The organism is Corynebacterium sp. HMSC078H07, from assembly GCF_001812805.1.
Lineage (GTDB): Bacteria > Actinomycetota > Actinomycetes > Mycobacteriales > Mycobacteriaceae > Corynebacterium.
Window position 1 is genome coordinate 1459 of sequence record NZ_KV810431.1, and the last position, 55598, is coordinate 57056.

The following is a 55598-nucleotide window of genomic DNA, read 5'->3' on the forward strand; positions in this document are numbered from 1 at the left end:
CCGCATCGACATGGGAGGCAACCAGCTGGCGGAAACGGTCGTAGCTGTAATGACGCTGGCCCGGCTGGGTGGGGGTGGTGGTGTAGCGAGCCCATAATACTTGCAGTGTCTGCTTCACACGCCCTGTGCGTGCTTTGACGACCGCGTCAAAGTCAATCGGGACGAACTCGCCTTGACCGCTGGTGCGTTTATCAACGAATATCTCGTCCAGCTCGTCATTCGTCAACGCCGCGACCTGCTGGGCAGTAGTCAGGCCAAGGCTTCGCAGCGCTTGGTTCGCTCGGGAAATCGCGCGGTGCGAGCACCCGAGCTGGTCTTCAATCTGGCGGTAGGAACGCTTCCTAATCAGCAGCGTCATCACCGCACGGTAATCCGTCATCAGCGGACTCCTTCCAGTACGCGCCGCACCCGAGTGGTGCGGCTACCGGAAGTATCACCCCGAGCGCCGCGAGCTGCTACCAGATACTCACTGAAGCGCTACCGGATAGTCACGACACTGCTACCAAATAGCCGGTCGCAACAGCCGGGGTTGAGACCCGCGAGTTTGTGCGCTACCCCGAGCCGCTTGCCCCCAACCTGTCGGCCCGGCGTGCAAGAATGCCCCAACCGGATCGGCAGGAGCTGGTTGAGTGGATTCGCGGCATCGAGGCGGATGTCGTGCTCGTCGAAGGCGCCGGCGGCCTCCTCGTTCGACTAGCTGACGACTTCACGCTCGCCGATATTGCCGCCGACCTCGGCGCGCCACTTATCATCGTCACTAGCATGGGACTAGGAAGCCTCAACGCCGCGGAGCTCACCGTGGAAGCCGCCCGCACCCGGGGTCTGCAAATTCTCGGGCTCATTGGTGGCTCGCTTCCCACAGAGCCAGACCTAGCGACCCAACTGAACGTGGAGGAAATGCCGAAAGTTACCGGCGCACCGCTACTGGGCTGTCTTCCGGCAGGCGTGGGCCAACTTTCCGCGCCCGAGTTCGCAGATAGAACTTCGACAGTGAATGCCAGCGGAATTATTTAACACTAAAGTCTCGAGACTTCTTGGCGTGTGCTACTCAAGATGGAGAAGTTCAAGCCTGTTTTTAAGAAGCACTTCCCGAACTGAGTGTGCGGCCTAGCTCTCAAAGCTGCCTTCCAAAATCTCTACTCCTCACAACGAGCAATCCGAAAACTAAGACACACATCACCCCTGCACCAATACTAAGGGCAGAAGCACCCCAAAGACTCGATATTGCCCCTCCGAGCGCACCACCGATACCTACACCAAAATTGAAGATAGTAACGAAAAAGGACTGTGCAATATCTGCCAAGTTCACTGCGTTTCTGGCTAAGGCAGTCTGCAGAACTGTCGGTGCACCACCAAATCCCAGTCCCCAGACGATTATTCCAGAAATGAAAAAATAGTTGGGAGCTGCCGGTACCGACAAGAGCAAGAATCCTAAAAGCATCAACGCGCCTGAGATTAGACCAGTCAGAAACAATCTCTTATCTACAACGACAGCAGTAAGTAAAATACTGATCCCCGCAGAAATCCCGAATAATAGAAGCACGACATCTACACCAAGAGCTATTCCCACACCACTGGTTAAAGGTTGAATGTACGTGTAAACCATGTTGTGCGCTACTGTCCAGCCGAAGAGCGCGACAAGCACCCCCATCACACCAGGCATCAAAATCGATCTCTTAAGGACTTTGGTTCCTGGGCCATCTCCAACAAGTCCCGGCCGGGGAGGAACTGTAAACATAATCCATAACGCCAAAACGATGGATGCAACTGTTAGCATGCCGAGCGTCAATCTCCAACCAAAGTGTTGACCCCCTAATGCACCAAGCGGGACTCCAAAAGCTAAGGCGAAAGGCTGCCCAAAACCGATAATGGCAAGTGCGCGACCTTGGTTTTCCGAACTGACTAAACTCCGAGCGTAATTTGCCACAAGGCCCCAAACGACGCCTCCGGCCATACCAGCAAGAAACCTAGCAAGAAAGGCTAACCACAAATACGAAGTAATAGCAGTAAGAGCGTTGAAAACGCCAAGCCCGATGATAGCTATAACCAAAAGTCGCTTACGCGGCATTTTTCGAGTTGCTGTCATCACCGGTATTGCAGCCACCACAGATCCAGCTGCATAAGCGGTTAGAAACTGTCCTACTTTTCCCGTTGTCGTTCCAAAGGACTCACCCATATCAACCAAAACCCCCGTAGGAATGGTCTCGGTCATTATGGCCAAGAAAGCGGCAAACGCTAACCCTGTCAATTGTAGGACTGGTATATCTGCTTTCGATTTCCGATTCGACATGATTGGCAAAAATCAATCTTCCTAAGATGCTCGAAGTCCGGTCTCCCTACATCCGGAGTGCAAGCAACGTAGATTCTGGCTCCCTATCCTCCTCTATGCGCTTTCCAATCTTGTGCTTCCACAAAATACGTATCGAATTCATCTTCTCGACGCGCAAGCTCATCTTCAGGCACCTTGCCACTCATTATCCCTCCCAAGATACGGAAATACTCAAACCTCTCCACACCGGGTGCGACAGTTACCAGTACATCCGCGTCGCTACCCTTAGCCGCTCCAAAAGCATGAGGAACACCCGGAAGAACCAATGCGCAATCACCCGCACCTAGCTGGTGAATTTGGCCTTCCTCCCAAAACTCCAGGTTCCCTTTAGTGACGTAGAAGAACTCACACGAAATCTTATGAAAATGTGGAACGGCTCCCTCGCCCCCATCAAAAAGTTGAATATTTTGTACACTCACGTTCCCTTTTGCATCCGAGGCATCCACCAGCAATCTTGCCTTCGGAAGGCGAGTGGAGGAAGCATCTGCCACTATTTCGGGATCAAAAATTAACATCTCAGATCTCCTTAGATTGTTCGCTGACGAACTTTATAGTTCGCTACCGAACTTCTTTTGTCAAGCGCTACACTAAGTTTCAGCAACCCGAAAGGAACAAAATGGACGCCATCTCCACAGCCATGAACAAGTGGACGAGGATAAATCCCCACGTCGATGTGGATGCTATGGAAACAACCCTTCGCCTCACCCATCTGTTAAGAGCAATCAAAGATGAAGTGACGACCATCCATGAACAAGCTGAATTAGCCCCAGGCGACTTCGATGTTCTAGCAACGATCCTCCGCCAGGAAAACATCACCCCGGGTCAACTTGCACACGCCCTACTTCTGTCAAAGGCCGGAATAACCGGAAGACTTAACAAGCTCAAGAAACAAGGACTCATTGATGAAGAAATAAATCTCAGCGACAAGCGAGGAAAAACTCTGACACTAACGCCCGAAGGACACGACCGAATAATGTCCATCGTTGAAGCCCATGCCACAGCTGAGCGAAAAGCCCTCAACCACCTGTCCAAAACCCAACAGCGTGAACTGCTCGAATTGCTACGATCTTGGAGCAAAGAAAGCTCAGACTGACTCCAGAACATGACTACAGCCCCGCACTCTCAACGAGAAGGCGGGGCTGTCACAGCGTGCCCGGGGCGGGACTTGAACCCGCACGTCCTATAAGGACACTGGCACCTGAAGCCAGCGCGTCTGCCAATTCCGCCACCCGGGCAGGGTATTGATGTCTTGGCGACCAGCTAACCTTAGCACGCTGCCCTGATAAACCGACAAATCCGCTGGCAAACCCGAGCTTTTTACTGAATACACAGGGAACTTTGCCGCGCGCGTCTACGTTTAGAGGGGGAAAGACACCTATACTGATCGCTGCTATATCGCTGTATTCCACCATCGCAGTGAGATAGTTCCCTGGAATACCCTGAAAGGAGGACGGCACTTTCCCCATGGCATTGCTAGAAAAACTCGCCAAGCTGGATTCTTCCCTGCAGCGCGGATTGGACAACGGCATGGCCTTTGTCTTTGGCGGCAAGGTCGTCCCCGCGGAGATTGAAGAGTTGCTCAAGCAGGAGGCGCAGGACAACCTGTCCCGCGGTGATGACGGCAAGCTGTACAGCCCCAACGTCATGACCGTCGGTGTGTCCTCCAAGGACATTGAGAACCTCTCCCAAAATCGGGATATTCCTACGGATCTATCTGATCAACTCACTCGTTTTATTCGCAACAGTGGCTGGTCCCTCGCGGGGCCGGTCATCGTGCGGATTGCGGAGGAGTCAGGCCTGCGTACGGGCCAGCTGCGCGTGTCGTCCTTCCTGGACCACGAGCCCACAGAGGAAACCGGATTCGATGCGATTTTCCACCACGACCATGGTCAGGAGGACTCTATGACCCAGCCGCACAACGCCGATGAGGCCGCAACCACCGCTTTCATGGCGCCGAACCCGAATGAGCCGGCACCCACGCCACACGGCCCAGCGGTAACGCTCATGCTGCAGGATGGCTCCTCCCGCGTGTACCACGTGCGCGAAGGCTCCAATATCCTCGGCCGTAGCAACGACGCAGACCTGCGCCTGCCGGATACGGGTGTCTCCCGCCAACATGCGGAGATCACGTGGAACGGTCAGGACGCGGTACTCGTTGACCTGCAGTCCACCAACGGCACCACGGTCAATGACACCCCGATTGACAACTGGCTGCTAGCTGATGGTGACGTGATCACCCTCGGCCACTCCCACATCGAGGTCCGCATCACCGGCCTTGAGAACCAGAATTATTAAGCCCCCACTCCCTCTAAAGTAAGGACCGTCCATGGACTCGATCGTGCTGCTGTCGCTGCGCATCGGCCTGCTGGTGTTGCTGTGGCTGTTTATTCTGGTCGCGCTCAACGCTATGCGCCGTGACGCCAATAAGGCGGCCGGCGTGTACCAGGCATCGGCCCCGGTGAAGGGGTCACAGAGGCGTCGAGAAGCGCCGCGTGAAATCGCCATCGTGGAGGGTCCCCTGCGCGGTTCCCACATGGAGCTAGGCACCCTCGAAGACTGTACGATGGGCCGCGCGCAGGACTGTGATTTTGTCACTGGTGATGATTTTTCCTCTGGCCACCACGCTCGTCTGTTCCGTCGGGGCAGCGAGTGGTTTGTGGAGGATTTGGAATCCCGCAACGGCACCTTCGTGGGTGGTGCCCGTATTGACCAGCCGGAACGCGTTGGTGTGGGTTCGGATATCAAACTTGGTCGGACGACCGTGAGGTTGATGGCATGACGTTGAGCCTGAAATTTACTGCAGTGACGGACCGCGGTTTGGTCCGCGACAATAACGAGGATTCCGCCCACGCGGGACCTCACCTGCTGGTGCTTGCCGACGGCATGGGTGGCCACGCCGCCGGCGAAGTCGCATCCACGACGATGGTGGAGCACATGGCGCCCCTCGAGCGCGATCCGGGCGATAACGACATGCTGGCCCTGCTGGGCGCGGCGGCGGAAGATGCCAACGCGGCAATCCGCGACCATGTGGATGAGCACCCGGAAACCGAAGGTATGGGCACCACGCTGACTGCGATGATGTTCAACGGCTCGCAGTTCGGCGTGTGCCACGTGGGCGATTCCCGCGGCTACCGCCTGCGTGACGGCAAGCTTACCCAGGTGACAAAAGATGACACCTACGTGCAGTCACTCGTGGATGAGGGCAAGCTCGACCCAGCAGATGTCTCGTCCCACCCGCAGAAGTCTCTGATCCTCAAGGCCTACACCGGCCGCCCAGTGGAGCCGACGCTCTTTACGCTGGATGCCCAGGTGGGCGACCGCATCATGCTGTGCTCGGATGGCCTGTCGGATCCGGTGACGGCGTCGACCATCGAGCAGGCGCTGAACCAGGGTTCGGTGGATGAGGCCGCTATTATGCTGCGCGATCTCGCGTTGCGTTCGGGCGGTCCAGATAACGTCACCATCGTGGTGGCGGAGGTCGTGGACGCAGAGCTTGACGACGTCTCCCCCATCACCGTCGGCGCCATCCAAGGCGTCGTGCCCGAGCCGACGCACCCGGATTCTTCAGCAAGCCGTGCGGCGAAGCTGATCTCGCCCCCAAAAGCACAAGCCGCTGAGGTACAACCCCGGGAGGTCACCGAGGATGAGCCGCAGCGGCCGCCGCGACGCAGCCGGGTGGGGTGGAAGGTTATCGCCTCCCTCGTCCTCGTGTTGGTGATTGTGGTGAGCGGCGGGCTGTGGATGAAGAATCACTTGGCCAGCAACTATTACGTGGCCACGGATGAGGAGGAAGTCCTCACCATCCAACAAGGCGCGGATTTCGATCTCTTTGGCCGCTCCCTGCACCACACCTATCAGCATGCGTGCTTGAACAAGGACAATTCACTCAAGCTGAGCACCGGTGAGTGCACAGGCGAGTATGCGCCGTTTAGGCTCACGGATCTTCCCGAGTCAGAACGAGCAGCCGTGGGCAACCTGCCCGCAGGCTCTTATGACGAGGTGCAGACACAGTTGACGCGCCTGTCGGAGAAGGCCTTGAAGCCGTGCGCCACGTCGAAAGACGCCGCGCAGGATAAGGACAAAGACGCTGCGGATGAGGCGAAAAAGGACGCCAAGAAGGATGCGGACAAGCCCCCACAGGGCAACTGCCGGGAGGTGAAGTAGGTGAGCAAGCTCTTTTCCCGTGGAACTGAGTTCGGCCTGCTCGTCTTCGCCACGGTAGTTTTCGCCATCACCTTGGTGAGCCTCGAGCTCTCCCAAGGCAACGTGCTGACCCTCGACGTGCTCTACCTCATCGGTGGCTTCATCGGAGTCTTCGCTGTAGCGCATCTCTTCCTGTGTTTCTTAGCGCCCTACGCGGACCAGATCATGCTGCCTATCGTCGCGGTGCTCAACGGCACGGGGCTTATCATGTTGCAGCGCCTTGACCTGGCCAGTGGCGGTGAACTCGCGGTGCGACAGGTGATGTGGACCGTCGTCGGACTTATCCTCTTTGCGCTGGTACTCGTTCTTTTGCGGGATCACCGCTCGCTGACGCGCTATTCCTATATCTTGGGCGCGCTCGGCCTCATTCTCTTGGCCCTGCCGCTGGTATGGCCGCAGCCGCCAGGAGTGGAAGCCCGCATTTGGTTGTGGCTCGGACCCTTTTCCATCCAGCCGGGCGAGTTCTCCAAGATCTTGCTGATCTTGTTCTTCGCCATGCTGCTTACCCAGAAGCGTTCCCTGTTCACCGTGGCGGGCTTTAAGTTCTTGGGTCTATCCCTGCCCCGCCTGCGTGACCTGGCCCCCATCCTCGTGATTTGGGGCATCGCCATTGTCATTATGGGCATCTCGAATGACTTCGGCCCGGCACTGCTGCTGTTTAGCACGGTCCTCGGCATGCTCTTTATGGCCACCAACCGCGTCAGCTGGCTCATCATTGGTGTCATCCTCGTGGGCATCGGCGGATTCGGCATCTACCAGGTCTCGGACAAGATTCAGCAGCGCTTCTCCAATTTCATTGACCCGCTGGCCAACTATGACACCACCGGCTTCCAGCTGTCCCAGGCGCTGTTCGGCATGTCCTCCGGCGGCATTACTGGTACCGGTTTGGGCCAGGGTCACCCGGACATGGTGCCGGTGGCGCATTCGGACTTCATCCTGGCTGGTATCGGCGAGGAATTCGGTTTGGTGGGCCTGGCTGCGGTACTTGTCCTCTTCGCTATGCTCGTCTCCCGCGGTTTCCGCACTGCGCTGACCTGCCGCGATACCTATGGCAAGCTGGTGGCCTCGGGCCTGGCTCTTACGCTCGCAGTCCAAGTCTTCGTCGTCACCGGCGGCATTTCCGCCCTGCTGCCCATGACGGGTCTCACCACGCCGTTTATGTCCGCCGGCGGCTCCTCGCTCATGGCCAACTACATGTTGTTAGCCGTGCTGCTGCGTATTTCCAACGCGGCTCGTCGCCCAGCGCGAGAGCTCACCTCGAATGCTCCGAGTGATACGTCCATGTTCCCCGCCATCCAGGAGGCCACCCGATGAATAGATCGATTCGCCTCGTCTCCCTCTTTGCCCTCCTTCTCACCGCCGTCCTCCTCGTGAACCTCACGGTGGTGCAGGCGTTTTCGACGGATAAGTACGCCCACAACCCCAAGAACGTTCGCGGCTATCTGGAGATGCGCACGACCCCGCGCGGCCAGATCTTCGCCGGCGATACGGTCCTGGCGCAGTCCACCGCGGATGAAAACGGCAATTACTCGCGCTCCTACCCCACCGATTCCCCAGCCTTCGCCGATGTCACTGGTTACCTCTCGGAGCGCTTCGGCGCCTCCCAGTTGGAGGCCTCGCAAAATGACATCCTCAACGGCAAGGACGACTCGCTGCTGGCACACAACTGGCTCGATATGCTCTCCGGCAAGCCGCAGAAGGGCGCCAACGTGGAAGTCACCATCGACCCAGCGCTGCAACAGGCAGCCTATGACCAGCTGGCCGGGCCAGGCTACAAAGGCGCGGCCGTAGCCATTCAGCCCTCCACGGGCAAAGTACTGGCTATGGCGTCCTCCCCCAGTTTCAATGTCTCCGACCTCATGGGCGGCAACGCGGCCGAAACGTGGGATCAGCTGCAGAACCAAGAGGGCAATCCGCTCATCAACCATGCCACGCAGGAGACCTTGCCGCCGGGTTCGATTTTTAAGATCATCACCACGGCTGCCGGCCTCAACAACGGTTTCAATCCGAATTCCACGCTCACCGGCGCGGCGTCCATCACGCTGCCGGATACGGTTACGGAGCTCACGAACTACGGCAACCAAGCCTGCGGCGGCGCGGACAGCGTCACGCTCCAAACCGCCTTTGCGCTCTCCTGCAACACGGCATTCGTGGAGATGTCTGAAGGTATCGGTGCCGATGAACTGCGCAAGTACGCAGAAGGCTTCGGCGTGGGTGAGAAGTATTCGCTCGGTGTGGAGACCTCTTCGGGTGCGCTGGGTGAGCTGAGCGACGGCGCACAGGTCGCCCAATCGGCCATCGGCCAGCGTGACGTCACCATGTCCGCCCTCCAAGCCGCGGTCATGGCCGCCACCGTGGCGAATAAGGGCAAGCGCATGGAGCCCTACCTCATCAACCGCATCACCGATGCCCAGATGAATGAGCTGCGCACGACCCAACCGCGTCAGGCCGCTGAGGCCATCAACGAAGACACCGCCAACACCTTGACGGACCTCATGTTCGCTTCTGAACGATCCACCTGGGGCTACGACGGCAATGGCTTTGCCTCCAAGACGGGTACCGCCGAGCACGGTGAGGGCCTTGCCCCGCACGTGTGGTACGTGGCCTTTGACCCGGAAAAGGACATTGCGGTCGGCGTCGTGGTCAAGGACGGCGGCAACCTAGGCGAAGGCGCTACTGGTGGACAGGTCTCCGGACCGATCGGCCGCGCCATCCTGCGCGCATACGGAGGTGAGCAGTAGTGAACAGCGCTGATAATAAGGAGCACCTACAAGCACTCATCGGCGAGGACTACCAGCTGCAATGGATCGTCGGCCACGGCGGCATGTCCACCGTGTGGCTTGCGGATGACGTCCACAACGACCGCGAGGTGGCCATCAAGGTCCTGCGGCCGGAATTCTCCGATAACAACGAATTCCTCTCGCGCTTCCGCAACGAAGCCAAGGCGGCAGAGTCCATTGATTCCGAAAACGTCGTGGCCACCTACGACTACCGCGAGCTTGAGGACAACGGCCGCACCTTCTGTTTCATGGCCTTGGAGTACATCCGCGGTGAATCCTTGGCTGACCTGCTGGCCCGCGAAGGCGCACTGCCGGAAACGCTGGCGCTCGACGTCATGGAACAGGCCTCCCACGGCCTGTCCGTCATCCACCACATGGGGCTCGTGCACCGCGATATTAAGCCGGGCAACCTCATGATTACCCAGAACGGCCAGGTCAAAATCACTGACTTTGGCATCGCCAAAGCCGCCGCAGCCGTGCCTCTCACGCGCACCGGCATGGTGGTCGGCACCGCCCAGTACGTCTCGCCGGAGCAGGCCCAAGGTTACGAAGTCGGCCCAGCCTCGGACGTGTACTCGCTTGGTGTGGTGGGCTATGAGATGCTCGCCGGCAATCGCCCCTTCAGCGGTGATTCCTCGGTATCGGTAGCGCTGGCGCATATTAGTCAGGCGCCGGAGCCCTTGTCGACGTCGATAAGCGCGCCCACGCGCGAACTGATCGGCCTTGCCCTGCGCAAGGACCCCAACACCCGCTTTGCCGACGGCAACGAGTTCACCAACGCCATCTCGGCCGTGCGCCAGGGCCAGCGCCCGCCGCAGCCGAAATCTGCCGCACTCGCTCCGCTCGCCGCCGAACCTTCCCCCTCCGCATCGACGGAAATGCTGGGTAACATGGCCAATCCCACGACGGTGCGCCCAGCAACACAGCCGCCGGAAGCGGAACCGCCGGCGAAGAAAGGTGGCTTCGGCACCGGCTTGCTCATTGCTGTGGCCATCGCTGCGCTCGTGGGCGTCGGCCTCGCGGGCTACAGGTTCTTCACCGAGAACTCCAGTGAACCTGCGCCCACCACCTCGGAGCAGCCGACGGAAATCATCGTGACCGAAACCGTCACGCCGGAAACCACGGAGGAGCCCACCACGGAGGCCCCAACGACCCGTGACACCGTGGAAACCACCACGGTGGAAGAAGAACCCCCAGCCCCCATCACCGTCACGACGACACACTCGATCATGCCGTCGCCCACCCACGAGATCTCCCCACACCAACCCACCGGCGAAGAACTCCTACCTGAGGGGACACAACCGCAGGTCGATGACGGCCCCACAGCCACACCCGAACTAGACTCACAGGACAACCCCACCGAAGAATCCGCGCTACAGGGAGGCCAGTAACCCACCATGGTCAGTGATCGGTACCACCTCCGCCAGTCCATCGGCACCGGCGGCATGTCTGAAGTCTACGAGGCCGAAGACTCCGTCTTGGGACGCACCGTCGCCGTCAAGATGCTGCGCCCCGACATGGCGCGCGACGTCAACTTCCGTGAACGTTTCCGCCGCGAAGCCCAGAATTCCGGCAAACTCAATCACCCCAATATCGTGGCCGTTTTCGACACCGGTGAAAAGGACGTCGACGGCATGATGGTGCCCTACATCGTCATGGAATACGTCCAGGGCCGCACTCTGCGCGATATCGTTCGTGAGGACGGGCCTTTGCCGGTGACGGAAGCCGCCCGCGTCCTGAAACCCGTGGCAGATGCCCTGCAATCCTCCCATGAAGCGGGCATTATTCACCGCGATATCAAACCGGCGAACATCATGCTCACCAACACCGGCCAGGTGAAGGTCATGGACTTCGGCATCGCCCGGGCGCTTGATGATTCCACGTCCGCGATGACGCAGACCTCCGCTGTCATTGGCACCGCGCAGTACCTTTCCCCGGAACAAGCCCGTGGCAAGCCTGCCGACGCCCGATCCGACGTTTACGCACTCGGCTGCGTCATGTATGAAACGGTGACCGGCCGCACCCCGTTTGAAGGAGAGACTCCCTTCGCGGTGGCTTACCAGCACGTGCAGGAGGATCCGACCCCGCCGTCGGAGTTCATTGAAGAAGATCTATCTGAGAAGCAGCGCCTTGGCCTCGATGCCGTAGTGCTCACTGCTATGGCTAAACACCCGGCGGACCGGTACCAGTCCGCGTGGGAGATGGGCGATGACCTGGAACGTTTGGCGCAGGGCCAGCTGCCGGAGGCGGCACGCTCGCACGTCAACGATGAAGATCACCCGACCACGATGGTGGCTCCGGTATCAGCCCAGCACCGCGCTCCGGTGGCGTCGACAAGGCCGAGCGAGGACGACGAGAGCGGCGGCGGTCTCAAGTGGCTCGCCGCCCTGCTCGCGGCGGCGCTCATCGCCATCGTCGGTTACTTCGCCTGGGACTTCTGGCAAAGCTCCCAGCAGGAGGCCCGAGAACGTGAGCAGGCGCAGCACGAAGCCGCGCAGCGCGCCAACATGGTCGTCGTGCCCAAGGTGAAGGACCGCCCGCGCAACGAGGTCGTGGAAGAACTAGAGAAGCTCGGCCTCTTTGTCGCGATTAATGAGGAGCCTAGCCCTGACGTTCCGCGCGGCAAGGTCATCCGCATCAACCCGGCGGAAGGCTCTGAGCTGCAGAAGAAGTCCTCCGTCACGCTGACCGTGTCCTCCGGTAAGGAGATTACTGAGGTCCCTGACCTCACCGGTATGACCGTGGAAGAGGCCACCCAGGCGCTGGAGGAGGCTTCCCTGGAACTCAAGGAAGACATCGAGCAGGTCAACGATGATGCGCCTACGGGTGAGATCATTTCGCAGAACCCAGCCGGCGGCTCGCAGCTGTCCAAGGGCTCAAAGGTCCACATCACGGTGTCCAAGGGCCAGAAGGATGTCAGCGTCCCGGACGTATCCGGCATGGACCGCGACCGCGCCGTGGAGATGCTCAGCTCCATGGACTTTGAGGTGAACGTTAATTCGGTGGATTCCGAGCTGCCGGAGAATCAAGTCATCAAGGTTGCCGAAAAGGGCCAGAAGCTGCCCAAGGGCAGCACGGTCACCATTGAGGTGTCTAACGGCATGCTGATTCAGGCACCGGACCTGGTGCACTCCACTCAGGGTGAAGCAGAATCCGCGCTGCGCGCGAAGGGCTGGTCCGGTTCCCTTGAGGTGGGCGAGCACATTCCGACCTCTAATCCCATCGACAGCGACAAGATTGGCTGGGCATCCGTCAAGCGCGGCGATGTCATCCGCAAGGACGCCACCATCGACGTCCGCTTCTGGGAATTCGACCCGTCCGCGTTGATCCCGCAGTAGCTCTTGATGCCGTAGCTGCTAAGGTATCCCACAGATTAAAACTCCCTACCTAAAGGTGTAGAAATGCCAAAGTCCAAGATCACGACGGAGGGCTACCCGCTCCCCCAGTCCTCCAGCTCTGCTACCAACCGCACCCCGGTCAAGATCAACTCTGAGGGCACCCCGAAGTGGTACATCGCCATCATGCTCGGCCTTATGCTCATCGGCCTGCTGTGGCTCGTGGTGAACTACCTGGCCGGTGAGTCCATCCCGTTCATGCAGGAACTGGGCCCGTGGAACTACGGCATTGGCTTCGGCTTGGCCATCATTGGCCTGCTCATGACGATGGGCTGGCGTTAGTTTTACACGCTTAAAACACGGAAGCGATGAGCTCCTCGAGGTTCTATAGCGTCGCCGGTGTCGGCTGCATCATTTTAGTGATGCTCACCGTCACGGTGGACAAGAACTTCCTTACTCCCGGCGCACTCCTACTCGCCGGCCTCGGCGTCAGCTTGACGCCGCTGGCTATCCGACGTCCCTTCGTGGCGGCCTGCGGGTACGGTGCGCTTTTTGCATTCGCCATGTGGTGCCCAGACTGGCGGTCTTTCCTATTCCTGGCGTGGAGCCCCGTTATCGTGGGCATTGTGGCGTTTCAGAAGCGCTGGTTGTGGGCGGTTCCCCTTGCGGTGGTGTACACGTACTTCATCACGACAGATCCGTCGAACAACTATCTACCGGACTTCGATCCATTTAACCTTTCGCTTCCGCTTCTCTTATATGCGGTGGCCATCGGCATTGGCGCCGCACTGCGCAGAACCCGGGACCAGCGTCTTGCCTCCGAGCAGCGCGCCGCCGAGCAACGCGAGGCTCTCATGACTGCTCTTCACGATTCCGTGGCTGCGACCTTAACCTCCGTGGTCATGCGCTCGGAAACCTTGGCGTTGACCCAAACGGATCCTTCCGCGGCCGACTCCGCGGAAGCAATCGCCGATGACGCTCGCCGGGCCATGGGTGAAGTCCGCGATCTTCTGCGAGTAATGAAGAACGAAAGCGTAACGCAGGGAGTGAAGTCGCTGGAAGAAGATCTCGACACGATGGTGAGCTTCCTATCGAGCCATGGCTTTGTGTGCGAGCCAGACATCAAGCTAGGAAAGACCGGTCAGCTTGCACTACCGCAGAAGCTCTCACTCGTATTTTCCGAACTCGCCGTGAACATACTCAAATACTCCCAACCCGAATCACGCGTAACCATCGAAGCCAGCAGCAACTCCAAAAACATTGATGTGCGCATCACGTCTTCCATTGCCTCACAGCAATCGCGTCAATTCATGACGACCAGCCTAGGTTTGGGTGAGATCGCCCGCCGGGTGCGGAGAGTTCATGGCACATTTGGCAGCGGGAAAGAGGCTGATCAATGGGTCACACGCCTATCGCTTCCTGCTGCCTGCCTGAGAAAAATATAGTAAAGTGGCCCGGTAATCACCGATCTTTGAATATTAAAGGTAACAACATGCGCACTTCCCTCGCCGCGGCCGCCGCAGCACTGGCCCTTTTCTCTGCACCGGTAGCCGGTGCATCTGAGCCCACCGCAACTACAGACAGCACCACCGCTTCCGAGTCCACCGGATTCACCTTCTACAGGTCATACGGCGCCGAATTCGCCGACCACTTCCGTTGCTCCACCAGCCCGGAGCGCTGGTGGTGCGGGGGCTAAGACCACGCCCCTGTTCCTTCTGACTACGTATCTCCCATGAGCATTCGGGTCTTCCTCGTCGACGATGACGAGCTCGTCCGCTCGACTTTCCGCGTCTACTTCCAGACCACCGACGACATCTCAGTAGTCGGTGAGGCCACCAATGGTGCGGATTGCTTGGCCCAGATTGAGGAAACCAAGCCGGACCTCGTGCTGGCTGATATTCACATGCCTCAGATGGATGGCATTACCCTTCTGAAGCACCTTAATTCCGCGCCGAACCCGCCCACATTCTTGGCGGTGACCGCCTTCGACTCGGATGACACAATGCTCAAGATCCTGCGTGCGGGCGGCGCGGGCTACATCTTGAAGAACCAACGCCCGCGCTCGATCATCGAGGCGGTTCGTTCGGCTGTAGAGGGCGGCACCGTCATTGCCCCGGCCGCCATGCACCGTTTGGTCGACTACATCGGCGAGCCCGCCACCCCACGCGATCCCGTCGCTGCCGCCATTGAAGGCCACGACCTCCATGAGGCGGAAATTGCCGTTCTCAAGCTGCTTTTAGCAGGTAATTCCAACTCTGAAATCGCAGCTGCTACCGGCTACTCCGAGTCCGCCGTGAAAAAGCACGTCTCCCGCCTCATCACCGTCTTTGGGGCCACTACGCGTTTGAACCTAGTGACCAAGATTCTTGGCGGCGCTGGCTCCTAGTCCGAATTTCACTCTAGCGACAGAACCCCTTTTCGTAATACGATTACGGTTATGAAGACTATCAATGGACAGCCGATCAGCGAAGAGCAAATTGATGAATGGGTAATGGAAGCCGAAAATGGTTATGACGTGGAGACCCTTCGCACTCGGGGGCGGAAACCCCGCGACAACCAAGCCGCAAAGATTGTCTCGATTCGCCTTTCGCCCAATGAAATTGCAGACCTGGATAAGTATGCTACAGCGCATGGATGGTCTAGGTCACAGGCAATCCGTGAAGCACTAAGAAAAGCCATTTAAATGGAGGTTCGCCGGAGCGCCACAAAACACGGCATCAAGCCGGAGGATTCCGTAACCGCAGCAACATCAACTTGTGTTTTTAAAGCGCCACTCGACGACGAGAACCCACAGCGAGAGCTTCGCCTCGGATTCGACGGCTCAATGAGATTACTTGAGCTCGTTGTTCTTATCTGGGACGACGGGACCGAGACCATCATTCATTCCATGAAGGCCCGCAAGCAGTACCGCGCTCTACTCGATTAACGGGCCTCTCCCCCAAATGGCGGAGGCAAAAGATTGCCTGCTTAGGCGATGTTTCTCATGCCCCTGATCAATATCGTCAGAGGTATGAACACCGTATTCACTGCTCGAGACATCACCGTCTCCTTCGCCGAACATGAGGTTGTCCACGGCGCGAACCTCACGGCATCGCCCGGACGGATCACCGCTTTGCTTGGTCCGAACGGCGCCGGCAAATCCACCACGCTCCGGGCTGCCCTCGGCTTGGTGAAAGCCACCGGAACGAAGCAAATCAATGGCACCATCGGGCTGCTCCTCGACGATGGCGGCCTCGTTACCAGTCTCACCGGGCGTCAGCATCTCCAAGCAATGGCGAGGCTATATGGCGTCGATAAGCATCGGGTACAAGAGATTTTAGAGCTGGTAGATATGTCGCACCGCTGCGACCGGCAGCTCAAAACTTACTCGTTAGGCATGAAGCGTCGTATAGCGCTAGCAGGAGCTCTGTTACAAGATCCCGACATCATCATCTTGGACGAGCCGTCCTCTGGTCTTGATCCTGACGGCATTCGCTGGTTAGGCGAAGTCTTGTGTGCGGAGGCTTCCCGTGGGAAGGCAATTATCATGGCAACCCATCATTTGGCTGAAGCAGCCGCAGTCGCCCACGACGTAGTCATCATTTCTCGTGGTCACACCACATTCACAGGCGTTCTAAGTGAAATCCCCGACCTTGAAGCCACCTACTTCGCCCACACTACGAAAGACTAGACATGAAATCCGAGCTTTATACCCTTCGTCACCTCCCGAACGTGCTGATCGTCACGATACTCGCAGTTATGATGGCGGGCATCAGCGCAGTCCTGCAGTGGGCACTTCCGTTCCTTTTGAAAATTGACCCGCCACAAGTCGGTGACAGTCCAACAGGCCAACAAGTTCAGGCGCTGATCGACGGCTCCGATCCCACGACGTCCAGTTTCCAATTGGCCGCCCTCGACATCACAGGTTCTGGCCAGTCGACAGGCATTTCAATCTTCCTCATCGCCATTGTTGCACTCACAATCACCGCAGCTAGCTACCCATTTTCCAGCGGTGCAGTGGTGTGGAAGGTGGTTGGCGCTGGTTCGCGTATGAAATGGGTGCGTTCTTTGATCGCGGCTGTACTTAGTACCGTCCTCCTAGTGTGCGCGGGAGCCTGTGTTCTTAACTCACTGATCGCACTGGTTGCGGCTCCGATGAATGATGTTTCTCTGATTGCTTCTGCTTCTAATGTCGCCGTCATGTGGCTTCGAGGCAGCCTGGCGGTGCTACTACTAACCCTCGCAATCATCGGTGTCGTATTAGCCATACAGAAAATCGGTCCAGCCATCGGCGTTATTGTCGCAGTGTTAATGGCAGGAGTTATCCTGGGAACTATCGGCGTCATGGCTGGGTGGGAACCGTATCTTTACAGTTGGCTTCCTTCTTCTGCTGTGTCAATTGCTGGTGGACAGGGGCCAACGCAGACTATGAATCCATGGGTGGGTATTGCTGTACTTACCGGCTGGTCGGTTGTGAGTATGGGACTTGGGCTCACCCGCTTTCACCGGGCAAATCTTTAACATGGGCTACATGAATCGCCTTTCAGCCAGAGACATCGCTCTCGCTGTCATCGTTCTAGGCCTTGACCTCGTTGGGTTCCTGGTGGCTAGCTCGATGGAACCAACCCCCTTCAATACCGCATTGTCTCCAGCGCAGTACTGGTTGATTCTTGTTGCCATCATTGCCAAAGGCATCCTCCTACTGTGGCGCCGTAGATTCCCCTTAAGCGTGCTACTCGCGATTTCTTCTACTGAGCTCGTGTGGTCCCTCTACTGTCTCGTCACCGCAGACTACAGCCTCGGCTACAACGGCATCGCTGCTTCGGTGGCTGCGTTTTCGCTAGCGCTGCACACGAAGTCAAAAACCCGCGACACTATTACCCTCATTATCTCGGGTCTCATTGTCGGCATCCTCCGCGCCACTGTCATGCCACCGCTGGGAGGAATCGAGCCTCCACTTTTTACTCTGCTGACAGCCCTGGGCTGGATACTCCCCCTCATAGTGCTCTTTGCTATTGGACTCGCTGTCCGCAATAACCGTGAGCTCACCGCATCCCTTGCCCGTCAAGCAGAACTCGCTGAGGAAAACGCCATTGTCGAGGAGCGCGCCCGCATTGCGCGAGAGCTTCACGACACCACCGCCCATCACCTCTCAGCCATCGCCATCCAAGCTCAAGCCGCACAGGCATGCATCGATGTCAACCCCATCGCTGCCAAAGAACATCTCCAACACGTGACCTCGTCGACGACGAAGGCACTCCAGGATGTCCGCGCGACCGTTGGCAAGCTCTCGGTTTCCGATGCCGAAATACACCGCATCCCTCAGCCTACAAATTTACCTGCGCTAATTTCGGAAGTTCGCGCTCTGGGACAGGTAGTAACGTTTTCGGACACTTCCCACTTGTCGGAGGGCGAGTTGATTGCGGCTTATCGAATCACCCAAGAAGCTCTGACAAATGCCCGCAAACATGCAACAGGCGCGCCTGTTGATGTCATGCTGAGCGATGATGAACTGCGGATAATCACCCGCGGCACTTTCACACATAGCCCCACGGGCCGTGGCACCATCAGCATCCAAGAGCGCGCCCGAGCTGTCGGTGCAACCGCTTTCAATGAACCTACCGAAGATGGCTGGCTGGTGCTCATTACCTGGAGGAAGCCATGATTCGGGTCTTGTTAGTTGATGACCAACCTCTGATCAGACAGGGATTAAAGGCAATCTTCGAGGCCACCGGAGAGATCGAAGTTGTGGCTGAGGCAGCTTCTGGAAATGAGGCGATAGCGGCTGCAAGGGTACGCGACATTGACGTGGTGTGCCTCGATATCCGTATGCCTGACGGGGACGGTATCTACGCGACCACGGAGATTAACAAGCAAGACAATCCCCCAGCAGTCATCGTGATCACGACCTTTGACCTAGACGAATACGTCTTTGGCGCCCTCGAAGCCGGTGCCTGTGGCGTCATGCTGAAAGACTCCCCAATGACCGACCTCATTCAAGGCGTCAAACACGCGGCCTCAGGTGAAGGCATGGTCGACGCTGCGGTTACTAAAAGGGTGATTGCGGAATTTGGTCGGCGGAAAGCGCGGGCCACGGTAGATTCATCCCTACTCACGCCGCGCGAACTCGAGTGCGTACGGGCCCTGGGCAAAGGATTGACCAACATCGAAATCGGGCGCGAGCTGTATTTGGAGCCCTCGACGGTCAAGACTCATTTGTCATCTGCGATGGCCAAAGTGGGAGCTAGTTCGCGAGTACAGCTCGTGATCTGGGCCTTTCGCGCAGGAGTGGTGAGCTAACTAGGGTGCGATCTTTTTTCGATGAGCACCTTTGGGAATTCCACATAGACAACCGCTATTCGAAAGTACGCAATTCCAAACACCATCCCATAACCGTAGAGCTGTTAACACGGTGGGTACAAAGTTATCCACAGGGTGGGGATAACTCTGTGAAAATCGAATTTCACAACCCTTGTCCACAGCCTGTGGATAAGTGTTTTCACGCTCCTCACAGGGCGATTAAAAACTGCAATCGAAAGCGATTCACCTGCTGATCTGGGCAAATCTTGGTGTACACGTTCGGTGAATTACAAAAATGTAGTTATCCACAGTGTGGATAACTTATGTGGAATTCTTTCGCACAAAGGTTTTGGTGGATAACACGCCCGAGCTATCCCCAAAGCCCAGCTCGCAGCGCCGCTAACACGGCTACCACGACAGCAATAAGCCATATCCCCAGCCAGCGCAGCCACGTGCGTTGTTGAAAGAGGAATGGTGCCAACAGCAGCCCTGTGAGCAAACCGCCCAAGTGCCCCCACACGGAGACGTTCTCCGCCACGAAGCTGTAGATCACATTGGCCACCACGAGGACGATGGGTGCTCGCAGATCCAGACCGCGGCTGCGGTACACGCCAATCAGCAAGCCCATGAGCGCAAAGAGAGCACCAGAGGCTCCCACCGTGGGTGTGCCGAAGTCCATCCACAGAACTGCGGCGGAAGAGCCCACAATGGAGATGAGATAAGCCGCTACGTACAGCACGCTCCCCAGCGCACGCTCGACTTCCCTGCCCACAAAGAACAGCATCACCATGTTGACCAGGAGGTGCCCGGCGTCCAGGTGCATAAAGCCCGCGGTAATGACAGTTGTGGGGTGGTCGGACACCTCAGGGCCCCACAGTGTCCAGTCTTGGGCCAGCATGCTGCGATAGTAGGGCGCGGAGAGGGACGAGCCTTGAATGGCCGTGGCACACCAAGCACCGATGCACAAGACCATGAGCACCAGGGTGGCCGGTGCTGATTTCAGATAGTTCTTCACACAAGCTCCTTATACGCACCAAGCCCGCCACCACATCTTGTGGCAGCGGGCTCGGATGAAAAGTTAAGAACGCTTAGGCGATCTCGATGGACTCGATAACAACGTCCTCAGCCGGACGGTCCATGCGGTCGGTGGAGACCTTCGCAATCTTGGACACGACCTCCTGGGAGGCGGCATCGGTAACCTCACCAAAGATGGTGTGGTGGTTGTTCAGATGCGGGGTCGGCGCCACGGTGATGAAGAACTGGGAGCCGTTGGTGCCCGGGCCAGCATTAGCCATGGCCAGCAGGAACGGACGGTCGAACTGCAGCTCCGGGTGGAACTCGTCTTGGAACTGGTAGCCAGGGCCGCCACGACCGGTGCCGGTCGGGTCGCCACCCTGGATCATGAACTGGTCAATGACGCGGTGGAAAATAGCGCCATCGTAGAACGGGCCGGACTGCTCGCCCTTTGCGTTCTGGGTGGTGTAGTCCTTCTCGCCCTTGGCCAGGCCGATGAAGTTCTCAACGGTTACCGGTGCGTGGTTACCGAACAGGTCGATAACAATGTCACCGTAGTTGGTGTGCATCGTTGCAGTTGCGGTCTTCTGAGTCATGCCTGCCATTGTATGGAAATTTCGCCCAGCGCGTCGTTCCGGCGCGACGCTGTCAGCGATCTGCGTAGTGTGTCAAGCATGATCCGCGCTGTTCTCTTCGACCTTGATGACACCCTCATGGACCACACCACTGCCATGCATGCGGCTGTGGAGGACTGGCTTCCGGGCGGGCATCAAGAGCGTTTTGCCGAAATAGAAAGGAAGTGGTTCGCCGCGTACGAGCGTGGCGAAGTAAGCCACCAAGGCCAACGAGTGGAGCGTTGCCGCGAGTTTCTGGGCCGGCCGGAGATGACGGAACAGGAGGCTCTGGCGGAATATAGCAAGTATCTGGCCGCGTACGAGAAGCACTGGTGCGCGGTGGACGGCGCACGGGAAGCACTGGAATACGTCTTGGATTTAGGTCTCACGGTCGGTGTGCTGACGAACGGGGCGCGAGACATGCAGGAGAGCAAACTACGCGCAGGCGGGCTCGACCTGCCTGGGATCGAGCTCTTCCCCACTGTGGAGATGACTAAGCCAAAGCCGCACCGAGAGGCCTATCTCGAAGCTTGTCGACGTTTGAATGTGGAGCCCAGCTCCACTCTCATGGTGGGAGATTCGCTCGCCAACGATGTTATGGGCGCACGGGCGGCGGGGCTCACGGCGTTGCACTTCGATAGGAGTGGACACGGAGACATCGCCGCGCTCAGTGAGCTCACGGCGATGAACTTCGTTTAAACCTCTTCAGAGGTTTAAACCAGAGGATTTGAGCCTACAGGCTGGAGCGGACCTCGTCGCGGGCGAGGACTAGGTTGCGCAGGGAGGCCTCGGTCTCCTCGTAACCTCGTGTCTTCAGGCCGCAGTCCGGGTTGACCCACAGGCGCTCGGCCGGCACGTTCTTGAGAGCGGCGCGGATGAGCTCGGCCATCTCCGCCACGGACGGGATGCGCGGCGAGTGGATGTCATAGATGCCCGGGCCAATCTCCGAGTGGAACTTTTCATCGATGTCCTCGAGGAGCTCCATGCGGGAACGGGCTGCCTCGATGGAGGTGACGTCGGCGTCGAGGCCGGCGACGGCGTCGATAATCTGGCCGAACTCCGAGTAGCAGAGGTGCGTGTGGATCTGAGTGGTCGGCTTGGCCTCAAGTGCTACGAGTCGGAAGGAACGCACAGCCCAATCCAGGTAGGCCTTGCGGTCCTGCTCGCGCAGCGGCAGCAGCTCGCGCAAGGCGGGCTCGTCGATCTGGATGATGTCAATGCCGGCCTCTTCGAGGTCGCGGACTTCGTCGGCTAGCGCCACGCCCAGCTGGTCGGCGGAGACAGACTGGTGGACGTCATCGCGCACGAAGGACCAGGCCAGAATGGTCACCGGGCCGGTGAGCATGCCCTTGACGTGCTTTTTAGACTGGGACTGAGCGAACTTCGCCCACTCGGTGGTCATGGCCTTCGGGCGAGAGATGTCGCCAACGACGATTGGCGGACGGGTGCAGCGGGAACCGTAGGACTGGACCCAACCGTTCTCGGTGACGACGAAGCCGTCGAGAAGCTCGGCGAAATACTGCACCATGTCGTTGCGCTCCGGCTCGCCGTGGACGAGGACGTCGAGGCCTAGGCGCTCCTGCAGCTCGATGACGCTGGTGACTTCCTTGCGCAGGGCTTCGGTGTAGTCGGCGTCCGACAGCTCGCCCTTACGGTGAGCGGCACGCGCAGCACGAATCTCAGAGGTCTGCGGGAAGGAACCGATGGTGGTGGTCGGCAGCTGCGGCAGGCCGAGGGCCTCCTGTGCCTTGGTGCGCTCGGCGAACTCCGGCTGGCGCTGGACCTGGCCCTCCGGCAATTGCGCGGTGCGATCCTGCACAGCCTGGTTGTGGGTACGAGAGGACTCGGCGCGAGTACGCACAGCGCGGTCGGCTTGTGCATAGGCCTCAGGGGCGTCGAGGGGGCCGGCGGCGAGTGCTACGACCTCACGGATCTTCTCGTCAGCGAAGGCGAACCACGTAGCAACATCCACCGGCAGGGAGGTCTCCGCCTCCACCGTGTGCGGCACATGCTGCAGGGACACCGAGGTGGTCACGGAAACGCCCTCGCCCAAGGTCTCGAGCTTCTCGCGCAGGTCGCGCAGGTTCGCGGCCCAGACGTTACGGCCGTCGATGAGGCCGGCGGCGAGGTGGGTTGCCTCAGCGAGTTTCTTCACGCGCTCGAGGTAGGAGTTGTCCAGTGCCAGGGTGCCCACGGAGAGATCGACCTGGGCGGCTTCCGGCTTAAGCTCAGCAATGGCGTCGAGGCCCGCGTTGAGGGAACCATACGGCGTGGTCAGGTAGACCTGCGGGCGCTTTTCCGCGGCGAGGATGCGACCATAGGCGATCTTAAGGGCGGCGGCTAGGGAGGCGTCGTCAGCCGCGGCGAGGTCAGCAACCAGGGCCGGCTCGGCCAGCTGGATCCACTCCACGTTGGCGTCGGCAAGCTGCTCAAGCACGATGAGATAGGACTCCACCAGCTCGTCGAGGCGGTCGAGCGGCTGCGTGGTAGCGCCTTCAGCCTGCTTGGACAGGGCCAGAAGGGTCACCGGGCCAACGAGGACCGGGCGCACGGTGTGGCCAGCCGCGCGGGCCTCCTCCACGATCTTCAGCACGCGCTGCGGGCGGGCGGTGAAGGGCTGGTCATCGGTGATTTCCGGAACGATGTAGTGGTAGTTGGTGTCGAACCACTTGGTCATCTCCAGTGGCGCGGTGTCCTTGTTGCCACGGGCCAGGGTGAACTCGTCATCGAGGCTCTCGCCCTCGACCGCACCCACGGTCAGCGCGGTCTCGAGGACGTGGTCGTAGTAGGCGACGTCCGCCGGGATGGCGTAATCCTCAGTGAGGCCCAACTCCTTGAGGCGAGCATAGGTATCGAGGCGTAGGGAGTGCGCGGCGGACTCGAAGGTCTCAGCGTCAATCTTGCCGGTCCAGTAGGACTCCAGCGCGCGCTTGAGTTCGCGGTGAGCGCCAACGCGGGGGTAGCCCTCAATTGTGGCCTTAGGGAAGGATGCGGTCATGGGGTGACTCCAATTCGATTAAGCAGGTCAGTCGTAATGTCAGGATTGTTGTGCGTGTAGATGTGCAGTCCATCGGCGCCGGCGTTCAGCACGGATTGCGCCAATGAGGCTGTAATCTGCATGCCTATTTCTTGTTCTTCCTCAGGTGAGGTCGCTGCCGCGAGCCGGTCAAGGACCTTTGTCGGCCCATCCAGCCCGGACAGCTGGCACATTCGCTCCACCCGAGCACGACTAGTCATAGGCATGATCCCGGGGATGAGCGGAATGCGCACGCCCGCCAGCCGGGCGCGCTGGGCAAAGCGGACGTAATCTTCCGCGTCGAAGAAAAGCTGGGTTATGGCGAAGTCCGCGCCGAGGCGCTGCTTGGCCAAAAGGACGTCGATGTCCTCGTCCGGTGTGGCGGACTCGGCGTGGCCGTTGGGATAGCAGGCCACACCCACGGCCAAGCGGCCGGCCGCCAGCCGCGCCACGCGGGCGGATTCCCAACGGCGGATGAGCCGGACGAGGGAGTCAGCGTGCGGCAGATGGCCTTCGGGCATGCCCTCCTCGGGGAGGTCACCGCGGAGGGCGAGGAGGCCGCGCACGCCGGCGTCGACAAGCGCGTCGATCCAGCCAATAAGCTCCTGCTCAGTACCGGCGGTGCAGGCCAGATGAGCCAGTGGACGCATCGCGGTATCGCGCGAAATCTTCTCAATGAACGCCGCGGTGCCCTTAAGCCAGCCAGAGCGCTGGGAGCTGGTCACCGCGATGTAGTCCGGGTTATACGCGGACAGAGTGGCGAGCAGGCGGTCGATTTTGGCGGCATCGGCGTCGTGACGCGGCGGGATCACTTCGAAGGAAAGCGCGGTGCGCTCAAGGTGCTTAGGTGTATCTTCGCTGATTTGGTCTAGTGGCGCGGATGCGGAGAGTCGCGGGGACATGGTCACCTCCTCTGCAGGTTATCGGGGTAAGTCTTCGTTGCTGTTGATGAAAACGTACCAAGCTGTCCATTTTCACGGGAAGCATTTGACGAATGGTGATACCTTTCTACGCCAGCCAGCTGCACCGTTAGCAAAACCCAAGGTGAATAAAATATTCCCGATCCGTACAAAGCTGTCTATTTCGGGCGTGCTGCTTGGCGCTCCCCACACTCAGTGGCGGGGCATGGCCGGCGCCACTACGCTGAAAGGGAGTACCCAGCGAAATAACACCGCTCCTCCCTGTACACACGCTACGAAAAGGAGAACCACTCCCGATGAACTCCACCGCTTTGTCCACCACCGTCCAGGTGGCCTCCTCCCTGTGGAACCGTTTCCAGGACTACCGCGAGGAAAAGTCCCGCGAGGCCTACTCCGTTCTTGAAACCGCCGCCGCACGTATGGACGAGCGCGACCAAGACTGGTTCCCGGAGGCCCGCCGTGAGGCTGGTGCCGTAACCAAGGCTGCCCACTCCCGCCTCGAGCGCGCCCTGGAGGAGCTCAAGGAGCGCAGCGAGAACACCGCCGAGAAGCTGGCCGCTGCGGCCGAAGACGCCCAGGACAAGGCCTCCACGCGCCTGAGCAAGGCACAGAAGCAGGCAGACAAGAAGGCGTCGAAGCTGCGCAAGCAGGCCTCGAAGAAGGCCACCAAGGCAGACAAGAAAGCCCGTAAGAAGGCAGCTCAGGTCCAGAAGAAGGCCCGCAAGGCCACCGGCAAGGAGAAGAAGGGCTCGAAGGTGTGGCTCATCTCCGCACTCGTGGCCGCTATCGCCGCCATCGCCGGTGGTGTTTACTACTTCTTCACCCAGAAGAAGGAAGAATCCAAGGTTCCGCCGCGCGTGGAGGACTTCACCACCCCGTCTACCTCTGCACCGCAGGGCTCCACCTTGGTCTACACCTCCACCACCGAAGATGACGCTAAGGTCCCGTCGCAAGGCTCCGACCTGGCTGAGGATGGCGTCGTCGAGCGCGATGAGGAGCTGCTGGGTTCCCTCGATGAGCAGCTGGCCAAGCACCGCGAGGAAGAAACCGCTATCCAGGACGCCGTGGAAACCGAAATCGAGGTCAGCAACGCTGACAGCGAGGGTGTTGACACCTCCCGCATTACCGATGACCACGAGTCTGAGGGCAAGCACCGCCTGCGCACCGAGGATGAGAATTAATCCCTTCGCCAGCTAGGCCACCCTACCTAGTTCACACCTGCCTAGCTCACACCTCACGTCCCCCTCTCCCCCGACTTTGGGGGAGAGGGTTTCGTTGTCTTGATCTCACTGCTTTGCCCCCGCGCGCGCGACCTGCTTGAATCGATTATGACTGGCATCGATCGCCCAACGATCGGTGCCCGCGCGTTGTTTTCGCGCTGGAGTTTTAGTGGTAGCAGCACCCCCAAGGAGATTAGGACATGAGCTTCGAATCACTCATTGTCAAGCTCAAAGGTGGCGACACCTTTTACTTCCCCGCAGGTGCCGTCGCGGGCGACCCCTCCTCCCGCGTAGACAACCTGCGCTTCGCCATTGAGAATGGCACCCAGTTCAACTCTGTTGACGACTACGGCGTGGAACGCGAGTTCAACGGCTACGACGTGGACAACTACCACCTCTCCTAAAACTGTTATCTAAGTCACCATACATCGCTGCAGGGTTATAAGATGAGTCTTTATGACTCACTATCCGCGCATGAAGACGTGGTCGTGGTACCTCCCCGATGAACCACCTACGGGGGAGGTTTCTCTCACCGACACCACCGACTTCTCCCGCCCAGCTCAAGCCACGTGGCGGTTGCTCGGTGCGCAGCGCACCGGCGTTATCGGCATCTTCATAGCCACCTTTATCAACGCCCCGCTGGGCGCCTTGGTCTCCGTGATCATCGGCCAGACCACGCAGTATGCCTTCTCTGATCCCTCCTGGCGCACCGTAGCCCTGCCGCTTGCGGCCACGGCGGTCATCCTCTACATCGCCTACATCTGCGAGGCCACGGCGGATGCGTTTACGGATCTTAGCCAGGCACGCACTACCCACACGCTGCGCCTTAACCTGCTGGATAAGTTGTTGGACGCTTCCACCGCTGGGATCAATCCGGGCCGGCTGCTCAACACGATGGATGAGGATTCGCATTACATCGGCCAACTCAAGCAGATCCTCAACTTCCCTCTGGTCATGGTGGGCTACCTTCTAGGCGCAATGGTTAGCCTCGCCCCGATTTCCTGGCAGGTCTCCTGCGCGCTCCTCCTCGGCGCGTTCGCCACATCGTTGGCGTCCTGGGCCACGGCAAAGCCGCTGACTAAGGTAGCTGCGCGCCGCCGCCAGCTGGAAAACACCGCACTCTCCCTCGCCACGGACTTTGCGCAAGGCTCCCGCGTCATTAAGGGCCTCGGTGCCAAAGATATTGCCCGCCAGCGCTTTTCCGATGCCGCCCAGGACGCGCTGACTGCCATGCTCAAGGAAGCCCAGCGTGCATCCCTCATGGCGTGGATTCGCCAGATGGTTCCCGCTGCCTTCGCCGTGGGTATTCTCGCGTGGACCTCCTGGGAAACCTTTGAGGGCCGCATTGCCCCCGGCGGCATGATGGCGATTACCATGCTCGTGCCGCCGGCACTGACCGTGTTGGGAGTCTCCCTAGGCCTACTTACTGAGAACTGGGCCCGGGCACAGGCCTCCGTGGAGCGCGTCGGCGAACTACTCGGTGACCTCTCCACCAACACCACCGACACCACCAGCGCGCCCATCGAGCTCTCCCCTGGCCTCCACGTGTGGATGCCCACCACCACTGAAGGTCGCACCACCGTGGACTCCTGGGTGCGCTACCTTAACGACCACGGCGCCTTGTGCCCACCGCACCGCATCTCCGTTCTGGAGGGCACCCTGCAGGACAACGTCGATCCCCTCCGCAGCGCTAGCACCGCGCAGCTTCACGACGCCCTCCACGCCTCCGCCTGCAAGGACATCGTTATCCGTCTCGGTGGCTTCGGCCCCAACGGTGAGCTACCCTCCGCTCCCATCGGTGAGGCCGGACTCAACCTCTCCGGTGGCCAGCGCCAACGCGTCGCACTTGCCCGCGCGCTCGCGCTCGACCCCGATGTCCTCGTGCTCGACAACCCCACGACGGGACTGGATTCGTTGACCCTGGCGGACGTCGCCAAGCGCGTACGTGACCTGCGCGCCGGCAAGGTAACCGTGGTCATCACCTCTGCCTCCACGTGGGCCGCCAACGCCGATGAGGTGGTGGAACTATGAGCACCGCACACAAGAGCGCCACCGTAGATCGCGCCGACGCCCTCGCCCCCGCTTCCCCGCAGGAGTGCCTGCGCTTCCTCAAGACCCTGCCCAGCGCGCCCAGCAGGCTCGGCATCGCCCTCTTCTTTGGACTGTTTACCGTGACTGTCATCATGATGAACCTGGTTTCCCAAGTTCTCGGCCGCGTCGTGGACATCATCCAGGGCGTGGAGCTGCCCGTCCTCGGCACGGGGCGCAGCGCCATGGTGGGCGCACTTATCATCATTGCCGTGGGCTACCTCGTGGAGGTCACCGGCCGCACCCTGGGCCGCTACCTCGTCACCTCCACCACCCGCCGCCTGTCGGTGGATCTGCGCACCTCAGCGTTAGATTCCACCCTCGGCGCACCCGTGCCAGCCGTCATGGAGCTCGGCACCGGCAACGTCATCACGCGCCTGTCCAAGGATATTGACACCGTGGTGATGACCATCTCCATGATGGGTGACCGCCTCGTGCTGACCCTCTTCATGCTACCGCTGACCGCGGTCATGATGGTGTTCATCCACCCTGCCTATGCCCTACTCTTCATCGCAGTGGGCTGCCTGCTCTATCCCTTCATCCGCGGCACCATGCGGGACATCCCCGCCGTTGCCAACGAAGTGTCTTCGGTGGAGGCCTACCGCAACAACGTGCTGCTGGATACCATCCGCGCACTGGAAACCCTCCGCCAGTTCACGCTTAAGGACTGGGCGCATACCCGCATGGAGCGCTACTCCTGGGACACCGTGCAGGCTTGGGGCAACAAGGTCCCGCTCATTAACCGCATCGTCGGCCAAGGCGCCCTCGCCTTCGGCGTGCTGCTGCTGGGCTCAGTAGCCATGTCCGTGCCCATGGTCATGGCCGGCTGGCTAACCCAAGGCCAAGCTACTGCCGCGGTCCTGCTCGTCATGCGCCTGGAAGTCCACGTGTTCAACATCCTCTTCTTCGCCGGCGAGATCCAGCACTCCGTGACTTCCCTCGGCCGTGCCGTCGCCCTGGCCACCCTCGATGACACCGCCAGTACTGCCGGCGAAGGACACCACCAGGACACTCCACGTCTCACCCACGCCCCCACCATCACCATTAAGTACCTCTCCTACCACTACCCGGGTGGCGCGCCTGTGCTTCGCGACGTCTCCCTCACCCTCACCGCCGGCAGCACCACCGCCCTAGTGGGCACCTCCGGCGCGGGTAAATCCACCCTGGCGTCCCTCGTCGCCGGCCTGCAGTACCCCACCCAGGGAAGCATCAGTCTCGACGACATCGACACCGCTACTGTCCCCAACACGTGGATCACCGAACACGTCGCTCTCATTACCCAGGAAGTCCACCTCTTCTCCGGCTCGCTGCGCAATGACCTTCTCTTGGCCAAGCCCGGTGCCAGCGATGAGGAGCTGTGGGCGGCACTCCATACCGTGGGTTTGGACGAGCACTCCCGTTGGCTGCCCCAGGGCCTCGACACCCTCATCGGTGCCGGCAATGAGGAAATCGGCGCGGAGGCCGAACAGCAGCTGTCACTAGCCCGCATGATCCTGCGCCAGCCACCAGTCCTCATCATGGACGAGGCCACCTCCGAAGCCGGTTCCGAGCATGCCGAGGTCCTCGAACACGCCGCCAAGGCTGTCACCAAAGACCGGACCGCACTCGTCGTTGCCCACCGCCTGGACCAAGCCCGCGAGGCCGACCGCATCATCGTCATGGAGCAAGGCCAGATCGTTGAAGACGGCACCCACGCCGAACTCATCGCCCTGAACGGCCGCTACGCCAAGGCCTATGCACAGTGGGAGCACGGGCAATAGGAGTCCCAAGTACTTGGGAAAGAGCTCGGGGTTGCGCGGTATCCTGATCATTAATTAGGTAGTCAAAAAGATACTACTTAACTCTCGGCATTCTCTTCAGGTGCTCCTGGACGCCAAAGCATACCGCTAGTAGGACGTAGGTAGAGGCGAATACCACCAATTGAGAGAAGAACTCCCATTCCGGCAGCAAAAGGAGTGTTGCCTGCCAGGCCGAAGATTACAGTCACAATGAGCAGCAGGATTACCAAGGTGAAAATCATCCATTGCCCCCTCTCAGCTGCCTTTGCTTCTTCTCGGATCGAATCTGCGAGTGCTTCATTGACTGCAGCATTCGACTGCGTGGCCATATTTGCTGCACTCGCGGACCCTTCAGCCATTGCGACTATTCGCTCTGCCAAACCAGATTGAATGTCTTCATATCCTTGCAACTCACTCGGATGCGGCAACGGTGCAATACGGGTAATACTTGTTAGTTGCTGTTCTACTTCGTCACGTACATGATGGACTAATTCAGCTTCTAATTCTTCTCCGCGCTGTAGCTGGTCATTGCTGTTCGGAGCAACCTCCCCGTTTGCCTCCAAGCTTTGTCCAGGTTTTCCGTCGGTGCCTGGATTTGCGTCGCTCGAATCACTCGGCCGTCGCTGGACCGAGCTATCACTCGACCTTGCTTGTTCGTTGCTATCACTATTGAAGTGGTCATCACCCATTCCCCTCCTCCTATTCCTAACGCTGGTTGTTAAGTGTTTCTCTATGTGAAACTTGCCATCCCGTTTCAAATACCCATCTTTCCCTATGATTATGCCAGACGTGGCAACACGTGTCTTCACCTCACTTTCCCGCCTAAATTTTCAATTCCGGAAACGCCATTCCTGGATACGGCCTCTACCATAGGAGCTATGCATCTTCTCCCCTTGACTGAAGCCGACCGCACCTACCTCGCCCGCCTTAACTTCCTTGCCGATACGTTCGGCGGTGAACACAAAGCACTCCCTGATGGTTTTGAGGAAGGCTTTGACTATTACCTCGGCGGCTGGGAACCTTCCCGCGGGGGATTCATCGCCTGGGAAGGCCACGTACCCGCCGGCGGTGTATGGCTCAACTGGGGCACGGCTGAGCGCCACGGCTTTGGCCACGTGGCTGAGGGCATTCCAGAGCTTGCCCTCGCCGTCGAATCTCGATTCCGCGGCCAAGGTGTGGGCACTGTGCTTATCGACGCCGCCACGGACCTCGCCCGTGAGATGAACACTCCCGGCATTTCCCTCTCCGCGGCCAAAGACAATGACCGCGCCCACCGCCTTTACTTGCATCTTGGCTTTGAGCCAGTCAGCGAGCGCGACGGTCACATCGTCCTAGTCAAGCGTTTCAGCTAAACCCCATACGTCACATATGACAACTTGTTTCACTCTAGTTGCGTGTCACTAGGCCTTTTACATTTGCACCCGAGCAAGAATAAGGGGTCGAATTGTCTCCGTAGAAGGTTGTCATGCGTCGAAACAGAATCCTTACACACTCGCTCGCTGCCCTCACGCTCGCAGTCTCCACCGCACTGCCCGGCGTTGCCACCGCAGCTGAGCTTCCCACCGTCCCCCAACCGGGAATCCCGGCACCACAACTGCCGGTGCTTCCCGATGTCCAAAAGGAAATCGACCGCCTAGAGCAGGACGCTTACAACGCCCTCCCAAAGGAACTGCAAGACAACCCTGTCTTCGCCGGCTCGTCTCGTCCCCAAACGAACGAATCGAAAGACAAGAAGAAGTCCGCGAACAAGAACGACAACCAGAACGCGAACAAGCGCAAAGAAAAGAACAACCAGACTCAATCCGTAGCGGATGCAACATGTTCCAACTGCGTTGCCATCACCTACGATGACGGCCCAGGTGAGCTCACGAACCAACTGCTCGACACCCTCAATGCCAAGAACGCACACGCCAGCTTCATGGTGCTCGCACCCAATGCCTACGCACACCCGGAGCTTCTCCGCCGTATGAAGGCCGAAGGTCACACCGTGGGCAACCACACCGCCTCACACCGCGAGCTCGACAAGCTTTCGCCGGGCCAAGTCGACGGTGAGATCAAAGCAGGGTCAGCCGCCATCAAGGCAGCCACCGGCGATAGCCCACGGTGGCTCCGTCCTCCCTACGGCGCCACGAACACCACCGTCAGCAACGCCGCCAAGGCCAATGACCAGGCACAAGCTCTCTGGTCTGTCGATACCTTGGACTGGAAGGACCGCAACAGCGAGCACATATGCAGCGCCGCTGTCGACGGCGCACAACCCGGTGCCATCATCCTCATGCATGACATCCATCCCACAACTGTAGCGGCTGCCGACTGCATCATCGACGGCTTACGCGCCAAAGGATTTGAGCCTGTCAGCCTAGACCGCCTCATTCCCAACCCAGAACCTGGAAGACAGTACCTAAACCGCTAGTTGACAGAAGCTTCCGCTTATCCAGGAGGATGGCCTAGAACAACATGCTCTAAACCAACTACAAGTCAAGGCTCCAACCACTTTTTGGTTGGAGCCTTCCACTTTCGATTTAAGGAGAAAGCCCTACTACTCCACCTGTCTTGCAAGGCGGATTCTACCGCCCTCGGACGAAATAAAAGTAGGGCCCCGCCATAGGCGGGGCCCTACTACTGGCTTACTCCTTTAGGGGCGGGGGAGTGATATCAGCTACCGAGGGATTAGAACGGGAGCTTGATGTTCAGAGCCTTGGAGATTGCCGGAGCGATTGCCGGGTAAGCAGCGGCAACTGCAGCCAGGATACCAGCGACGATACCGAAGATACCCAGAGCGGTCGGCTTGCCGTCCTCGGAGGACAGCTTGCTCTTGATGTCAGAGGACTTCTGGTCCTTCTTGCCACCGTTGTCCTTGCCGTTGTCAGCGCCCTTGCCGTTGTCAGCGTCGGCGTCCTTGCCGGACTTCTCACCATTAGCGAGGTCCTGAACAGCCTTGATGAGGTCAGCGGTGTTTTGCGCATCGTCCTCGCGCTGCTTCTTATCTGCCTGAACACCGTTGTCGGCGTTGACGACCTTCTTGTAGGTCTCTTCCCACTTGATGTCGTAGTTGTTCGGGCCAAAGACACCCTTGTTAGCGGCAGCCTTAGCAGCGGTGTAAGCGTTACGCTCAGCGTCGCTGTGAGCGTCACCATTGAATGCTGCAACCGGAGCATCGTGGTACGGAGCTTCTGGGTTGCCGAAGTCAGCCGGGACCTGTGGCTCGAAGATGCGGTTGCCGTCGTAGTTAGCCTCGTCCTTGGCGAAGCCCTGCAGGGTGGTCCAGTCGGCCTCCTGATCCTTGATCAGCTGGTAGTTGTGGTCAAGAGCCTCGGACAGGATGCCACCGTGCTTGATGAGGTTGAAGTAAGCCTCGCGCAGGGTCGGCTTCGGGGTGGTGCCATCAATGTCAACGGTTTGGTTGTCGTTGGACTCGCGCAGCTCGAGCTCGCGAGCACCAGCAGTGAAGGAAGCCTCGAGAACGCGGAGGACCTTTACCTGAGCGTAAGCACGCTCCAGGAAGCCCTGGCGAACCAGAACGTCAGACTTCTGAGCCTCGCGAGAAGCAGCCTGAGCAGCCTCACGTGCCTCTTCCAGAGCGGCGTGGTCCTTCTTCAGGGACTCGAGCAGCATCTCGGAATCCTCGATGAGGGTCTCGAGCTTGCCAACGTAGTCGCGCGGGATGTAGTCGCCATCCTTCTTGTCAGCGTCTCGGTCACCTGCACGATCCAGAGCCTTCTTGTAGACCTTGATGGTCTCCTCGAGGTTCTTGATGTTCTGCTCCGGAATCTCGTTGACATTGTCGCTGTTCTCCGGGTCGATCTTCTGGATCGGGAAGCCAAGCTCTTCCGGGGTCTTCAGCGTGTCGCGGCCTCCGGCCTTACCGGCCTCGTTGGCAGCATTGATGTCGTTAGCAAAAAGACCGTCGGACTTGTAGTCACCCTCCTGACCGATAATGTTAGTCACGGTGTTGTTGTAATCAACGGCCTTCTCCTCGTAGACAGCCCAAGCCTTGTCAGCGGCCTTGTCTACCTCGAGAGCGTAGTTGACGGAGTTACGAGCGGTCTGGAAGTTGGCCTCAGCCTTTGCCAGCTGCTTGGTAGCCTCGTTGGCCTTCTCCTGGTAGACCTTGTACTGAGCGTTCTCAGACAGGTCGATGCCGTCGCCCATGGACTTGGAAGCGGAGTTGTACAGCTCTTCCCACTCATTGTTGTTAATGATGTAGTGAGCGGTTGCATCGGTCATGTCGAGGAGCTGCTTCTCGGTTGCGTTGTCAGCAACAGCGTCCTTGGCGAGGGAGGCGTCTGCCTCGTTGAAGCCGCCACCCTGGGTGGAAGCCGGAGTGGTGTCCTCAGCGAAAGCCGGGACTGCAACACCGGAAACACCGGTGGCAACTGCGATGGCACCTGCGAGAGCGGCGGTGCGAACACGGTTCTTGAACATGTAATTCCCCTATGAGAGTTGAGGTCGGACTGTGAAAATTATCTTACGATAACCGTCGTGTAGGGCGACGCTAGCAATCGTTCTTTATGAATGATCTTCACATTCTCAACGAGTAGTGCAGCTTTTGTCGCTGTACGCAAGATTATCGGAGTTCTGTCGCTCTTTCCAGTCAAACGCAACAAGTTTCCAAAGTTTTTCCAACCCTCTGTTGGCCGTCACTGACTAATCAGCAGGTAGATGACAGTGTTTTATACGAGAGGGGCTGGTGTAACTATTTCGAACCTCTGTGAATGCTGTGAATGATTTTACCCCTATCCGGGTAATAATTGCATTTATGTCATTCGATAGGGACGGAAACGATGCGCCAATTCTGCCGTTCTTAATCCGAACCACTCGGCCCCCTGATCAAACGGGCTAGCCGGTTTCCGCCGGGTCCATTTCCACATGTGGATTTCAACTGAAGAAAGACGCCCAGCGTCCATCGCTGGGCGTCTTCACTTTTATGCTGTGGAGCATAGGAGAATCGAACTCCTGACCTTCTGCTTGCAAAGCAGATGCTCTACCAATTGAGCTAATGCCCCATCGTTCCGTGGTGGGCCTAGCTGGAATCGAACCAGCGACCTCATCGTTATCAGCGATGCGCTCTAACCGACTGAGCTATAGGCCCGTACCGGAACGAGTAGTTACTCTACATAGGACTGGCGATCTATTACAAATCGCCAGTTCAGTAGGCATTTCCTAGGTAGTTTTTGAGTACTGCTACTGCGATTCTTTTGGCTATCGCTGTGGCTCGTCTTGTAGTCGCACCTTGAAGCCGCCGAAGACATCCACGATGGCGTTATATATAACAGCCATGATCGGCGCCAGAATCGTCATAAGTACAGCAATAATGGCACCGAAGAGAGCAGCTGCAGAGACTACAAGGCCGAAGCTGACTTCAAAGCCTCCACCGACACCGCCTACAAGGCTGTTGAAGGAATCCCAGATTCCTGCTTGGTCAAGGCCTATGTACAGCAGGCACACCGCAATGATCCAGGCGACCAAGCCGACGAGGGACATGGCGAGACCCACGCGGAAAGCCGACATCGGTGAAATCCGCGCTAAGTGAAGCTCTCGTCCGATCATAGATTACTCCTCAGTCTTATCGTCGGCGGCCTTGTCCTTATTGTCCTTGGTATCTTCGCCCAACTTGAGATGCTCGGGCTTGACGTCCTCAACGGACTTCTCCCCCTTGGCTACTGCCTGGGCATCTTCCTCGCCGTCATCCTCGACGTTACGGTCGATGGCAAGCAACTCAACATCATCAGCCAGGTTAACTAGTCGAACGCCCATTGTGGCTCGGGAGCTCGGGCGAATCTGGTTGACCTCAGTACGGACAACGCCGCCGGCAGAGGTGATGGCGAAGATCTCGTCATCCTCGTCCACAGCAATGGCAGAGATGAGCTTGCCACGCTTCGGGGTGTACTTGAAGGTCATGACACCCAGGCCGCCACGACCCTGCGGGGTGTATTCCTCAATCGCCGTGCGCTTTCCGTAGCCACCAGAGGTTGCCACGAGCAAGAACTGGCCGTCATTGACCACAGACATAGACAGCAGCTGATCATCGCCGCGGAAGCGCATGCCCTTCACACCGGCGGTAGCACGGCCCATCGGACGCAACTGGTCATCATCCGCCGTGAAGCGGATTGCCTGTCCCTGCTCAGAAGTGAGCAAGATGTCATCGCCTTCGTTAACTAGCTGTGCGCCGATCAGCGCATCGCCCTCGTTGAGGTTGATGGCGATGAGGCCAGCAGAACGTGCAGACTCATAATCGGTGAGGCGAGACTTCTTCACGCGACCCTGCTCGGTGGCCAGGACCAGGTAAGGAGCGTCCTCGTAGGACTGAATCTGAATGACTTGTGCGATCTTCTCCTCCGGCTGGAACTCCAGCAGGTTAGCCACGTGCTGGCCGCGGGCGGTACGGCCCGCCTCCGGAAGCTCGTAGGCCTTGAGGCGGTAAACGCGGCCGAAGTTGGTAAAGAACAGAATCCAGTCGTGCGTGGAACAAACGAAGAAGTTCTTCACAATGTCGTCTTGCTTCAGCTCAGCACCACGCACGCCCTTGCCTCCGCGCTTCTGTGCCTTGTAGGCATCTACCTTGGTGCGCTTGGCATAGCCGGTAGCGGTGATGGTGACCACGACGTTCTCGCGAGCAATAAGGTCCTCATCGGTGACGTCGCCAGAGGCAGCGACGATTTGGGTGCGGCGCTCGTCACCGTACTTCTCCACGATTTCCGCAAGCTCGTCGTGGACGATCTGACGCTGACGTTCCTCACGAGCCAGGATGTCCTTGAGATCTGCGATGGTCTCCTCGATCTCCGCCAACTCATCAATGATCTTCTGGCGCTCCAGAGCTGCCAAGCGGCGAAGCTGCATGGCAAGGATGGCATCGGCCTGGACATCATCAACATCGAGAAGTTCCTTCAACCCCTCGCGTGCCTCCTCCACCGTCGGGGAACGGCGGATGAGCGCGATGACCTCATCAAGCATGTCGAGCGCCTTAACCAGACCGCGCAAGATGTGGGCGCGCTTCTCCGCCTCATCGAGGCGGTACTGGGTACGGCGAACAATGACCTCGATTTGGTGTGCCACGTAGTAGCGCAGCATCTGATCCAGACGCAGCGTGCGCGGCACGCCATCAACGATGGAGAGCATGTTAGCGCCGAAGGAAGTCTGCAGCTGGGAGTGCTTGTACAAGTTGTTAAGCACCACTCGAGCGACAGCATCACGCTTGAGCGTGACGACGATGCGCATACCGACGCGGTCAGAGGATTCATCCTCAATCTTGGCAATGCCGGCAATCTTGCCGTTGACCACGGATTCCGCGATGTTGGAGATCATGTTGTCCGGGTTTACCTGGTACGGCAACTCCGTGATAACGATGGTCTGGCGGTTGCCCACTTCCTCAATGGAAGTCACACCACGCATACGGATGGAGCCGCGGCCGGTAGTGTAGGCGTCCTTAATACCTTGGTCACCAACAATCAGACCAGCGGTGGGGAAATCCGGACCCTTGACGTACTTCATGCATGCCTCAAGAGCCTCTTCATCGCTGGCATTCGGGTTGTCCAATAGCCAATAAATGGCATCCGCCAGCTCGTTGAGGTTGTGGGGCGGGATGTTGGTAGCCATACCGACTGCAATACCGCCGGAACCATTCATCAGAAGGTTCGGAACGCGGGAAGGCAGAATGACCGGCTCTTCGGTCTTGCCATCGTAGTTGGGAGCGAAGTCCACGGTGTTTTCGCGGATATCGCGCACCATCTCCATGGCCAGCGGGGTCATGCGGCACTCGGTGTAACGCATAGCAGCCGGGCCGTCATTACCGCGGGAGCCGAAGTTACCTTGGCCGTCTACCAGCGGGTAGCGCATGTTCCACGGCTGAGCCAAGCGCACGAGGGTGTCATAAATAGCGGAGTCACCGTGCGGGTGGAACTGACCCATCGTGTCCGAGACCGGACGAGCCGACTTCACATAACCGCGATCCGGGCGGTAGCCGGAGTCAAACATTGCGTACAGGATGCGGCGGTGCACTGGCTTCAGGCCATCGCGGACCTCAGGAAGAGCACGGCCAACAATGACGGACATGGCGTAGTCGATGTAGCTCGACTCCATCTCCTCATTGATGTCAATGGGATGAATACGATCAAAAAGATCGCCGTTGTTATCACTCATAACACCTTATCGTACCGTCTGAGGCGCTTTGAAGCCCTTTGTGCCACGATAGCGGTATCACTGTGGTATCACACTGCTAGGATGTCAGACATGGCAATGACACTCAGGCTCACCCCAGAGCAAGATCACGCCCTAACACTGTTGGCTTCAGCGCAGGGAACATCGAAACACGAGGCTGTGGTCCGCGCTGTGGTGGCTGCGGCTTCTCGAACGCTATCTGATGCTGCCGTTCAGGACACGGCCCGTCGGCTTTTGCCTGGGCGCGCTGAACTTGAAGCAGAGATTCGCCAGACTCGTGGGCTTTCATGAGTGTTGAGCACCTACTTCTCATAGCTCGCGAGTTCTGCCGTTTATATCGCGTACGGATTGTGTCCTTTGCGGCACTGGCCGCTGCGGCAGGTGCAAGTACTGCTTCAGTAGAGGGCATTCCCATCTACGGGACGCGACAAGAGTCTGCAGCCGCCCTCGAAAACGTGTTGCGTGCGGTTCCAGCACTGAACGCAAAGAATGAAGAATTCGCGCACTTTTGCGCGCAGGTCTATCTTTCTGTGACAGAAGTTATGTAAGTTAAACATGATAAAGATGCTTTAACCATCGCGCGTTTAAGTAGTGGGACGTTCGCAACCGCCCCACTCTCCCTCTAGAAAGGAATTCCCTATGTCCATGAAGAAGCTTCTCGCCGCCGGCGTTGTGGCCACCACCCTTACTACTGCTGTTGCACCAGCAGCAAGCGCTGAGACCACTAATGACGACTGGAAGCACAACGTCAACCCTGACTTCCAGCAGGGCAAGGCTGGCTCCTCACTCACGGGTTCCACTCCCCTGGACATGACTTTTATCATCGGTGGCTCCATTGCTGGTGCCTTGGCGCTGCTTAAGCTGGTCGTTGACAACGTCCCAGCCCTGCGCGCTCAGGTCGATGAGTTTGCCACACAGGTCGGCCTTGCTGGCTCTTCCGGTTCGTCTGAGGACAGCCGTCTGAACCAGGGTGGCCTCGACTTCGACCTCGAGCGTCTCGCCCGCACTAATGGTTTCCCGGAGATTGCTGACCAGCTCGCCGCGCTCAAGGCAGGCTCTAGCGCCCCAGCACAGTAAGCTCACCTATATGGCAAACCTCACCCAGCTTCTTCAGTCCCCTACCCGCAATGCCGTGGTGGCGGACTTGTCCACGGCCGCCGATGAAGCCGTTTCTTCTCTGTCCGGAATTTCTGGAATGGCCTTCAAAGGTGCCCTAGCAGCCGCCAAGAAGGCTGATTCCAAAGTTGTATCCAAGGGAGTCAACCAGATGCTCCCAGAACTTTTGAACAGCCTCGATTCCTACTGGAAGGAATTCGAAGGTTCTGAGCAATCAGACTTCGGCACGTACCTTGACGGACGCAGTGCTGAAATTACTGATGCCATTATGGCTACTGCCGATAAGTCCGCTGCGGACATCAAAGCACCAGGCATTGCACGTACCTACAAGTCGCTACGCGGAAAGGCGTCCTCCATCTTGGAGCCGAACGTGCCGACTATCGGCCGTGTGCTGCAGCGCCACATGGGTAGCGTTTAGGAAGCGTCACCTCGGATTCATAAACACACAAAAAGACCAGCTCCTCGTTGTGAGGGCTGGTCTTTTCTTATGCTGCCGGAAGGTATGTGCAGCTTTGTCCTACTCGGTCTTACACGTTTAAACGTCGAGGAAGCGCACGTCCTTTGCGCGGCGAGTAATAAAGGAGCGGCGGGCTGCGACGTCATCGCCCATAAGGATGGAGAAGAGTTCGTCGGCACGCTGGGCATCCTCAAGGTCCACACGGCGCAGAATGCGGGTGTTCGGATCCAAGGTGGTCTCCCACAGCTCGGAGGCATTCATCTCACCGAGACCCTTGTAGCGCTGAATTCCGTCATCCTTGTTGATCTTGCGGTTCTCAGCCAAGCCCTCAGCCAACTGCTTGTCGCGCTCGGCATCGGAGAACGCGTATCCCGGCTGGCCCTTGGCCCACTTGAGCTTGTACAAAGGCGGGTTAGCCAGGTAGACGTGGCCGTCCTCCACCAGCTGCGGCATAAAGCGGAAGAGCAGCGTCAACAGCAGCGTGGCGATGTGCTGGCCGTCAACGTCGGCATCGGCCATAAGCACAATCTTGTCGTAGCGCAGCTTGGAAATATCGAACTCTTCGTGGATACCAGTACCCAAAGCGGTAATGATGGCCTGGACTTCGGCATTCTTGAGCACCTTATCCATGCGGGCCTTCTCCACGTTGAGGATCTTGCCTCGCAGCGGAAGGATGGCCTGGAACATCGAGTCACGACCACCCTTAGCGGAACCACCTGCGGAGTCACCCTCCACGATGTACAGCTCAGAGAGCTTGGAATCCTTGGAGCGGCAATCCGCTAGCTTGCCTGGCAGACCACCAAGGTCACCGGCAGACTTGCGGCGAACGAGTTCACGGGCCTTACGTGCCGCTACACGAGCGTGTGCGGAAGCAACAGCCTTGTTGATGATGACCTTGGCCTCAGCCGGGTTGGCATCGAACCAGTCATTGAGGTGTTCATTGACTGCACGCTGGACAAAGCCCTTGATTTCAGAGTTGCCGAGTTTGGTCTTGGTCTGGCCCTCGAACTGGGGATCGCCCACCTTGACGGAAATAACCGCAGCCAGGCCTTCACGGCAGTCATCGCCAGAGAGGTTGCCATCCTTTTCCTTGATGAGCTTGTGCTCTTTGGCGTAGCGGTTCATCAGGGACGTCAGCGCCGCACGGAAACCTTCCTCGTGCGTACCACCTTCATGGGTATTGATGGTGTTGGCGAAGGTGTGGACGGATTCCTTGTAGCCCTGGTTCCACTGCAGTGCGATTTCAACCTCGTGGTCCTCACCCTTGACATCGAAACCAACGATGGTGGGGTGAATGGCAGACTTGTTGCGGTTGAGGAACTCAACGTAGTCCTGCAGGCCGTTTGGGTAGTGGTAGATGACTTCCTTCTTTTTCTTGGAAATCTTCTCCTTACCGTCTTCCCCAGTAGCGTCCTTCTCATCGAGGGAGCTCAGGCTAACCGCTGCGTCACCAGCCTCGGCGATTTCTTCAAGCTCTGCTTGCTCCTTCGAGATAGCACGTTCATCACGAAGAACAATGGTCAGGCCCTTGTTGAGGAAGGCCATTTCCTGCAGGCGGCGTGCAATAGTGTCGTAGTTGAACTCGACAGTTTCAAAAATCTCCGGATCCGGCCAGAAACGGACGGTGGTACCGGTGCCACGGGCGTTCTCACCTTCGACGAGCTCATCCGGGATGGCGTTGGTGAAGTTCTGGTACCAGTGCTTGCCATCACGCTTAATGTCTGCCTCAACACGGGTGGACAAAGCGTTGACTACGGAAATACCCACACCGTGGAGACCACCGGATACGGCGTACGACTCAGAGTCGAACTTACCGCCCGCGTGCAGCTGGGTCATGACGACCTGGACAGTAGGAATGCCAGAGGCATGCATCTCCACTGGGATACCACGGCCGTTATCGATGACCTCGACACCACCATCCTCACGGAGAGTAACAATGACCTTGTCGGCGTAGCCCGCCATGGCCTCATCGACGGAGTTGTCAACGATCTCCCAGATCAGGTGGTGCAGACCACGGGTACCGGTGGAACCGATGTACATGCCGGGGCGCTTGCGGACGGCCTCGAGGCCCTCCAGAATCGTAATTGACCCCGCATCATATGCGTGTTGTTCAGCCACGGATTCGTGTTCTCCTTTTGGCTAGAGCTAAATCTAAGACTTTAGCCATTCTACACTGTGTCCCCCCACGCAGGGACACTGCACGCCAGTGAGAAGCCCAAATTTGCGTGAATTTCGCGATCAGTCCAGATAGCCGGATCAACCATATGTGTCTTGTGAGCCTTGCGGCTTGACCCATTGGCGCCCTTCATAGTTGCGATGTTGCTTGGGGCCTTGGATGTGCAGCTTCACCACAACATCAGGGCCGAGGCGTTCGGCGATTTTCTGCAAGATGGGCCGCTGAAGGTAGCGCAACTCCGTGGCCCAACTCGAAGAATCGCAGGCTATGTAGACGATTTGTTCTTTGATGTTGATCGGTTGTGTGTGAGCAGCAATGCGCTCGCCCACGAGGTTTTCCCAATTACCCATCACCCAGCCGTGGGCCAGTTCGTGCTCCCAGCCGCGTTTGCCAATTTCACGCTGGATCTGTGCGCCCAGGCTCGGAATCTCTAGGCTGCGTCGCCGGCGGCGCCCATCCGGCCCACTGGGACGTCCACGGCGATATGGCTTGGGCTGGTTCTCTGTAGGTGTGGAGGCCAGATTCATCTTGGGCGCGGGTTTGTTTAGCCTCGGCGCGTTCTTGGAATTACTTCGAGTGCGCTCAAACAAGGCCTTTACTGGATCAACTGAATCACTGTCCTGCTCAGTCATGCTGATCACCATCCTCATCATCAGCGGCAGCGGCATGAGGTGTAATTTCAGAAATTCTGCCCTCGTCCGTGTCGTGCACGGTGACGGTGAAACGCTCGATGGGTTGCAAGTTGCCAGGCAAATCCTCGTCTACAGCGGCGGTGATGAGTACCTGTTCGGCTTCGGCAGCAAGATGCACGAGCTTCTCGCGGCGCTTGGCATCGAGCTCTGCAAAGACGTCATCGAGGATAAGGATCGGATCGGTACCGTCCTGTCGCAGCAGATTGAATTCTGCGAGTCGCAGGGAAATGGCATAAGACCAGGTCTCCCCATGGCTGGCAAAACCTTTCGCGGGGCTGGTGCCCAAGTTCAGCACGAGGTCATCGCGGTGAGGACCCACGAGCGAGATGCCGCGCTCGATTTCACGCTGGCGTGTTGCGGCCAGCTCAGTGAGCATCATGGCCTCAATAACCTCACGGTCGGAGATATCCACGGTGGACTTGTACTCGATGCTGGCTGGGCGCGATTCCGGGGCCAGGCCAGAGTAGGCGGCAGGGATGAGGTCCTGGAGGGTGTCGACAAGCGCCAAGCGTGCTTGGATCACTTGCGCGCCGAGCGAGGCCAGCTGCGTATCCCACACGTCGAGGGTGGCCAGCGCCGAAGCGCCGTCATTGTCGTTGTAGCCACGGCGCAAGCTCGCTGACGCCGACTTCAGCAATGCATTGCGTTGCTTTAATACCTTGTCATAATCTGCCTTGACCCCGGCCAAGCGTGGGGTGCGCGAGGCAATGATGTCATCGAGGTACTGGCGGCGTGCTGCAGGTTCGCCGCGCACAAGCGAGAGGTCCTCCGGGGAAAACAAGACGGTTTTCACCACACCGAGCAGTTCGCGTGGGGATTTCAGACGTGTGCGGTTAATCTGCGCCTGGTTCGCCGCATGCGGTTTGATGAGCAGGTGCGCGGTAAGCTCGCGGCCCTGGTTAACAGCGGTGGCGGAGATGCGCGCGTTGTTCGCTCCTTGGCGCACGAGCGGGGCATCGTGGGAGACGCGGTGCGAGGACAGGTGCGCGGTGTAGCCGATGGCCTCGACGATATTGGTTTTGCCGAAGCCATTGCGGCCAACGAAAAGGGTAATCCCCGGTTTTAGCCCGAGGGTGAGCTCGGGCCAGGAGCGGAAGTCCCTGACATCGAGATCGCGGATGTACATACGGCCTAGCCTGGCAGGCGTACCGGCATCAGCAGGTAGGTGAAGTCCGTCTCCGGGGTGGGGAACGTGCCGTCTTCATTGGCCTCCGGCAGCTCCTCCGGCTCCGGAATCATGATGGCCGGGCGGGAAGGCTCGGTAAAGCCGAAGACAACGCGATCCGTGTGGACGACGCCAAGGCCGTCCTTGAGGTAGGACGGGTTAAAGGCGATAACAAAGCTATCGCGGCCATTGAAGGCACAGGGAAGAGTCTCCGTCGCCCGGCCAGAATCAGCACCGGCGGCAAGGGTGACCTCGCCTTCGCTGAATTCCATGCGGATCTGGGCATTGCGGTCCGTCAGCAAGGAGACACGGCGAATAGCTTCCTGCAGCGGAGCTACCTCGATGCTGGCCATGGCCGTGTGGGTTTTCGGCAGCAGTGGTGCCACGTTGGGGAAGTCTGCATCCAACATGCGGGTGGTGGTCTCACGGTTATCTGCGTGCAGACCAAACAGGCCCTCAGCTGCAATGTTCTCACCGGTACCCACGGCGATCTCCACCGGGATGTTGAGGTGAGTATCCAAGGAACGGCCAGTGTCCTGGAGAGTCTTAGCTGGAACGAGGAGCTTGGCCTCGACGTTGTCTGCAACCGGTTCCCACTCGAAGGTGCGCATGGCCAAGCGGAAGCGGTCGGTAGCAGTCATCTCCACGTGGGAGCCATTAATCGCAATATGCACGCCGGTGAGCATGGGAAGCGTGTCATCCTTACCCGCCGCGGCCACGACCTGGCTGATGGCTTCAACGAAAAGCTGCGGGTTAATGGTGCCAGTGACCTCCGGGAGGACCGGCAGCTGCGGGTAATCATCAAGCGGGATGAGCGGCAGCTCGAAGCGCGAGGAACCACAGGTGAGCAAAACCTTGGAATCTTCCTGCGTCATCTCCACTTCCTTGTTGGGCAAGGACGCAACAATGTCAGAAAGCAGCTTGCCGGCGACAGCAATGCGACCCGGCTCATCCACCATGCCGGCAATGCGCACGCGCGTGGAGACCTCGTAGTCAAAGCCAGTGAATTCCAAACCATTGTCATCCGCGGTGATCAGCATGGCGCGCAGCACCGGCTGCGTCACCTTTGACGGCAGACTGCGCGCGACCCATGCGACGGCGTTGGCGAGGTCATCTTTGGCAACGCGAAATGACACGGACTGGTCCATGGTGGTGAGACGCTCCTCTGGTTGCGGATGGATAGATTCCTGATGGATAAATTCTTGGAAGCTCACTCCAACTTACAGGATCGCCGCGACACCACAGGAGTTTTGTCATTCACCATCTCTGCTCTTCGTTGGGGACCGGCGGCCAGGCGGGGCATCGACGAATCACACACATCCTTTTTCTTCTTAGTTAGGGAGAAAACAAAATAGAAGTAGTAATAAGCGCTGTGGGATCTGTGGAGAACCCGTTAAAAGCCAAGCTCGTTCCGGCGAATCGATCTGTGGGCCAGGATGTGGGATCCCTGTGATCAAATGACACAAAATGTGAGTAACTCTATCGAGGTCAGAGTTATACACAATCCATCCCCAAATCTATCGCTGCTGATCACAGGGTTGCCCACAAGAGAGAAACTGGTCTTGATCTGCTGTGGAATCCGAAAACGTGACGAGGATCTACAAATTACAACAGTGAAATTACACAGGTGTGGATAACGCTGTGGATAACGAAAAGCACCCCTCCCAAGGCCCTCACCGTGGCGTGGTGAGGTGGGAGGGGCGTCGGAAAGCGCGCGTCGTTAGCGGTGGTTCTTCACGCGTTGGGTCAGTGCCTGGATTTCGTCGTACGTGTTTCTGTTCTCCGTCATCTCCTTGCGGATCTTCCGGTCCGCATAAATGACGGTGGTGTGGTCCTTGCCGCCGAATTGATCACCAATCTTGGGCAAGGAAAGCTCTGTGAGCTCGCGGCACAGATACATTGCCAGCTGACGGGCGTGGGCCACGGCGCGCTTCTTACCAGAACCGCGCAGGGTTTCGACGTCAATGTTGAAGTACTCCGCGGTGACCTCCATGATGGCGGCCGCGGTAATTTGGCGGTCGGCCGAATCCGGTGCCAGATCGTGCAGTGCAATCTCTGCCATTTCCATGCTGATCGGTTCGTTGACCAGGGAGGAGTAAGCAGACACGCGGATGAGCGCGCCTTCCAACTCACGGATGGAGGACTCAAAACGTGAGGCAATGAGCTCCAGGACTGAGCGGTCGACGTCAGTGCCGTCCGCAGCGGCCTTCTTCATAAGAATGGCAATGCGCGTTTCCAAGTCCGGCGGCTGGATATCCGTGATGAGACCGCCTTCAAAGCGGGTACGCAGGCGATCTTCCAGGGTGGTCAGCTGCTTGGGCGGACGATCAGAGGACAAGATGATCTGCTTATTTGCCTGGTGAAGCGCATTAAAGGTGTGGAAGAACTCCTCCTGCGTGGACTCCTTGCCCTCAAGGAACTGAATGTCATCCACCATGAGGATGTCCAAGTTGCGGTAGCGGCGCTTGAAGGATTCTTGGCGGTCATCACGCAGCGAATTGATGTAGTCATTAGTGAACTCCTCCGAGGACACGTACTTCACGCGCAGCCCTGGGTGCAGCACCTGGGCATAGTTGCCGGCGGCGTGGAGCAGGTGTGTCTTGCCCAAACCAGAACCGCCCCAAATAAACAGTGGGTTATATGCGCGGGCGGGGTTCTCCGCTACAGCTACGGCCGCGCCGTTGGCAAAACGGTTGGAGGAACCGATGACGAAGTTTTCAAACGTGTGCTTCGGGTTGAGGGACTTCTCGTGATTCGGATTGTGCGCGGGTTCCTCACGGGGAATACGCGCGCCGGCTGCCTCCGGGTAGTTTGCTGGCGCGGTGGCCTGCTGCTCACTGTAGTGTTGCGCAAGCTCGTCCAGGCTGGCCGGTGAGTAGGTGGAATCCCACCTCGTGGCCTGCTGCTGTGGCTGGACCGGCTGAGACTGGTGGTCCATGCCGTACTGTGGTGCCTCAGTCTGGATGGGGCGCTGGGGCGTGGGGTCTGGTTCAACTTCAGCAGCGGCAGACGCTGCTGGCTGTTCGGGCGCTGCTTGCTGGGCGGTAATGGTTACGGCCAGGGAACAGGGGCGGCCCATGTGCTGGGACAAAGTGCGTGAGATGTGCTCCCCTAGCTCGGTCTCAATGACATTCTTGGCGTTTTCGTGTGGGGCGGCGATGAGGGCGTATCCGTCGCCGATCATGATGGGTTCGACGAGTTGCAAGTTGAGCCGCTGGCTGTGGGTAAAGTTCGGCACGCTTGAATTCGGTTGCTCAGACTGTGCCAGCAGATCAGTGACCACTGCTTTCCAGCTGGCCCTGAGGGCCGCTTGCGGATCAGACAAGACGCCTACCTTCTATGTAGTTCGAGTTCACACTGCCAGTGGTGAGAGGCCACAGGGCAGGTACTCGACCCACGTACTTGACCACTGTGCGGGTAGCGCAGTGATTCTTGTAATTATCGGGGGACGGACGGATGGACTGTTGAGAGAACGAATGAGATTCCACCGAGGATTCCACACGATGTTTTAGTGCGTCACCTCGGTTTCCACAAAGTTATCCACAGGTGTGAATTGGTGGTTTATTCACAGCCTAGCGCATGGCTGTGGATAACTAATCATTGGCTCCTTAATGGCTCTGACCCGGGTATACGGCGAAAGTCTCAAGGTTCAGTTGAGAGTTATCCACACCTTGTGGGTAGCTGTGGAATTTGATTCCTTAGTTCTACCGCGTTGTCCCGAGGCTGTCTAACGCACTTTTTATGCATGCAGTAGGTCTGGTTGATTCGAACCCTGTGAAGGTGCGATGTGTCTGGGGTTGACTCGCAGCATGAGGGCCAAAAGTGGCGCTCTAGCTGGGGATAAAAACATCGATGTCATTTCGGGTACACCCAGTGTGTCGATTTGTTCTACGCCCCATCTGTCACGTAACCTGTGATGGTCTATCGCAGCAGTGCATAACGCACATGTTGCATGTGGGACTGCCTCGCCCCGCCGCATGGCGCTATCCGGGCGAAGCCTCATCCCCGCGAACACCATTCATCAGTGGATGCTCAGGCCCAGCCGCGCCGCGCGGCGGGTTTGAGCTATCTGCGTACAACTTCAAGGAGTTAATCGTGGCAAAGGGTAAGCGTACCTTCCAGCCGAACAACCGTCGTCGTGCTCGTAAGCACGGCTTCCGCACCCGCATGAGCACCCGCGCTGGCCGCGCTATCGTCGCAGCTCGTCGCAAGAAGGGTCGCGCTAAGCTCACCGCTTAATTCATGCTTCCAGCCCAGCACAAGCTCACGTCCCCGAGGCAATTTCGGCGGACTATCAAGGGCGGACGCCGGGCGGGCACGCGCACCGTTGTCGTGCATATGCACATCAACACTGGTGAGGACGCCATCGCGGCTACTGGCCCGCGATTTGGCCTCATCGTTTCGAAGGCCGTCGGGAATGCCGTGGTTCGCCACCGCACCTCCCGGCGGCTTCGTCATGTGTGCATGGCGGTGATGAGGGACGGTGCTCATGGCACTCCCCTTCCGCCGAATGTGGACATTGTCATTCGAGCCCTGCCCGCCAGCGCCGAGGCAACAAGTGAGCGCCTCGCCCGCGATATCCGCAAAGCCCTAGCAAAATGGGATATCTAAACTCCCAGGGAGAAGAGATTCCCCCTGCCCGCGGCTTCGGGCGAGTCCTAGTTCACTGGGTGCGCTTCTACCAAAAGCATGTCTCACCCCTTAAGATGGTTTCGACCTGTCGTTTTGAACCGACATGCAGTGCCTATGCCCTCGAGGCCATCTCCGTGCACGGAGCGCTCAAGGGAGTGGGCATGGCCGTCGCCAGGCTCTGCAAGTGTGGGCCCTGGCATCCGGGCGGATTCGATCCGGTACCGACCAAACAACATCGAAGGTAAACAACACTCGTGCTTAATTTCATCTATTGGCCAATCTCAGCCGTTCTGTGGTTCTGGCATTGGCTTCTGAGCTTCGTCCTCGACTCCGGTTGGGGCGGAACGTGGATCATCGCCATCGTCCTGCTGACGTGGACGCTGAAAGCGCTCATGGTCAAGCCGACCATCACGCAGCTGCGCTCCTCACGCAAGATGCAGGAGATCCAGCCGCAAATCCAAGAACTGCGCACCAAATACGCCAATGACCAGACCAAGGCTGCGCAGGAGATGCAGCGCATCTACAAGGAATCTGGTGTGCGCCCGGTAGCGGGCTGCTTGCCTATGTTCGCCCAGATTCCGATGTTCATTGGTCTCTTCCACGTGCTGCGTTCCTTCGACCGCACCGTGGCTGTCGCGGGCGGCTTTGGCCACCCGGCAGGTGAGGCGATGTCGGAGGAGATGAACGGCTCCATCGCCAACTACATCTTCAAGCCGGAGCTGGTCCAGCAGTTCGTGGACGCCAAGATCTTCGGCGTGCCGCTCGTGGCTAACTTGCGCCTCAACTCCGGCCTGGAGATTGTCAAGCAAACCACGGTGCAGCAGGCCGCGATGATTATCGTGCCGCTCATCGCCATCATTGCCATCCTGACGCACTTCAACGCCCGCATGACGCTGAACCGCCAGGAGGCCCGCCGCGCCGCCGGCAAGACCTCGGCACCGCAGGGCCAGAACTCCGAGATGATGCAGCAGCAGATGGCCCTCATGAACAAGATGATGCTGTGGTTTATGCCGGCCATGCTGGTCTTCTCCGGCTTCATCTGGCCCATCGGCCTCCTGTTCTACATGCTGGCCAACACCGTGTGGACCTTCTTCCAGACGCGCATCGTCTACGCCAAGATGGACCGCGAAGAGGAAGAGGAGGCGGCCGCCAAGGCCGAGCTCAAGCGGACCTCCGCTCCGAAGCCGGGCGCGCGCAAGAAGGACAACCGCTCCAAGAAGCAGCGCCGCAACAACAACTAAAACACGACCCAGGAGTTATCACAGTGCCTGAACATCAGCCTGCAACTGTGCCACTGGACCCGTCTGACGTCTTTGGATCGCGTCTGCCGCTCGCGCAAAAGTATCACGATTCGCTCGCCACGGACGGGTCCACTCGTGGTTTTATTGGCCCCCGTGAGGTCCCGCGCTTGTGGGAGCGCCACCTCATTAACTGCGCCGTGGTCGCGGAGGTGATGCCGCAGAACGCTACGCTTATCGACGTCGGCAGTGGCGCCGGCCTGCCCGGCATCCCCCTCGCCATCGCGCGTCCGGACCTCACCATCACCCTCATCGAGCCGCTGCTGAAGCGCTCGACCTACCTCAACGAGGTCGTCGACCTTTTGGGCCTCGACAACGTCACCGTCATCCGTGGTCGCGCCGAAGAGGGCCCTGTGAAGAAAGCCGTTAAGGGCGCGGATATCGTGACCTCCCGCGCGGTGGCCCCGTTGGGCAAGCTGGCCAAGTGGTCGCTTCCGCTTGTGCGCAAGGGCGGCGAAATGATTGCTCTTAAGGGTTCCTCGGTGCACGAGGAACTGGAGCGCGACGCCGCGAATATTAAGCGCGCTGGCGGTGGAAAAGCCGAGGTCATGACCATCCACGGCACCACGATTATCCGTGTCCCCCGCGTGAACTAAAGTAGACGGCATGACTCATCCTCGTCTTATCACCATCGCGAACCAGAAAGGTGGCGTGGGTAAAACCACCTCCGCCGTGAACCTTGCCGCCGCGCTCGCTGACGCCGGCAAGAAGGTACTGGTGATCGACCTGGACCCGCAGGGCAACGCCTCCACCGCCGTAGGCGCGGAACATACCTCTGGCACGCAATCCAGCTACGAGGTCCTGTTAGGAGACTGCACGGCTAATGACGCCATGCAGCACTCCCCCGACAATGAGAATCTGTACTGCATCCCTGCCACCATTGATCTGGCCGGTGCGGAGATCGAAATGGTCTCCCTCGTGCGCCGCGAATTCCGCCTCTACGATGCCCTCCACAACGGCTTCCTGGAGGAGCATGGCTTCGAGTACGTCTTCATTGACTGCCCGCCTTCTCTAGGCCTGCTCACCATCAACGCGATGTCGTGTGCCGAAGAGGTCATTATCCCCATCCAGTGCGAGTACTACGCCCTGGAGGGCGTGGGCCAGCTGTTGGGCAATATCTCCATGATTCGGGAGCACCTCAACGAGGATCTCCACATTTCTGGCGTCCTGCTCACGATGTTTGATGCTCGCACCAAGCTGGCCCAGCAGGTGGCGGATGAGGTCCGCGAACAGTTCGGTGCCGTGGTCCTAGGCAACGTAATCCCACGTTCCGTGCGCGTTTCAGAGGCGCCGGGCTATGGTAAGACGGTTATCGCTTATGACCCGTCGTCGACCGGCGCTCGCGCATACGCCGCCGCTGCACGCGAGCTGGACAAGCGCGGTGATTACACGCCGCACCCGACTACGGGTGCCATTGGCGTGAGCCCGGAGATTTTCGCGGAACTGGAAGGATAGGAGTAACGGATGGCAAACAAGAAGGCAGACCACAAGCCGGAACAGCGTCAGGGTGGTCTGGGCAAGGGCTTGGCTGCGCTCATTCCGTCCGGCCCGGGTGCTCCGTCCCGCAAACCACACTTGGGCGATTCCGCCGCGGACATTATTCTCGGTGCCTCCACCAGTGGATCTAAGGACACCGGCACGAAGAAGGTGCAGGGCGCTCCGACCATCCAGCAATCTTCCGGCTCAAAGAAGCGCCAGGCCAAGCCTTCTGTCATTGGCGCGACCTACCGCGAGATTTCCGTCGGTGACATCCTTCCCAACCCAAAGCAGCCGCGTACCGTCTTCGACGAGGATGAGCTGGCAGAACTGGTGCACTCCATTAAGGAATTCGGCCTCCTGCAGCCAGTCGTTGTCCGCCCCTCTGAGGAAGGCGGCTTCGAGCTCATCATGGGTGAGCGCCGCTGGCGCGCTTCCTCCAAGGCAGGTCTGGCCACCATCCCGGCCATCGTCCGCGATACTAAGGACGATGACCTCCTGCGTGACGCCCTGCTGGAAAATATCCACCGCGTGCAGCTCAACCCGCTGGAAGAGGCCCACGCCTACCAGCAGCTGTTGGAAGAATTCGACGTGACCCAGAATGAGCTTGCTGATCGCATTGGCCGCTCCCGCCCCCAGGTCACTAACATGATCCGCCTGCTCAAGCTGCCGGTCAACGTACAAAAACGCGTCGCTGCCGGAACCCTGTCCGGTGGTCATGCCCGTGCGCTGTTGGGCCTGCCGGATGCAGAAGCGATGGAGCTCATTGCGAACCGCATCGTGGCCGAAGGCTTATCTGTGCGCGCCACGGAGGAAGCCGTTACCCTGTACAAACGTGAAGGGAAACCAGCCGAGCCTACGAAGAAGCAGGCCGCCCCGCAGCCGCAGTTCTTCACCGACTCCGCTGAGCGCCTTGCTGATCGCTTCGACACCAAGGTCACCGTCACCATGGGCAAGCGCAAGGGCAAGATGGTCGTTGAATTTGGTGACCAGCAAGACTTCGAGCGCATCTTGGCTCTCATTGAGGGAAACGAAAGCAGCTAGCTCCCAATCATGCTTATTGAGGCCGTCAAGGAAGGTGTTGCCATCAACCCCTTGGCGGCCCGATCCATTTTTTGGGAAATGAAGTCTACGGTCGCTGATCCCGCCTTCGAGAAGGAAGCGTGGCTGAGCGCTACCCTGCTGAGCTACGGCGAGTGCGGTTTCACCGTGGGCGATGAGGCTACCGTCTTCTTTTGCCCACCGGAGCTTGCGCCCGGTGCGGCTAAGCTGCCCACCTCCCCGGTTTCTGAGGACGCCGTGTTGGTGTCTTCTTTGTTTGTGAAGTCGGAGCGCGCGGCGAAGGGCTTGGAAGCCGTGCTTCTCGACGCCACAATAATGCACCTCACCTCCCGCGATGCCACCGCGCTGGAAGCATTCGGCTACCGCGATGCTCGCCAAGCCGAGGACTTGTTGCGCGACAAACCTGGTCGCATTGGCCTGCTTCCAGTGGAAACCCTGGAGTCAGCTGGCTTCATGGTGGTGCGTGATCACCCCATCACGCCTCGCCTGCGCTTGGAACTTCCCCCTGCCTTCGACCTGCTCACTGCCGCCGCGGTGGAGGACCTCCTCGCCCGTGCCTTGGCTTAAAACTTGGGCCTACAAAGACTCGTTGAATAGACGTGTGTGAGTTGCCTTTTCACTGTTGCACACTGCGGTTAAACCCTTTATGGTTGTAGATACGCACACCACACCCACTCTCGGATTCAACCGTGATGGTGTGGTTTTCTTTTCGGGGACAACTGGGGGTCCGAGCTTAGACTGCTGATAGCGGAGCAACATACAACGTTGCCCCACTTCTTACGAGGATCGCTCTGCGCGCAGGAGTTCGTCGAACCGGTACGTGCCGGTCACGGCGGTGTCGTCATCGAGGAGATACAGACGCTTGACGGCAACGACGATGGCCTCGGCGATGTCATCGCGGCAATCCGGGTTGGTGAGGATAGCCACGTCCTTGGGGCTGGTGAGGTATCCCAGCACCACCTGTACGACCGGCATCTGTGTCAGGCGCAGCAGCGCCCACGTGCGACCGTGGTTGCGGCAATTTCCCAGCTCAGTGCGTGCAACGATCTCACGCTGGATGAAGCCGGAGAGCGTCTCGCCAATGAGGGAGGAGTTGCCAGACTCCGAACCGAAGTAGAAGGTGGCCACGCCGTTGGCTTTCTCCGTGGGGTACTCATCGCAGGCGAGGGAGATGACAAAGTCGGCGTCGAAGGCGTTAGCTAGGCCAGCGCGGTCGCGCACGGAAGGATCGTCGGTACGCGGGCGGGAAATGATGGTCTCCATCCCAGCGGCAATCATGCGGCCGGCGACGCGCTCAGCGAGATCCCAGAGGATCTCCTCCTCCGTGATGTCGCCATAACGGCCTTTGACCGTGCGGCCGGTGTTGAAACCACCGAGGCTCGGGTCGATGACGACGCGCTTGCCGGCCAGCTTCGGGCCGGCGTTGCGCACGCGCTCACGCTCTTGGATGTTGTGCGCCGAACCACCAGTGATGCGACGGCCCAAGAGGCTTAGTGCATTAATGGTGGCTGGGCCGCAAATGCCGTCACTACGCAGGCCACAATTGAGCTGGTACTCCGCCAAGGCGGCGTAGGTAGCCGGCCCAAAATGGCCATCTATGCGTTCCTGGTAAAAACCGAGTTCCTGCAGTTGTTCCTGAAGTTGGGAGACATCATCGCCTACCTGCAGGTTGCCCGGCTCGTAGGCCAGAACGCGGGCACCCAAGGAATATGAGGCTTGGCGCAGTTCGCGCAGCGTTAGCTCATCGATATCACCGCTGGGCACAATACCGCGTGACTGTTGGAAAGCCTTGAGGACTTGGGAGAGGTCTGCGTCGAAGTGCTTATCGGCTTCGGAGTACTTCTGCTTCTTCCAGTCGGACAACGTCCCCTGGTAGTCCGACATAAGACCGAGGCGGGCAAGGGTTGCGCGTGCTTCGGCGACCCGAACACTCTGGTCACCAACCCGTAGAACGCGGTTCACACCTACCCCTTTCGTGATCAAGGTGGGCGCACCTTGGTGCGCCGTCAACGAGTTAAAGAATACCAGTTAGAGCTGTTTCTTCACTTGTGCCACGATGTCAGCCTTGGAACGCAGGCCAACGAACTCATCCACCTTCTCGCCGTTGTTGAAAATCAGCACGGACGGGATGGACATGATCTGGAACATGGCGCCCAGGGTGCGTTCTTCGTCCACGTTGACCTTGACCACGGAAACGTCATCGCCCAACTCCTCGGCGACTTCTTCGAGGATTGGGGACAGCTTCTTGCACGGCCCACACCATTCGGCCCAGAAATCGACGACGACGGGTTTGCCTGCCTCCACGACGTCTGCGCGGAAGGAATCAGTAGTGACGTTCTTAATGTTGCTCATGTGATTACTAACGGTTATCGGCGAGGAAATGTTCCGCATCAATGGCCGCGCGGCAGCCGGAGCCCGCGGCGGTGATGGCCTGCTGGTAGTGGTCATCCACGAGGTCACCGCAGGCGAAGACACCCGGCAGCGAGGTCTTGGTGGAAGGCTGCTCCACCACAACGTAGCCAGCCTCGTTGGTCTCTACCTGGCCTTCCAGGAAGCCCGATCGCGGCTCGTGGCCAATGGCCACGAACATCGCGGTGACATCAAGCTCGCTGGTCTCACCAGTCAGTACATTCTTAACCTCAAGGCCACCGACCTTGCCGTCCTTCTCCAAGACGCGCTCTACGGTGGTGTTGGTCAGCCACTTAATCTGCTCGTTGTCCTTGGCGCGCTCCAGCATGATCTTGGAGGCGCGGAAGTTCTCCGAGCGGTGAATAATAGTGACGGTTTCGGCGAACTTGGTGAGGAAGGTGGCCTCCTCCATGGCGGAATCGCCACCGCCGACGACGGCAATGTTGTGGCCCTTGAAGAAGAAACCATCGCAGGTGGCACATGCAGATACGCCGCGGCCGGCAAGCTCGGATTCGCCCGGAATGCCCAGGTAGCGCGGAGCGGCACCGGTGGCCAGGATGACCGTGCGGGCCTCAAAGACTTCGTCACCGATGTGCAGCTTCTTCACGTCACCGTCGAGCTCGATGGAGTCCACAACTTCCATGCGCAGGTCTGCACCGAAGCGAATAGCCTGGGCGCGCATTTCCTCCATGAGCTCTGGACCCATGATGCCTTTCTGGAATCCCGGGTAATTCTCCACCTCGGTGGTGTTCATGAGCTCGCCGCCGTATTCAAAACCTTCGAAGACGATGGGGTTGAGCTCAGCACGCGCAGCGTAGAGGGCTGCGGTGTAGCCGGCGGGGCCGGAGCCGACGATGGCAACATCGTGGATAGTCACTAAAAACTCCCTTGAGACGACAATTCCTGTAGAGAATCTGATCATGTCCGCGCATAAAGGGCGGAGGACACTGAGATTGTACTCGGGCCTAGTCTATCGCCGCACGCAGAACCTGTCGGGCCCGGGCTCGCCGCGATTTCACCGTGCCGGGAGCCACGCCTTGGACCTTGGCCACCGTATCGATGGGATAGCCGGCGACATCAGTCAGGTACAGCGCTTCGCGCTGGTCCTCGCGCAAGGTCTGCATGGCTTGGGCCACCGTGATGCGTTCCGCCAGGTGCTCGCTGGGATTGTGCGCGAGCGCGTAATTGCGGTCATCGTCAATAATTTCCGCATCGAGGGAGGCGTTCTCACGGTTGGAGCGATGGTTGAGGAAGTCATAGCCGGAGTTCATCACCAGCCTGTGCAACCACGTGCTCAGCGTGGCATCGTGCCGGTAGGAGGCCATGTTGCAGCTGGCCTTGAGCAGTGCCTCCTGCACAATGTCCTGCGCATCATCATCGTT

Annotated in this window: 56 protein-coding genes, 3 tRNA genes and 2 pseudogenes (1 of these 61 running past the window's edge); 38 read left to right on the forward strand and 23 right to left on the reverse strand. The window is 58.8% G+C overall.

Going from position 1 to position 55598, the window contains the following annotated elements; all coding sequences use genetic code 11:
- A pseudogene (locus HMPREF2875_RS00015) lies at positions 1-379 on the reverse strand (IS21 family transposase); the annotation flags it as partial.
- A 146-nt stretch (positions 380-525) separates the two neighbouring features.
- On the opposite strand from HMPREF2875_RS00015, the pseudogene bioD reads away from it, so the two are divergent.
- Positions 526-1014 (forward strand): annotated as a pseudogene (gene bioD, locus HMPREF2875_RS00020) (ATP-dependent dethiobiotin synthetase BioD); the annotation flags it as partial.
- A gap of 100 nt (positions 1015-1114) precedes the next feature.
- Here bioD and HMPREF2875_RS00025 read toward each other — a convergent pair.
- Positions 1115-2290: an MFS transporter gene (locus HMPREF2875_RS00025; protein ID WP_070669439.1), complete on the reverse strand. Its 1176-nt coding sequence runs from the start codon at positions 2288-2290 to the stop codon at positions 1115-1117.
- 83 nt (positions 2291-2373) lie between these two features.
- Positions 2374-2844 (reverse strand): cupin domain-containing protein, encoded by a 471-nt coding sequence (locus HMPREF2875_RS00030; RefSeq protein WP_070669440.1) that lies wholly within the window; start codon positions 2842-2844, stop codon positions 2374-2376.
- A gap of 101 nt (positions 2845-2945) precedes the next feature.
- Here HMPREF2875_RS00030 and HMPREF2875_RS00035 point away from each other — a divergent pair, with 101 nt between their 5' ends.
- Entirely contained in the window at positions 2946-3422 is a 477-nt protein-coding gene (locus tag HMPREF2875_RS00035) for a MarR family winged helix-turn-helix transcriptional regulator (protein WP_070669441.1), read from the forward strand.
- A gap of 57 nt (positions 3423-3479) precedes the next feature.
- On the opposite strand, the gene HMPREF2875_RS00040 is transcribed toward HMPREF2875_RS00035, so the two are convergent.
- A tRNA-Leu gene (locus tag HMPREF2875_RS00040) sits at positions 3480-3564 on the reverse strand.
- 229 nt (positions 3565-3793) lie between these two features.
- Here HMPREF2875_RS00040 and HMPREF2875_RS00045 point away from each other — a divergent pair.
- The 17 genes from HMPREF2875_RS00045 to HMPREF2875_RS00125 all read left to right on the forward strand — a co-directional run bounded on the left by HMPREF2875_RS00045 (position 3794) and on the right by HMPREF2875_RS00125 (position 18926).
- Positions 3794-4624, forward strand: coding sequence for a DUF3662 and FHA domain-containing protein (locus tag HMPREF2875_RS00045; RefSeq protein WP_070669442.1), 831 nt, complete (start codon positions 3794-3796; stop codon positions 4622-4624).
- Between the two features lie 31 nt (positions 4625-4655).
- The gene (locus tag HMPREF2875_RS00050; protein WP_039673007.1) at positions 4656-5108 is read left to right on the forward strand and encodes an FHA domain-containing protein FhaB/FipA; all 453 of its coding nucleotides are present in this window, start codon (positions 4656-4658) and stop codon (positions 5106-5108) included.
- Positions 5105-6493: a protein phosphatase 2C domain-containing protein gene (locus HMPREF2875_RS00055; protein ID WP_070669443.1), complete on the forward strand. Its 1389-nt coding sequence runs from the start codon at positions 5105-5107 to the stop codon at positions 6491-6493. Before HMPREF2875_RS00050 ends, HMPREF2875_RS00055 begins: the two co-directional genes overlap by 4 nt.
- Positions 6494-7846 carry an FtsW/RodA/SpoVE family cell cycle protein gene (locus HMPREF2875_RS00060; protein WP_070669444.1) on the forward strand — a complete coding sequence of 451 codons (1353 nt, stop codon included), beginning with the start codon at positions 6494-6496 and terminating at the stop codon, positions 7844-7846.
- Positions 7843-9273, forward strand: coding sequence for a penicillin-binding transpeptidase domain-containing protein (locus tag HMPREF2875_RS00065; RefSeq protein WP_070669445.1), 1431 nt, complete (start codon positions 7843-7845; stop codon positions 9271-9273). Before HMPREF2875_RS00060 ends, HMPREF2875_RS00065 begins: the two co-directional genes overlap by 4 nt.
- On the forward strand, positions 9273-10703 hold the full coding sequence (locus HMPREF2875_RS00070) for a serine/threonine-protein kinase (RefSeq protein ID WP_070669446.1): 1431 nt from the start codon (positions 9273-9275) through the stop codon (positions 10701-10703). Before HMPREF2875_RS00065 ends, HMPREF2875_RS00070 begins: the two co-directional genes overlap by 1 nt.
- Before the next feature lie 6 nt (positions 10704-10709).
- A complete protein-coding gene (gene pknB / locus HMPREF2875_RS00075; RefSeq protein WP_070669447.1) occupies positions 10710-12650 on the forward strand; it encodes a Stk1 family PASTA domain-containing Ser/Thr kinase in 1941 nt (646 codons plus the stop codon).
- A gap of 63 nt (positions 12651-12713) precedes the next feature.
- Positions 12714-12989 (forward strand): cell division protein CrgA, encoded by a 276-nt coding sequence (gene crgA / locus HMPREF2875_RS00080; protein ID WP_070669448.1) that lies wholly within the window; start codon positions 12714-12716, stop codon positions 12987-12989.
- Positions 12990-13015: 26 nt separating this feature from the next.
- Positions 13016-14092, forward strand: a complete 1077-nt coding sequence (locus HMPREF2875_RS00085; RefSeq protein WP_070669449.1) for a sensor histidine kinase — start codon at positions 13016-13018, stop codon at positions 14090-14092.
- A 47-nt stretch (positions 14093-14139) separates the two neighbouring features.
- Positions 14140-14343, forward strand: coding sequence for a hypothetical protein (locus HMPREF2875_RS00090; RefSeq protein ID WP_070669450.1), 204 nt, complete (start codon positions 14140-14142; stop codon positions 14341-14343).
- 36 nt (positions 14344-14379) lie between these two features.
- Positions 14380-15033 carry a response regulator gene (locus HMPREF2875_RS00095; RefSeq protein ID WP_070669451.1) on the forward strand — a complete coding sequence of 218 codons (654 nt, stop codon included), beginning with the start codon at positions 14380-14382 and terminating at the stop codon, positions 15031-15033.
- Between the two features lie 51 nt (positions 15034-15084).
- A complete protein-coding gene (locus HMPREF2875_RS00100) occupies positions 15085-15330 on the forward strand; it encodes a ribbon-helix-helix domain-containing protein (protein WP_070669452.1) in 246 nt (81 codons plus the stop codon).
- Complete coding sequence (locus tag HMPREF2875_RS00105; protein WP_039672984.1) at positions 15331-15573, forward strand: hypothetical protein; 243 nt, start codon at positions 15331-15333, stop codon at positions 15571-15573.
- A gap of 84 nt (positions 15574-15657) precedes the next feature.
- Positions 15658-16317 carry an ABC transporter ATP-binding protein gene (locus tag HMPREF2875_RS00110; RefSeq protein WP_070669484.1) on the forward strand — a complete coding sequence of 220 codons (660 nt, stop codon included), beginning with the start codon at positions 15658-15660 and terminating at the stop codon, positions 16315-16317.
- A 2-nt stretch (positions 16318-16319) separates the two neighbouring features.
- Positions 16320-17147, forward strand: a complete 828-nt coding sequence (locus HMPREF2875_RS00115) for a hypothetical protein (RefSeq protein ID WP_070669453.1) — start codon at positions 16320-16322, stop codon at positions 17145-17147.
- Between the two features lie 10 nt (positions 17148-17157).
- Complete coding sequence (locus HMPREF2875_RS00120; RefSeq protein WP_168165548.1) at positions 17158-18291, forward strand: histidine kinase; 1134 nt, start codon at positions 17158-17160, stop codon at positions 18289-18291.
- The gene (locus HMPREF2875_RS00125) at positions 18288-18926 is read left to right on the forward strand and encodes a response regulator transcription factor (protein ID WP_039672978.1); all 639 of its coding nucleotides are present in this window, start codon (positions 18288-18290) and stop codon (positions 18924-18926) included. Before HMPREF2875_RS00120 ends, HMPREF2875_RS00125 begins: the two co-directional genes overlap by 4 nt.
- A gap of 370 nt (positions 18927-19296) precedes the next feature.
- On the opposite strand, the gene HMPREF2875_RS00130 is transcribed toward HMPREF2875_RS00125, so the two are convergent.
- Together HMPREF2875_RS00130 and HMPREF2875_RS00135 are read right to left on the reverse strand one after the other, a co-directional pair.
- Entirely contained in the window at positions 19297-19941 is a 645-nt protein-coding gene (locus HMPREF2875_RS00130; protein WP_070669455.1) for a rhomboid family intramembrane serine protease, read from the reverse strand.
- A gap of 73 nt (positions 19942-20014) precedes the next feature.
- Entirely contained in the window at positions 20015-20545 is a 531-nt protein-coding gene (locus tag HMPREF2875_RS00135; RefSeq protein WP_039672975.1) for a peptidylprolyl isomerase, read from the reverse strand.
- Between the two features lie 69 nt (positions 20546-20614).
- Here HMPREF2875_RS00135 and HMPREF2875_RS00140 point away from each other — a divergent pair, with 69 nt between their 5' ends.
- Positions 20615-21253, forward strand: a complete 639-nt coding sequence (locus HMPREF2875_RS00140; RefSeq protein ID WP_070669485.1) for an HAD family hydrolase — start codon at positions 20615-20617, stop codon at positions 21251-21253.
- A 34-nt stretch (positions 21254-21287) separates the two neighbouring features.
- Here the strand turns inward: HMPREF2875_RS00140 and metE are convergent, their stop codons facing one another.
- Together metE and HMPREF2875_RS00150 are read right to left on the reverse strand one after the other, a co-directional pair.
- Positions 21288-23552 (reverse strand): 5-methyltetrahydropteroyltriglutamate--homocysteine S-methyltransferase, encoded by a 2265-nt coding sequence (metE, locus tag HMPREF2875_RS00145; protein ID WP_070669456.1) that lies wholly within the window; start codon positions 23550-23552, stop codon positions 21288-21290.
- Positions 23549-24472 (reverse strand): methylenetetrahydrofolate reductase, encoded by a 924-nt coding sequence (locus HMPREF2875_RS00150; RefSeq protein WP_070669457.1) that lies wholly within the window; start codon positions 24470-24472, stop codon positions 23549-23551. Before HMPREF2875_RS00150 ends, metE begins: the two co-directional genes overlap by 4 nt.
- A gap of 314 nt (positions 24473-24786) precedes the next feature.
- On the opposite strand from HMPREF2875_RS00150, the gene HMPREF2875_RS00155 reads away from it, so the two are divergent.
- The 4 genes from HMPREF2875_RS00155 to HMPREF2875_RS00170 all read left to right on the forward strand — a co-directional run bounded on the left by HMPREF2875_RS00155 (position 24787) and on the right by HMPREF2875_RS00170 (position 29558).
- Positions 24787-25671, forward strand: coding sequence for a hypothetical protein (locus HMPREF2875_RS00155; protein WP_070669458.1), 885 nt, complete (start codon positions 24787-24789; stop codon positions 25669-25671).
- Between the two features lie 239 nt (positions 25672-25910).
- Positions 25911-26114, forward strand: coding sequence for a hypothetical protein (locus HMPREF2875_RS00160; RefSeq protein ID WP_070669459.1), 204 nt, complete (start codon positions 25911-25913; stop codon positions 26112-26114).
- Positions 26115-26166: 52 nt separating this feature from the next.
- Entirely contained in the window at positions 26167-27741 is a 1575-nt protein-coding gene (locus HMPREF2875_RS00165) for an ABC transporter transmembrane domain-containing protein (protein ID WP_070669460.1), read from the forward strand.
- Complete coding sequence (locus HMPREF2875_RS00170) at positions 27738-29558, forward strand: ABC transporter ATP-binding protein (RefSeq protein WP_070669461.1); 1821 nt, start codon at positions 27738-27740, stop codon at positions 29556-29558. The genes HMPREF2875_RS00165 and HMPREF2875_RS00170 overlap by 4 nt, the downstream gene beginning before the upstream one ends.
- A 77-nt stretch (positions 29559-29635) precedes the next feature.
- Here the strand turns inward: HMPREF2875_RS00170 and HMPREF2875_RS13110 are convergent, their stop codons facing one another.
- The gene (locus tag HMPREF2875_RS13110) at positions 29636-30265 is read right to left on the reverse strand and encodes a DUF2335 domain-containing protein (protein WP_083311798.1); all 630 of its coding nucleotides are present in this window, start codon (positions 30263-30265) and stop codon (positions 29636-29638) included.
- A 189-nt stretch (positions 30266-30454) separates the two neighbouring features.
- On the opposite strand from HMPREF2875_RS13110, the gene HMPREF2875_RS00180 reads away from it, so the two are divergent.
- Positions 30455-30928: a GNAT family N-acetyltransferase gene (locus HMPREF2875_RS00180; RefSeq protein ID WP_210388119.1), complete on the forward strand. Its 474-nt coding sequence runs from the start codon at positions 30455-30457 to the stop codon at positions 30926-30928.
- Positions 30929-31041: 113 nt separating this feature from the next.
- Positions 31042-31989 (forward strand): polysaccharide deacetylase family protein, encoded by a 948-nt coding sequence (locus tag HMPREF2875_RS00185; RefSeq protein ID WP_070669463.1) that lies wholly within the window; start codon positions 31042-31044, stop codon positions 31987-31989.
- A gap of 257 nt (positions 31990-32246) precedes the next feature.
- Here HMPREF2875_RS00185 and HMPREF2875_RS00190 read toward each other — a convergent pair whose 3' ends face one another.
- The 5 genes from HMPREF2875_RS00190 to gyrA all read right to left on the reverse strand — a co-directional run bounded on the left by HMPREF2875_RS00190 (position 32247) and on the right by gyrA (position 37715).
- Positions 32247-34001, reverse strand: a complete 1755-nt coding sequence (locus tag HMPREF2875_RS00190) for a hypothetical protein (protein ID WP_070669464.1) — start codon at positions 33999-34001, stop codon at positions 32247-32249.
- A 508-nt stretch (positions 34002-34509) separates the two neighbouring features.
- Positions 34510-34582, reverse strand: a tRNA-Ala gene (locus tag HMPREF2875_RS00195).
- A 9-nt stretch (positions 34583-34591) separates the two neighbouring features.
- Positions 34592-34668, reverse strand: a tRNA-Ile gene (locus HMPREF2875_RS00200).
- 110 nt (positions 34669-34778) lie between these two features.
- Positions 34779-35126, reverse strand: a complete 348-nt coding sequence (locus HMPREF2875_RS00205; RefSeq protein ID WP_070669465.1) for a DUF3566 domain-containing protein — start codon at positions 35124-35126, stop codon at positions 34779-34781.
- A 3-nt stretch (positions 35127-35129) separates the two neighbouring features.
- Positions 35130-37715 carry a DNA gyrase subunit A gene (gene gyrA / locus HMPREF2875_RS00210; protein ID WP_070669466.1) on the reverse strand — a complete coding sequence of 862 codons (2586 nt, stop codon included), beginning with the start codon at positions 37713-37715 and terminating at the stop codon, positions 35130-35132.
- Positions 37716-37805: 90 nt separating this feature from the next.
- Here gyrA and HMPREF2875_RS13115 point away from each other — a divergent pair, with 90 nt between their 5' ends.
- The 4 genes from HMPREF2875_RS13115 (at position 37806) to HMPREF2875_RS00225 (ending at position 39267) form a co-directional block, all read left to right on the forward strand.
- Positions 37806-38024 (forward strand): CopG family transcriptional regulator, encoded by a 219-nt coding sequence (locus tag HMPREF2875_RS13115; RefSeq protein WP_083311799.1) that lies wholly within the window; start codon positions 37806-37808, stop codon positions 38022-38024.
- The gene (locus tag HMPREF2875_RS00215) at positions 38021-38281 is read left to right on the forward strand and encodes a cell filamentation protein Fic (RefSeq protein WP_070669467.1); all 261 of its coding nucleotides are present in this window, start codon (positions 38021-38023) and stop codon (positions 38279-38281) included. Before HMPREF2875_RS13115 ends, HMPREF2875_RS00215 begins: the two co-directional genes overlap by 4 nt.
- Positions 38282-38372: 91 nt before the next feature.
- A complete protein-coding gene (locus HMPREF2875_RS00220; RefSeq protein ID WP_070669468.1) occupies positions 38373-38810 on the forward strand; it encodes a hypothetical protein in 438 nt (145 codons plus the stop codon).
- Positions 38811-38820: 10 nt separating this feature from the next.
- Complete coding sequence (locus HMPREF2875_RS00225; RefSeq protein WP_070669469.1) at positions 38821-39267, forward strand: DUF6918 family protein; 447 nt, start codon at positions 38821-38823, stop codon at positions 39265-39267.
- Between the two features lie 117 nt (positions 39268-39384).
- Here the strand turns inward: HMPREF2875_RS00225 and gyrB are convergent, their stop codons facing one another.
- From gyrB to dnaA, 5 genes are all read right to left on the reverse strand, one after another.
- On the reverse strand, positions 39385-41424 hold the full coding sequence (gyrB, locus tag HMPREF2875_RS00230) for a DNA topoisomerase (ATP-hydrolyzing) subunit B (protein WP_070669470.1): 2040 nt from the start codon (positions 41422-41424) through the stop codon (positions 39385-39387).
- Positions 41425-41562: 138 nt separating this feature from the next.
- The gene (locus HMPREF2875_RS00235) at positions 41563-42114 is read right to left on the reverse strand and encodes a DciA family protein (RefSeq protein ID WP_070669471.1); all 552 of its coding nucleotides are present in this window, start codon (positions 42112-42114) and stop codon (positions 41563-41565) included.
- On the reverse strand, positions 42107-43300 hold the full coding sequence (gene recF / locus HMPREF2875_RS00240; protein WP_070669472.1) for a DNA replication/repair protein RecF: 1194 nt from the start codon (positions 43298-43300) through the stop codon (positions 42107-42109). Before recF ends, HMPREF2875_RS00235 begins: the two co-directional genes overlap by 8 nt.
- A gap of 5 nt (positions 43301-43305) precedes the next feature.
- The gene (dnaN, locus tag HMPREF2875_RS00245; protein ID WP_070669473.1) at positions 43306-44487 is read right to left on the reverse strand and encodes a DNA polymerase III subunit beta; all 1182 of its coding nucleotides are present in this window, start codon (positions 44485-44487) and stop codon (positions 43306-43308) included.
- Positions 44488-45059: 572 nt separating this feature from the next.
- Positions 45060-46664 carry a chromosomal replication initiator protein DnaA gene (dnaA, locus tag HMPREF2875_RS00250; protein WP_070669474.1) on the reverse strand — a complete coding sequence of 535 codons (1605 nt, stop codon included), beginning with the start codon at positions 46662-46664 and terminating at the stop codon, positions 45060-45062.
- 770 nt (positions 46665-47434) lie between these two features.
- On the opposite strand from dnaA, the gene rpmH reads away from it, so the two are divergent.
- From rpmH to HMPREF2875_RS00285, 8 genes are read left to right on the forward strand one after another with little or no spacing between them, the layout of a single operon-like run.
- Positions 47435-47578 (forward strand): 50S ribosomal protein L34, encoded by a 144-nt coding sequence (gene rpmH, locus HMPREF2875_RS00255; protein ID WP_003847033.1) that lies wholly within the window; start codon positions 47435-47437, stop codon positions 47576-47578.
- Between the two features lie 3 nt (positions 47579-47581).
- Complete coding sequence (rnpA, locus tag HMPREF2875_RS00260; RefSeq protein WP_070669475.1) at positions 47582-47950, forward strand: ribonuclease P protein component; 369 nt, start codon at positions 47582-47584, stop codon at positions 47948-47950.
- The gene (yidD, locus tag HMPREF2875_RS13120) at positions 47938-48216 is read left to right on the forward strand and encodes a membrane protein insertion efficiency factor YidD (protein WP_083311800.1); all 279 of its coding nucleotides are present in this window, start codon (positions 47938-47940) and stop codon (positions 48214-48216) included. Before rnpA ends, yidD begins: the two co-directional genes overlap by 13 nt.
- Before the next feature lie 9 nt (positions 48217-48225).
- Positions 48226-49212, forward strand: coding sequence for a membrane protein insertase YidC (yidC, locus tag HMPREF2875_RS00265; RefSeq protein WP_070669476.1), 987 nt, complete (start codon positions 48226-48228; stop codon positions 49210-49212).
- 23 nt (positions 49213-49235) lie between these two features.
- Positions 49236-49865, forward strand: a complete 630-nt coding sequence (rsmG, locus tag HMPREF2875_RS00270; protein ID WP_070669477.1) for a 16S rRNA (guanine(527)-N(7))-methyltransferase RsmG — start codon at positions 49236-49238, stop codon at positions 49863-49865.
- Positions 49866-49875: 10 nt separating this feature from the next.
- Positions 49876-50724, forward strand: coding sequence for a ParA family protein (locus HMPREF2875_RS00275; RefSeq protein ID WP_070669478.1), 849 nt, complete (start codon positions 49876-49878; stop codon positions 50722-50724).
- 9 nt (positions 50725-50733) lie between these two features.
- Positions 50734-51789, forward strand: coding sequence for a ParB/RepB/Spo0J family partition protein (locus tag HMPREF2875_RS00280; protein ID WP_070669479.1), 1056 nt, complete (start codon positions 50734-50736; stop codon positions 51787-51789).
- Positions 51790-51798: 9 nt separating this feature from the next.
- Entirely contained in the window at positions 51799-52374 is a 576-nt protein-coding gene (locus tag HMPREF2875_RS00285) for a hypothetical protein (protein WP_070669480.1), read from the forward strand.
- Between the two features lie 210 nt (positions 52375-52584).
- Here the strand turns inward: HMPREF2875_RS00285 and HMPREF2875_RS00290 are convergent, their stop codons facing one another.
- The 4 genes from HMPREF2875_RS00290 to HMPREF2875_RS00305 form a co-directional block, all read right to left on the reverse strand.
- Positions 52585-53769, reverse strand: coding sequence for an N-acetylmuramoyl-L-alanine amidase (locus tag HMPREF2875_RS00290; protein ID WP_070669481.1), 1185 nt, complete (start codon positions 53767-53769; stop codon positions 52585-52587).
- 66 nt (positions 53770-53835) lie between these two features.
- Positions 53836-54159 (reverse strand): thioredoxin, encoded by a 324-nt coding sequence (gene trxA / locus HMPREF2875_RS00295; RefSeq protein ID WP_070669482.1) that lies wholly within the window; start codon positions 54157-54159, stop codon positions 53836-53838.
- Positions 54160-54166: 7 nt separating this feature from the next.
- Positions 54167-55093: a thioredoxin-disulfide reductase gene (trxB, locus tag HMPREF2875_RS00300; protein ID WP_070669483.1), complete on the reverse strand. Its 927-nt coding sequence runs from the start codon at positions 55091-55093 to the stop codon at positions 54167-54169.
- Between the two features lie 88 nt (positions 55094-55181).
- Positions 55182-55598 carry the 3' portion of an RNA polymerase sigma factor gene (locus tag HMPREF2875_RS00305; RefSeq protein WP_070669487.1) on the reverse strand. Its footprint extends 126 nt past the window's final position, so only the last 417 of its 543 coding nucleotides appear in the window; the start codon falls outside the window, past its right edge; it ends in the stop codon at positions 55182-55184.

What these genes read in the sequence shown, in the direction of transcription:
- HMPREF2875_RS00225 (WP_070669469.1), top strand. Translation starts at nt 38,821, where the DNA reads ATGGCAAACCTCACCCAGCTTCTTCAGTCCCCTACCCGCAATGCCGTG.
- HMPREF2875_RS00025 (WP_070669439.1), bottom strand. Translation starts at nt 2,290, where the DNA reads ATGTCGAATCGGAAATCGAAAGCAGATATACCAGTCCTACAATTGACA.
- HMPREF2875_RS00180 (WP_210388119.1), top strand. Translation starts at nt 30,455, where the DNA reads ATGCATCTTCTCCCCTTGACTGAAGCCGACCGCACCTACCTCGCCCGC.
- HMPREF2875_RS00090 (WP_070669450.1), top strand. Translation starts at nt 14,140, where the DNA reads ATGCGCACTTCCCTCGCCGCGGCCGCCGCAGCACTGGCCCTTTTCTCT.
- HMPREF2875_RS00140 (WP_070669485.1), top strand. Translation starts at nt 20,615, where the DNA reads ATGATCCGCGCTGTTCTCTTCGACCTTGATGACACCCTCATGGACCAC.
- HMPREF2875_RS13115 (WP_083311799.1), top strand. Translation starts at nt 37,806, where the DNA reads ATGGCAATGACACTCAGGCTCACCCCAGAGCAAGATCACGCCCTAACA.
- HMPREF2875_RS00105 (WP_039672984.1), top strand. Translation starts at nt 15,331, where the DNA reads ATGGAGGTTCGCCGGAGCGCCACAAAACACGGCATCAAGCCGGAGGAT.
- HMPREF2875_RS00160 (WP_070669459.1), top strand. Translation starts at nt 25,911, where the DNA reads ATGAGCTTCGAATCACTCATTGTCAAGCTCAAAGGTGGCGACACCTTT.
- HMPREF2875_RS00125 (WP_039672978.1), top strand. Translation starts at nt 18,288, where the DNA reads ATGATTCGGGTCTTGTTAGTTGATGACCAACCTCTGATCAGACAGGGA.
- rnpA (WP_070669475.1), top strand. Translation starts at nt 47,582, where the DNA reads ATGCTTCCAGCCCAGCACAAGCTCACGTCCCCGAGGCAATTTCGGCGG.
- HMPREF2875_RS00085 (WP_070669449.1), top strand. Translation starts at nt 13,016, where the DNA reads ATGAGCTCCTCGAGGTTCTATAGCGTCGCCGGTGTCGGCTGCATCATT.
- HMPREF2875_RS00205 (WP_070669465.1), bottom strand. Translation starts at nt 35,126, where the DNA reads ATGATCGGACGAGAGCTTCACTTAGCGCGGATTTCACCGATGTCGGCT.
- HMPREF2875_RS00055 (WP_070669443.1), top strand. Translation starts at nt 5,105, where the DNA reads ATGACGTTGAGCCTGAAATTTACTGCAGTGACGGACCGCGGTTTGGTC.
- metE (WP_070669456.1), bottom strand. Translation starts at nt 23,552, where the DNA reads ATGACCGCATCCTTCCCTAAGGCCACAATTGAGGGCTACCCCCGCGTT.
- HMPREF2875_RS00170 (WP_070669461.1), top strand. Translation starts at nt 27,738, where the DNA reads ATGAGCACCGCACACAAGAGCGCCACCGTAGATCGCGCCGACGCCCTC.
- HMPREF2875_RS00135 (WP_039672975.1), bottom strand. Translation starts at nt 20,545, where the DNA reads ATGGCAGGCATGACTCAGAAGACCGCAACTGCAACGATGCACACCAAC.
- HMPREF2875_RS00115 (WP_070669453.1), top strand. Translation starts at nt 16,320, where the DNA reads ATGAAATCCGAGCTTTATACCCTTCGTCACCTCCCGAACGTGCTGATC.
- HMPREF2875_RS00120 (WP_168165548.1), top strand. Translation starts at nt 17,158, where the DNA reads ATGAATCGCCTTTCAGCCAGAGACATCGCTCTCGCTGTCATCGTTCTA.
- HMPREF2875_RS00280 (WP_070669479.1), top strand. Translation starts at nt 50,734, where the DNA reads ATGGCAAACAAGAAGGCAGACCACAAGCCGGAACAGCGTCAGGGTGGT.
- HMPREF2875_RS00215 (WP_070669467.1), top strand. Translation starts at nt 38,021, where the DNA reads ATGAGTGTTGAGCACCTACTTCTCATAGCTCGCGAGTTCTGCCGTTTA.
- HMPREF2875_RS00100 (WP_070669452.1), top strand. Translation starts at nt 15,085, where the DNA reads ATGAAGACTATCAATGGACAGCCGATCAGCGAAGAGCAAATTGATGAA.
- HMPREF2875_RS00235 (WP_070669471.1), bottom strand. Translation starts at nt 42,114, where the DNA reads ATGACTGAGCAGGACAGTGATTCAGTTGATCCAGTAAAGGCCTTGTTT.
- crgA (WP_070669448.1), top strand. Translation starts at nt 12,714, where the DNA reads ATGCCAAAGTCCAAGATCACGACGGAGGGCTACCCGCTCCCCCAGTCC.
- trxA (WP_070669482.1), bottom strand. Translation starts at nt 54,159, where the DNA reads ATGAGCAACATTAAGAACGTCACTACTGATTCCTTCCGCGCAGACGTC.
- HMPREF2875_RS00030 (WP_070669440.1), bottom strand. Translation starts at nt 2,844, where the DNA reads ATGTTAATTTTTGATCCCGAAATAGTGGCAGATGCTTCCTCCACTCGC.
- HMPREF2875_RS00110 (WP_070669484.1), top strand. Translation starts at nt 15,658, where the DNA reads ATGAACACCGTATTCACTGCTCGAGACATCACCGTCTCCTTCGCCGAA.
- HMPREF2875_RS00065 (WP_070669445.1), top strand. Translation starts at nt 7,843, where the DNA reads ATGAATAGATCGATTCGCCTCGTCTCCCTCTTTGCCCTCCTTCTCACC.
- HMPREF2875_RS00185 (WP_070669463.1), top strand. Translation starts at nt 31,042, where the DNA reads ATGCGTCGAAACAGAATCCTTACACACTCGCTCGCTGCCCTCACGCTC.
- HMPREF2875_RS13110 (WP_083311798.1), bottom strand. Translation starts at nt 30,265, where the DNA reads ATGGGTGATGACCACTTCAATAGTGATAGCAACGAACAAGCAAGGTCG.
- recF (WP_070669472.1), bottom strand. Translation starts at nt 43,300, where the DNA reads ATGTACATCCGCGATCTCGATGTCAGGGACTTCCGCTCCTGGCCCGAG.
- HMPREF2875_RS00095 (WP_070669451.1), top strand. Translation starts at nt 14,380, where the DNA reads ATGAGCATTCGGGTCTTCCTCGTCGACGATGACGAGCTCGTCCGCTCG.
- yidD (WP_083311800.1), top strand. Translation starts at nt 47,938, where the DNA reads ATGGGATATCTAAACTCCCAGGGAGAAGAGATTCCCCCTGCCCGCGGC.
- HMPREF2875_RS00275 (WP_070669478.1), top strand. Translation starts at nt 49,876, where the DNA reads ATGACTCATCCTCGTCTTATCACCATCGCGAACCAGAAAGGTGGCGTG.
- HMPREF2875_RS00035 (WP_070669441.1), top strand. Translation starts at nt 2,946, where the DNA reads ATGGACGCCATCTCCACAGCCATGAACAAGTGGACGAGGATAAATCCC.
- gyrA (WP_070669466.1), bottom strand. Translation starts at nt 37,715, where the DNA reads ATGAGTGATAACAACGGCGATCTTTTTGATCGTATTCATCCCATTGAC.
- HMPREF2875_RS00045 (WP_070669442.1), top strand. Translation starts at nt 3,794, where the DNA reads ATGGCATTGCTAGAAAAACTCGCCAAGCTGGATTCTTCCCTGCAGCGC.
- HMPREF2875_RS00150 (WP_070669457.1), bottom strand. Translation starts at nt 24,472, where the DNA reads ATGTCCCCGCGACTCTCCGCATCCGCGCCACTAGACCAAATCAGCGAA.
- HMPREF2875_RS00190 (WP_070669464.1), bottom strand. Translation starts at nt 34,001, where the DNA reads ATGTTCAAGAACCGTGTTCGCACCGCCGCTCTCGCAGGTGCCATCGCA.
- HMPREF2875_RS00165 (WP_070669460.1), top strand. Translation starts at nt 26,167, where the DNA reads ATGACTCACTATCCGCGCATGAAGACGTGGTCGTGGTACCTCCCCGAT.
- HMPREF2875_RS00220 (WP_070669468.1), top strand. Translation starts at nt 38,373, where the DNA reads ATGTCCATGAAGAAGCTTCTCGCCGCCGGCGTTGTGGCCACCACCCTT.
- HMPREF2875_RS00285 (WP_070669480.1), top strand. Translation starts at nt 51,799, where the DNA reads ATGCTTATTGAGGCCGTCAAGGAAGGTGTTGCCATCAACCCCTTGGCG.
- pknB (WP_070669447.1), top strand. Translation starts at nt 10,710, where the DNA reads ATGGTCAGTGATCGGTACCACCTCCGCCAGTCCATCGGCACCGGCGGC.
- HMPREF2875_RS00155 (WP_070669458.1), top strand. Translation starts at nt 24,787, where the DNA reads ATGAACTCCACCGCTTTGTCCACCACCGTCCAGGTGGCCTCCTCCCTG.
- HMPREF2875_RS00050 (WP_039673007.1), top strand. Translation starts at nt 4,656, where the DNA reads ATGGACTCGATCGTGCTGCTGTCGCTGCGCATCGGCCTGCTGGTGTTG.
- dnaN (WP_070669473.1), bottom strand. Translation starts at nt 44,487, where the DNA reads ATGGACCAGTCCGTGTCATTTCGCGTTGCCAAAGATGACCTCGCCAAC.